Raw genomic sequence first — 54235 nt, forward strand, 5'->3', positions numbered from 1 at the left:
GCCGGCGGCCGCGGTGGTGCCACCCTCGGTGCCCACCTCGCTGCCGGTCACGGTGCCGGAGTCGGTGTCGGCGAAGTTGTCTGAGCCGGGTTGTTCCATCACCGGGTCGGCCGAGACGTCCGACGGGATGCCGTTGGGGCCGAATCCCTGTGCGGTGACCGCGCCGAGGGCCTGGCCGGCCGGCTCGCTCACCGGTGTCAGCATCCCGGCGTTCGCGTTCTCCTCGACCATCACGTCGCTGGCCAGCCCGCAGGTCTTGCCGGTCAGCGCCTCCAGATTGGAGCGGCCGACGGACCAGGCCGGGTACTGGTTGGTCATCGCCAGGGTCAGCGAGACCACCTCGAACATCACCACCACCCAGGCCGCGACGGCCAGCGGTGACTGGACGATTCGCTGCCAGCGGCGCTGGGGCCCGTCCGGGGACTGGTCTCGGCCGCTGAAGTGGAACCAGGCCGCCAGCAACAGGGTCAGCACCGAGAGGCCCAGCAGCATGGTGGTGACCCCGAACTTCCACTCGGGGAACGAGTTCGACCACGGCACACCGAAGTTGGAGACGTACCACCAGCCGTTGACGGTGGCGAAGGACAAGGCCGCCACGAACAGCACCAGCGCGGCGAACATCGACCGGTTGCGCCGCGACTTCATCGCCGCGGCGGTCACCGCGACGGCGGCCAGGGCGCCGAGGGAGCCGGCCAGTCCGGCGAACACACCGAAGTGGTGGGTCCACTTGGTCGGGGTGAACATCATCGCCAGGAACGAGATGATCGTGATGCCGATGATCCGTCGGCTCGGGCCGGCGGCCGTGCCCGGGATGCGGCCCTTCCGCAGCGTCATAGCCACCGACACCGTCAGCGCGACCAGCAGGGTCAGCACCGCGAAGCGCCGTGCCACCGAACCGTCCGGGCTGGAGGTGAACAGCCGTGAGTAGCGGATGTGCTCGTCGAACCAGGCCAGGCTGGGGCCGACGGCCGATTTGAAGGAGCTGGCCTGGATCTCGCCGGCCAGGGTCTGGTCGCGGAAGATCAGGATGATCGTGACGGTGCAGGCAGCCAGGATCGGTGCCAGCAGCGGCAGCCGGCCGAAGCGTGAGGTATGCCGCGCCACAATGGTTTTCAGCGGTCCCACGGCGACCAGCAGGGCGCCGACGGCGGCGATGCCGGTGGGGCCGGAGAACAGGGTCAGCGCGCCGATGATGATCGCGACGGCCACCGGCAGCATGCGGTTGGTGGCCACCCCGCGCTCCACCGAACACCAGGTCAGCAGGATGCCCAGCGCGATGATCGGTTCGGGGCGCAGGCCGTTGTTCAGCGGTAGCCAGAAGGCCAGGAACATGCCGGCCGCGGTCCAGGCCGCTGCGCGGTTGGTCTTGACGGCCCGGCCCAGGCGGGGCAGCACCTCACGGCTGATCACCCACCAGCAGGCCAGCGCCATCACCAGGGTGGGCAGTCGCATCCAGACGCTGTTGGTGGAGACGTGCGCCCACAGCGCCAGCAGGTCGTAATACCAGCCGAACGGTGCCTCGGGGGTGCCGAACCAGCGGTAGTAGTTCGCCATGTAGCCGGCGTGCTCGGACACCCGGGCCATGGTCAGGATGTAGCCGTCGTCGGAGGTGTTGGCGCCGACGAAGTGCCACCACACCAGGACCGCGGTGACCAGTCCGTCCAGCGGCGACATCGACCACCAGCGGGGCGGCAGGAAACGCCGGTGCCGCACTCCGTCGGCGGTGTCCAGACGATGCAGGGCGCCCAGCGCGATGACGGTCATCGCCACCCCGATGATCATCGCCAGCAGTTTGAGCAACGTCGGCGCGCTGCTGTAGCGGGAGTCGATGGTCGCCGAGAATTTCAGGCCATCGGGGGCAGGCCCGGACAGGTCGGTGAAGACACCGACGATCTGCGGGCGGAAGTCGTAGCCGCCTCGTTCGCCGCGCAGCGGGGCGTCGGGATCGTCGGCGGTGTCGCCGGCGTCGCCCTGGGTGAGTCCGACGAACTCGCCGGTCACCTTGTCGGCCTGGGCGGTGAACGTCAGGGTCTGGCAAGCGGGGCTGAGCACCGCGTCCAGTGGGGCGCTGACCACCGGGGTGTTGCGCACGATCACCAGCAGGTCGTTGTTGACCCGCTCGATCAGCAGGCCCCGGTCGATCGCCTTGGGTGCCTGCTTGGGCACCGTCGACAACAGCACGGTGCGCGCGCGGTTGTCCGGCCCGGCCAGTCCCGCGGCGGCCTGGCACGGCACCGTGATGGTGAGGTCGGTGGCCACGTATCCGATCAGTGGCGCGTTGACGCTCTGCCAGGTGCCGTTCTGCGGCCAGTTCAATTCGGCGGTGGTCTGTTTGACCGGCAACAGCGGCGTTGCCACCGCCATCAGCACACCGAGCAAACCGGCGACGACTGCGATGAGCCGCGCGGTCCGATGGTTGCTGCCTGCGGTTCCCTGCGGTCCCGTCACGGGCTCTGATGCTAACGGCGTGTCCGCCCCGGAACTAATGGCCATCGGCAGTGGGCTTTCTGATCGCCAGCACGAAAGGTCCGATGTCGGTCACCTCGAAACGTGGGTCGTCGAACAATGCCGCGTCCAGCGCCACGTGGTAGCGGCGGACGTTGGGCTGATTGGGGTAGACGTCGGAGGCCAGGCGCAGCGTGTAGGTGTCGTTCGCGCCGTGGCGCATCAGGAACACGGTCGGCGCCTTCCACGGCATGCCGTCGAGCGCCTCCACGAATTGGTCGGCCGTGGACAGCGTGGCCCAGCCTTCGATGGCTTTGGCGCGCTTGTCGAACTCGGCCAGCGGATTGGCGTAGTGCGACGTCAGCCCCTGGAAACCGTAATAGGGATAGAAGGACAGGAAGCTGTAGTCGGCGGTCAGCACCACGGTCTGGTTGCGCGGCACACCGGTGACCTCGGCGATCTTGGCGTCGATCTCGCGGTAGTAGCGCTCGGCGCCGGGTGGCCTGCGGTCGGCCCGCTGTCCGGTGCCGTCGGTGTCGGTGTAGGCCACGTTGATGTCGGGACGCAGCACGTCGGGGATGTCCTGGCTGAACGTCACGGCGCCGATGGACCCGACGGCCGCGGCCGCGGCCACCATGCGGCGGCCGGTCTCGGGTTGATACCGCCGGGCGATGGCCTGCGTCGCCTCGATGAATCCGAACGCGCCCGCGGTCGTGAGCAGCACGGTCAGCGTCGGCTGCAGCCGGAACGACAGCAGGGTGGTGCCGGCCAGCGTGGTCAGCATCGACAGCAGGGACCAGGCGTAGACGGCGAGCACTGCGACGGCCAGCGCGCCGGCGCGGGTGGACGTGCGCGCCCGGACCACCAGCCACAGCGTGCCGAGCATGCACAGCGCACCCAGCAGGGTGAAGCTCAGCATCGGGAAGGTCAGCTGTGCGCCCGCGTCGGGCAGATAGTGCTGGGCGGTTCCGGTTTCGGCGGGCTTGCCGCGCAGCGCGGCGAGCAGGTACGGGGCCCAGGTCAGCAGGGCGATGGCCCCGGAGATCACGCCGATGACTGCGAGGCGCACCAACGGTTCGATGCGCCGGCGCACGACGGCCAAGCCGAGCGCCATCAGCGTGAGGGTGAAAGCGCAGTAGGCCAGCAGGAGGGTGTAGAAGAGTGCGGCGAATCCGAGGAAGATCCCGACACCGATGATCGCGGCCCAGCCCCCGTTGCGGGTCTTGCCCCGCAACCCGGACCAGGCCAGTACGAACACCGGCGGCAGCAGCACGGTGATGATCGCGGCATACGGCTCGGCGGGGGAGTAGGCCAGCATCGCCGCGCTGCTCGCGGTGGTCACGATCAGCGCGTATTCGAAGCGCACCATGGCCGCCCACAGCACGAATGCGAGTGCGACGGCAATGGTGATCGACACGATGGCCCACGGCTTGAACATTTCCCAGGCCGGGGTGTCGGTGGCCGCGGCGATGCGCCCGCCCATCCAGAACCAGCCGGCCGGGTAGTACGGCGGCAGCCCGAAGTAGGTCATGTCGTGCAGGCCGGGGGCATCGGCCAGCCGGGTCAGGTACTCGGTGCGGAACTGCTGGTCGACCGAGACCCCGAACAGGTAGAGCTTCGTGGCCCCCAGCGGCATCGCCAGGGTCACCACCGAGAACGCCGAGAGGAAGATCAGCGCGGCCAACCGGGCCAGGGTGCGACGGCCGCGGCGCCAGAGCAGCCCGGCGGCCAGGATCCCGGCCAGCGCGCCAACCTGGCCCACCGTCGTGAGCGCGTGCAGTTGGTTGGACGTGTTGTAGGCCGGCCACTGGACCCGGTCGATCGCCACGATCGACACCCCGGCCACCGCCGAGGCGAGCATCAGGGCGATCACCATGTGCCCGGCGACCCGGGCCGAGTGGGCCGCCGCCATTAGATGGGCAGCTTGCGGAAGATGGGCCGCGGAATATGCCGCAGGACCATCATCACGTAGCGGAACGCGCCCGGCGCCCAGACCAGCTCCTTGCCCTTGGCCGACGCGGTGACGGCCAGCTCGGCGACATATTCCTTGTCGACGGTGAGCGGGGCTTCCTTGACGTGGGCGCTCATCCTGGTGCGTACCTGTCCGGGCCGGATCACCAGCACCCGCACGCCGAACTCGCGCAGCGCCTCACCGAGGCCGAGGTAGAAGCCGTCGAGGCCGGCCTTCGTGGAGCCGTAGACGAAGTTGGAGCGGCGCACCCGCTCACCGGCGGCCGAGCTCATCGCAATGATCTGGCCGTAGCCCTGCGCCCGCATCTTCTCGCCGACCAGAACGCCGACCGAAACCGCTGCGGTGTAATTGATTTCGGCGATCTGCACGGCCTTGCGCTGGTTCTGCCACAACTCTTCGGCGTCGCCCAGCAGTCCGAACGCCACGATCGCGACATCCACATCGCCCGAGGCGAAGGCCTTGTCGATCACGTCGGGATGGCTGGCCGTGTCCACGGCATCGAAGTCGATGACCTCCACCGAGCTGGCGCCGGCCTTGCGCAGTTGAGCCACCGCGTCGTCGCGGCCCGGATCTCCGGGCAGGGCGGCCAGCACGATGCGGGCGGATGCGTCGCGCAGGTAGCGCTCGCAGATCGCCAGCCCGATTTCCGACGTACCGCCGAGCAGCAGAATCGTCTGGGGATTACCTACCGCGTCGAACACCATCTAGCGCAGCTCCAAGCCTCGGGGAAACATCGTGACGAGGGTACCGCGCGGCCTGCCAGGAAAATCCGAGCGCAGATCTTGACCGCAATTCCTACACGGCGTAGCTTTTTTCTACACCGTGTAGGAATTGGGGGAGTTCATGACGATCCGCGAATGGTTGACGTTGCCCGAGACGGAACCGGGAGAGGACTACGGGTTCTTCGGTCCGGACTCGGTGACGTGGAAGGTGTGGAGCTACCCCACCTCGCTGTCGATCGGGTTCCAGCGCGCCGTCGTCATCGAGGAGCTCGACCCCGCGCTCGTCGCGGCGGTCGACAAGACCCACGAGATCTACTCGCGCCCCCGCACCCGGTACGACCGGACGCTGCGCTACTTCGCCATGGTGGCGTTCGATGACAGTCGCTCGACCGCCAAGGCCGCCGACGTCCTGGTCAAGATCCACTCCAAGGCCATCGGCACCGATCCCGTCACCGGAAAGACCTACGACGCCAACGATCCTGCTTCGCAGTTGTGGATCCACCTGACCGCGTGGCATTCCATCCTGGTGGCCTACGAGAAGTACGGGCCGGGCCGGTTGTCGCCGGAAGAGGAGCTCCAGTACTGGCGGGAATGCGCGATCGCCGCCGAACTGCAGACCTGCGATCCCTCCGATGTTCCGCTGACCCGCGAGGGCATCCGGGAGTACTTCGAGCAGATGCGGCCCCAGCTGATCGGCTCGGACATCGCCCGGCAGGCAATGGAACACCTGCTCGGCGCCGAGGTGATGTTGCCCGAGATGCCCCTGGTGTTGCGTCCGGGCACCAAGGTGATCACGGCGTTCCTGCGCCGCGGTACCCTCGCCACGATGCCACGCTGGATGCGAGAGATGGCCGGGCTCAGCACATCCCGGGTTCTCGACGCGCTGGTGGTGCCGCCGCTGAGCGCCGCGTTCACGGTGATCGCCATGAGCAAGCGGCTCCAGCTCATCCTGCTGCGGCTGCTGTCCCCGGCGACCCTGCCCATCGGTGCGCGCGTCCTGCTGTCCGTCCCGGCGAAGAATCCGGTGACGACGACACCGCGGGAGGCCCAGCGTCGTTACGGGTACGCCGCACCGAGCCAGGCGCACTTCGAGTTTCGGGAGAAGCAGGCGGTCCGGGTGTTCGGTGAGGGGCTCGCCCCCAGTGACGAGGGCATCCTCGAATCCCAGCCGATTCTCGGTGGGATCGGCTGACTCGTGATCAAGAATCTTCTCGACTACCGGTTGAGCATCCGCCAGCTCGTCTACCTCGCGATCGTGGCGGGCGTCCCGTACTTCGTGATCGGTATGGTCTGGGCAACCACCCACAGCGACCACATCGTCGGGCTCACGGGTCTGGACAAGGTGTTCTCACTGCTGGGCGAGATCGTCGCGTGGCCGGTGCTGATCATTGCTGATGTCACGCTGACATGAGCGGAGCGAAGTGAACGAAGCAGCGATCGCCAACCGGGCCCGCGCCGAGCATCTGGGCCCGGACCGGCGCCGGCCGCAGGTCCTCGACACCGCGTTGGAGATCGCCGCGCAGCAGGGCCTGGCTGACGTCACGATGGGCAACATCGCGCGCCGCATGGGCGTCACCCGGCCCGTGGTCTACGCCTGCTATCCCGGGCGCGGGGAAGTGCTTGCCGCGCTGTTGGACCGGGAAACCGACGCGGTGCTGGCCAGCCTGCTCGACCTGCTGCCGCCAGAGCGCACCGGCTCCATCGAGCAGTTGTTCGTCGACGGGTTCCGCGCGCTGCACAGCACCGTGCGCGAGCGTCCGGACTCGTGGCGCATCATGTTCGGTGCCGATCCCGATCCGGTGCTGACCGCGGCGATCGTCGCCGGCCGTGAGCGCATCCGAGGACAGCTCGCCACCGCGATGCGGCCGCTGCTGCAGCGGTGGCAGGTCGCCGACATCGACGTAACCCTGCCCATGCTGGTCGAGGTGTTCCTGGCGATCTGTGAGGCCGCCGTCCGCAAGATGCTCGACGGCGACGGTGACTCGGAACTGGTTGCCGAGACCTTCGGCAAGGCGGCCTATCGCGCCATGCGCGCAAAGCCGTAGTGCGACAACAGCACCCCGCGAGCCGAGGCCCGCGGGGTGCTGCGTTGTCCGTCGCTCAGACGATCAGGAGATCAGGCCTCCAGATCGAACCGGTCGGCGTTCATCACCTTGGTCCAGGCCGCGACGAAGTCCTTGACGAATTTCTCCTTGGAATCGTCCTCGGCGTACACCTCGGCCAGCGCCCGCAGCTGCGAGTTCGAACCGAACAGCAGATCGACCCGGCTGGCGGCCCACTTCGGTGAACCGGTCGCGCGGTCGGTGCCGACGTAGGTGCCGTCGTCGGCCGGAGCCGGTGCCCACTTGGTGCCCATGTCGGTGAGGTTGACGAAGTAGTCGTTGGTCAGCTGACCCACCTTGTCCGTCAACACACCCAGCTCCGAGCCGCCGTGGTTGGCGCCCAACACGCGCAGGCCACCGATCAACACGGTCATCTCTGGAGCCGACAGACCGAGCAGGTTGGCCCGGTCGATCAGGCGGTACTCGGCAGGCAGGCTGTCGCCCTTGGCCACGAAGTTGCGGAAGCCGTCGCCCTTCGGCTCCAGGTAGGCGAACGAGTCGACGTCCGTCTGCTCCTGCGAGGCGTCGCCGCGACCCGAGGTGAACGGCACCGCGACATCGAAACCAGCTGCCTTGATGGCCGTTTCGAGACCAACGACACCGCCGAGCACCACCAGATCGGCGAAGGAGACCCCAGTGCCTTGATTCTCGGCGGCGGCCTGGATCTCCTCCAGCTTGGCGATCACCGGAGCCAGCTCCTCGGGCTCGTTGACCTCCCAGCCCAGCTGCGGCTGGAGCCGGATCCGGCCGCCGTTCGCGCCGCCGCGCATGTCGCTGGAGCGGTACGAGGCCGCCGCCTTCCACGCGGTGTTGACCAGCTGCTGGATGCTCAGACCCGAGTCCGCGATGGCCGCCTTGAGGGTGGCGACATCGGCATCGGACAGCTGCTTACCGGCTGGGATGATGTCCTGCCACAGCCAGGTCTGCTCGGGCACCAGCGGACCGAGGTAGCGGGTCACCGGACCCATGTCGCGGTGGATCAGCTTGAACCAGGCCTTGGCGTACTCCTCGGCCAGCTCCTCGGGATGATCCAGCCAGCGGCGGGTGATCTCGCCGTAGATCGGGTCGAACCGCATGGACAAATCGGTGGTCAGCATCGACGGGTGGGTCTTGCCGGTGCCCTGTGCCATCGGCACCGAGTTGGCCCAGCCGTTGTCCTTGGGCTTCCACTGGTTGGCGCCGGCGGGGCTCTTGGTCAGCTCCCACTCGTTGCCGTAGAGGATCTCCAGGAACGAGTTGTCCCACTTGGTGGGGGTATGGGTCCAGGTCACCTCGATGCCGCTGCTGACGGTGTCGTTGCCCAGGCCGGGGTTGGCCCAGCCGAGGCCCATCTGCTCCAGCGGCGCGGCCTCGGGCTCGACACCGTTCTCGATGTCGGTGGCGCCGTGGGTCTTACCGAACGTGTGCCCACCGACGATCAGCGCGGCGGTCTCGATGTCGTTCATCGCCATGCGGCCGAACGTCTCGCGGATGTCGATGGCGGCTGCCAGATAATCCGGATTGCCTTCGGGGCCTTCGGGATTCACGTAGATCAGGCCCATGTGGCTGGCGCCGAGCGGGTTCTCCAGCTTGGTCCGGTCACCGTTCGCACCGGCGTAGCGGTCCTGCGAACCCAGCCACTCGGCCTCGGCGCCCCAGTAGATGTCCTCCTCCGGCTCCCAGTAGTCCGGGCGGCCGAACGCGAAGCCGGCGGTCTTGAAGCCCATGTGCTCCATGGCCCGGTTGCCGGCGTAGACGATGAGATCGGACCACGAGATCTGCTTGCCGTACTTCTTCTTCAGCGGCCAGAGCAGGCGGCGTGCCTTGTCCAGGCTGACGTTGTCGGGCCAGCTGTTCAGCGGGGCGAAGCGCTGCATGCCGCGCCCGCCACCACCGCGGCCGTCCTCGACCCGGTAGGTGCCTGCGGCGTGCCAGGACATGCGGACGAACAGCGGGCCGTAGTGCCCGAAGTCGGCCGGCCACCAGTCCTGCGAATTCGTCAACAGCTCATCGAAATCGCGCTGCAGCGCCTCGACATCGAGAGACTTGACGGCCTCGCGGTAGTCGTAGCCCTCGTCCATCGGGTCGATGGCGGGCGGATTCTTCTGCAGCACCTTGAGATTGACCGCGTTGGGCCACCAGTCGCGGTTGCTGCCGCCCTCGACGGGCGGCTTGATCCGCATGGGACAACCGCTCTGGGCGGGTTCGGTCTGCGATTCACCGATCGGAGGGTGAGTTTCGGCGTCTGCCATGACAATCCTTTCCGGGGCTGGCGGGTTAAGGGTTTATCTATTTGGAGCAGTGGAACATTCGGGGCACAGGCCCCAATAGATGACCTCGGCTTCATCGATCTCGAAGCCGTGGTCGTCAGACGCGGCCAGGCATGGGGCAGACCCCGCCGCGCAGTCCACGTCGGCGATGGCGCCACACGAACGGCACACGACGTGGTGGTGGTTGTCGCCGACGCGAGATTCGTACCGGGCGACCGAGCCCGATGGCTGGATGCGCCGCACCAGATGAGCTGCGGTCAGCGCATGTAATGAGTCGTACACGGCCTGGTGGGACACATCGGGGAGTTCCTCGCGTACCGCGCGGATGACCGTGTCGGTGTCGGCGTGCGGATGCGCATGGACCGCGTGCAACACCGCCACTCGTGGGCGGGTCACGCGCATGTCGGCCTCTCGCAGCATCTGCTGGAAGTCCGAGGTCGTCGCCACGAAACCGAGTCTGGTCGGTTTTCTGGAATTAGTCAAGAATAAAGTTCTCGCCGCTTCGGCGGGCCTGTGACCAGCGCCGATCGGGAGTGTGCAGGTGCCGAGTGGGCGCTAGATGAGCTCCAGTCGGCGCGCCATGTCGGAGACGAACACGCCATCGGGGTCGACCTTGCGCCGCACCGCCAGCCACTCCTCGATGCGTGGGTACATGGCGTGGAAGGTGCTCGCGGTGGTGCGCGAATCCTTGGCGGTGTAGAGCCGGCCACCGAATTGCAGTACGCGGCGGTCGAGTTCGGTCAGGAACTCGCTCAGGCCGGGCTTGATCTGGAAGTCGACGCAGACGTTCCAGCCCGGGATCGGGAAACTCAGCGGCGCCTGGTTGCCGGGGCCGAACAGCTTGAACACGTTGAGGAACGAGTAGTGCCCCGAGCGCTGGATGTCGATCATGATCCGCTTGAACTCGTCGACGGCCTCGGTCGGCACCACGAACTGGTACTGGGTGAAACCCACCGAGCCGTAGGCGCGGTTCCATTCCCCGACCATGTCCAGCGGGTGATAGAACTGCGTCAAGTTCTGGGCCTTGCCCCGATAGGTCTTGCCCATTCGGTACCAGACCTCGGTCATGGCGCCGAAGATCAGCTTGTTGCCCAGCCCGTTCGGGAAGATGTCGGGCGTCGTGAAATACTGCGGCGCATCGAATTTCAGGGGATCCTGCTGCAACTTTGGTGGCAGCTGGTCCAGCTTGGCCAGCGAGCCGCGGGAGATCACCGCGCGACCCAGCTTCGGCGGGGCACTCATCGCGTCGAACCACGCCGACGAATACGTGTAATTGTCCTCGGTGCCGTCGCTGTGGAAGGCGATGGTCTCGTCGAGGCCGTGGGTGACATCGCCGTCGGCGATGAAATACGCAGTCTCCGTAGGCGTCATCTCGATGGTGGCCCGCAGGACGATGCCGGTCAGGCCGTTGCCGCCCACGGTGGCCCAGAACAACTCGGACTCGGGACCGTCCGGGGTGAGCTTGCGGATCTCTCCGGTGGCGGTCAGCAGATCGATCGAGCGCACGTGGTTGCCGAAACTGCCTGCGCTGTGGTGGTTTTTCCCATGGATGTCACAGCCGATCGCGCCGCCGATGGTCACCTGCCGGGTGCCCGGCAGTACCGGAACCCACAACCCGTGCGGCAGTGCGGCCCGCATCAGCTGGTCGAGGTTCACCCCGCCGTCCACGTCGACCAGCTTGGTGCCGGCATCGATCGAGTGGATCTGGTTCAACGCCGACATGTCGATGACGAGCCCGCCACCGTTCTGCGCGTTGTCGCCGTACGAACGCCCCAGCCCACGGGCGATGACGCCCCGGCCCTTCTGCTCGGCGGCCCGCGTGACGGCCTTGACGATCACCTCGGGATCGCTGGTAGAGAGCACCTGTGCCACGGTCGGTGCGGTCCGGCCCCAGCCTGTCAGGCGCTTGGGAGTGGTCGGCAAATCGGTAGTCGACATCGTCAGAGAGGGTACCGCGCGCCGTGCCCCGGTCCGCTGCTGTTGTGCTTGCAATTGGTGCCCTTTTCACAGTGACCCCCCAGATATGATCTTCGAAACGGGAGGTCAGGGGGCCTGTTTTGCAACTCAGCGATATCGACTCATGGAACGTGGGGGCATTGCGGCGAAGCGCCGCAGTCGTTGTGACGTCGATCGCGCTGGTGTGCGGGTGTAGTGCCGGCGATGGTTCGTATGACTCGCCGATTCTCGATGACGACGTCCCTGTGGCTGACATTGGATCTCTGCCGGACATCGAGCGGACGAGAACGCAGATGCTGGATTTGATCGAACGGGTGCGGATCGAGGTGACTCGGCTGGTTCCGGCCAGTGGCCCTTGGGAATGGGCTTACGACGAAACCCGCGCGGGCTGTACCCAGAAGGAAACTGGTCGTAAGGGAACGACGCTGTATTTCGCCAAGCTGCACTCGAGCATCTCGTTGACCGACGAGCAGTGGGATCTGGCATTTCCCGCGGTGCAGCGCTTGGCGCGCGAGGCAGGATTGACGACTGTCAGCACGATCGCGAACTCAAGTGGCAACCATGACGTCCGACTCAGCAGTGAGGACGGAAGAACACTTGTGTTCGGCTCGGCTGAGGCCTCGCTGATCACTGGCTCGATCGCATGCCGCCGGTCCGGCGCCGGCTGAACACGAAAGTGACGCCAGGGTCGCTGCACCGCACGCAGAACGACCCTGGCGTCACTTTCGCGGACCCGCCGCAGCAGACCCTCAGCGCAGTTTGAAGATCACCGCACGCTGCACGATGAAGTTGATCACCGTGGCGGTGCCCTGGGCGATGACGAAGGCCACCGGAACCGCCCACCCCTGGTAGTCGGCCAGGTGCAGCACCAGGTGGTTCAGGCCGACCTGGACGGCGAAGGTGATCAGGTAGAGCACCCATACGGCGATGAAGCGGGCCGTGCTCGGTGGCGCCTGGAATGTCCAGCGACGGTTGATCAGGTAGGCCGTCGTGGTCCCGGCGATGAAGCCGACGGTCTTGGCCAGGTCTACCTGGACCCCGAAGACCTTGTAGAGCAGTACGTAGAGGCCGAAGTCCACGACCGCCGACAACCCGCCGGTCACGATGAACCGGAACGCCTGCGTCTTCAGGTCCAGGGTCGGCGACATTACGGGCTCAGCCACCCAGGCAGCTTAGCGAGCGCCTACCGTTCAGCTGTGCTGCAGATGGTGCTCAACTACCTCGGTATTGCGGTCTTCGCGTCGTCGGGGACCATCGTCGCCATCCGCAAGGGCTTCGATCTGTTCGGTATCGCCGCGCTCGGCGTGCTCACCGGCGTGAGCGGCGGGGTGATCCGCGACATCTTCGTGGGGGTCCATCCGCCCACGTCGATCCAGCACTGGCCCAACATCACGGTGGCCTTGGCGGCAACGGCCGTGGCCACGCTCACCGCCAAGTACGTCATCCGGTTCAACTACATCGTGCTGCCGTTGGATGCCATCGGAATGGGGTTCTTCGCCACCTCGGGCGCGGCCTTCGCCGTCGACCACGGGGCGAGCTGGTTCGCTGCGGTCCTGATCGGCATGACCACCGCCATCGGGGGCGGCATCATCCGCGATGTGCTGGTCCGCGAGATCCCGTTGTTGATGCGTCCGGACGATCTCTATGCGGTCCCGGCCATGATCGGCGCGACGGCGTACGCGGTCATCGACTACTTCGGACCGCAGTGGATCGGCCTGGCGGTCGGCACCGTGGTGGCCACGGTGCTGCGCCTGGCCGCGTTGTGGTTCGGCTGGCGGTTGCCGACCGGGCCGTCGGATCTGATCCTCGGTGAGGAGTCCTAGCGCAGTGTCTCTGCCAGCACGCCGCGGAGCGCGTCGACAGCCGGTCCGAAAGCATGTTCGGCGGGTGCGCCGAAACCGATGATGACCCCGTCCGGGTCGGGGATGTCAGGGCCGGCCAGCGGGTGCCGCATGATCGACAGCCCGGACAGCGCGATCCCGGCCTCGCCGGCCCGGCGCAGCACCTCTGGTTCGGCCCCGTCGGGCAGGGTGAGCAGCATGTTGACCCCGGCTGCCAGGCCGCCGATACCGAGGTCGAACCCGGCCAGTGCGTCCACGAGCACGTCACGCCGGCGCCGGTAGCGGTTGCGCATCCGCCGGACGTGCCGGTCGTAGGCGCCGGTGTTCAGGAAGTCGGCCAGCGTCAGCGCGGTCAGCGCATCGACGTGGTACTGCGCGCCGCCGGCCGCGGCGATGACGGGGTCGATCAACGCGTCGGGCAACGCCATCCAACCCACGCGCAACACCTGGGCCAGGCTTTTACTGGCCGAGCCCAGGTACGCCACCCGCTCGGGATTGAGCGCCTGCAGGGCCCCGACAGGCTGCCGGTCGTAGCGAAACTCGCCGTCGTAGTCGTCGTCGACGACGTATCCACCGGTGCACTCGGCCCAGTCGATCACCGCGGCGCGCCGCGTCGGGTGCAGCGCCATGCCGAACGGGCTCTGATGCGCCGGGGTGAGCAGCACCGCCGGGGTGTCGAGCCCGTCGAGATCGCTGATCACCGCCCCGTGCTCGTCGAGGCTGATCGGTGTCGTCGCCACGTCCAGTGCGGCGAGCGCGTCCCGGAAGATGTAGAGCCCGTGGGCCTCGACCGCGACCGGTCGGTTGCGGCCGAACACCCGGCCCAGCAGGTCGACGCCATCGCGTACCCCGGAACAGATCACGATCGACTCCGGCGTGGTGCGCACACCTCGGACCCGGCCCAGGTATTCGGTCAATGCCTCGCGCAGCGGCAGCGGGCCGCGTGGGTCGCCCATCCGCAGCGCCGCGGCGGGGGCGTCGGNGCCGGGTGCCGGTGCTCAGTCGGCCGCTGCGGATGCCGTCCCGCAGTGCGGTGATCAGCTGTTCTCTGGCGGTGCGGCTGCCCGGTGCGATCACCGTGCGCAGTTCCAGGTGGAGATCCCGGCTCCCCAGATTGGCCCGCGAAGTCACGGCATTATTGAACCATCTAGGCAGTACTTTCGCGGCTAGCGTTGACGGCATGACACAGACACTCGAATCCGCCCCCGCCGTCGACCGACTCAAGATCTACAAGACCTCGCCGGAGCTGTACGACGCGATGATGACGCTGTCGAACGCAGCCGCGAAGGGCATCGACCCCACCATCGGCGAGCTCATCAAGATCCGCGCATCCCAGATCAACCACTGCGCGTTCTGCCTCGACATGCACACCCACGACGCCCGCAAGCAGGGTGAGACCGAGCAGCGGTTGGCGCTCATCGCGGCCTGGCAGGAAGCCGGGGATCTGTTCACCGAACGTGAGCAGGCGGCACTGGCCCTGACCGAGGCCATCACCGAGCTGGGCAACGGCCACGTTTCCGACGCCGTCTACGCGCGGGCTGCCGCGGCTTTCACCGAACGTGAACTCGGCCAGGTGATCGCGATGGCGGTGACCATCAATGCGTGGAACCGGATCAACGTCACCGTGCGGATGCCCGCCCCTCGGCGCTGATCTCGCGGGAAACTAAAGGGGTGCAGACCCGGTCCGGTGCAGACATCACGGTGCGCGGCGCGGTCGTGCACAAGCTGCACCGGCCGGGCACCGATCCGCATGCGCTGCGGGTGCGGCTGCGCGCGGCCGGCCGAATCGATGCCTTGGTGAGCCCATTGTCCGCGGCGCCCGACCTGGTCGACGGCCGCTGGCTGAGCCGCTGGCCGCTGGTGGAAACCCTTGCGGTGCANCGGGTTTGTTCCCGACGCCGATTGGCTGCTGTTTCTCGACGCCTATCGGGAGGCCGGTGGGCCGGCGCTACCGGCAGGCGATCCGTGGCCCGTGCTGGAGCCGTTCGCCCGGGCCGCCGTCATTCAGGCCGCCGCCAACGATCCCGACGACGAGCTGCTGACGGCGGCCTGCGCGCGGATGCCTCAGCTGGAGAAGAACAACCGCCCGAAACCCTGCTTGCGGTAGTGCTTGTTGCCGCGGTGTCCCCAGCCCGGCCCGTAATCTGAGTAGCCCTGGTGGTAACCGCCCGAGTGCGCCGGCGGTGCCGGTGGCGGCGGCGCCTGGACGAAGCGGTTCTCCATCTGGGTCAGTGCCTCGAGCTCACCGAAGTCCAGGAAGATGCCGCGACAGGTGTCGCACTGCTCCAGGTGGATGCCGTTGCGCTCATAGGTCTTCATGACCCCGGCGCACTTCGGGCACAGCAGCGTGTTGCCGACACCGGGTGACGGGCTGGACTTCGGGGGCTCATATGGCGGGATGCTCATATCGCCATAACGTCTGATCTCGCGCTGGAGTGCCGCAGGATCTGGACGGCCGTCGGGTGTTCCTACAACTCCCGGTCATCGCGATGATCGGCCAGCCCGGCGGTCTCGCGGCGGGTGAGTTCTTTCATATCCATGTCGACGCCCTGGCCGGCCCGGCGCTCCATGCCGTACACCTGCTGCGCGAAGTCCATCTTGCTCAGTATCGCGTCGGCCTCTTCGTGCTGGGCGGGCGGAAAGATTTCGGCCGGATCGCCGACCGCAACCCATTTGATCGGGACGAGCGAGTCCGGTGGCAGCACACTGCGCACGTGGACGACGCCGTCGATACGGACCTCTGTTCCGTTGCCGACGTGGGCGCCCTCATAGATCTTCGCGCCGGTGGCGACGAAGCAGTCGTTTCCGACGGTGCACCCCTTGAGCGACGAATGCGGCCCGATCAGGACGTGATCTCCGATCTCGACCGGGTCGCGGCTCGTGCTGCGTATATTGAGGTTCTCGCGGACCACACACTGCGTGCCGATGTGCACCGGTGTGCCGTGCGCCTCGATTACCGCGCCGTAGGAGACATATGTCCTCGGCCCGATCGTCACGTCACCGCAAATGACGGCTGTCGGCGCGACATGTGCGGTCGGATCGATCGTGGGGCGTTTGCCTTGGTGTTCGATCAGCATGACCAGCGCCTCTCTCGTGTCTGCGCGCCGAGGGCGGAGACGTGAGCGGGCGTGCGCCACCCTCAACGTGTCTCCCACGATACGAGTGGAGCGTCCTGACCACCGCTTCAAGTGTGATGTCAGTCACAGATAGGAATATCAATTCCTGGATGATCGGATCGATCCGGGGCGGTCCAGTTAATCCGGGTGTTCGGCGGTGTGTAATCGGATGTTTACACAGCAAGCGCAAACCCGGGTTGACCGGTAACAGGGCGGCCCATGTGCCCGATCGTGGCGGCAACGTTTTTACTCGGCCTGATTACCCGGGCCGTCGACGCTTCGGACCGTAAAAGTCCAGTTAGGAAGCGTATGGGAAATGCCTTACCGCCAGCTGTCAATCGGATGGCCGGTGCCGCGGGGCCGCGCGCAGGTTGGTAACAATCGGCGTCGGTGTGATGCACGACCGAGCAATTCCAGCAAACATCGATCCGATGCGCCGGCCGGTCACAGGCGAAAACCGTTGCCGTTGCCGCCCGAGGTCGGCCCGGTTACGTTCCTCCTGCCAATCATGAGCACGGCATGAGAACCGGATATGACGTCCCTAATCGGACGGCGCATCGCGAATGGATCTCTAGGGTGAGGCCCCTGGTTGGCGAAGAACGAGACCGGACCACCGTCACAGCTAGGGAGAACATGTTGGCATTCAGTCGGGTGCTGGTCGCGATGGTGACCGCAATAGCCGGCGCCGTCACGGCGCTATTCGTCGGTACGGGCAGTGCCCATGCGGGTCTGGATAACGAGCTGAGCCTGGTCGATGGCCAGGATCGGACCCTTACCGTTCAGCAGTGGGATACCTTCCTCAACGGTGTGTTCCCGCTGGACCGCAACCGGCTGACCCGTGAGTGGTTCCACTCCGGCCGGGCCAAGTACATCGTGGCCGGCCCGGGCGCCGAGGAGTTCGAGGGCACCTTGGAGCTGGGCTACCAGATCGGCTTCCCCTGGTCGCTGGGTGTGGGGATCAACTTCTCCTACACCACCCCCAACATCCTGATCGACGATGGTGACATCACCGGTCCTCCGTTCGGTCTTGAGTCGGTCATCACCCCGAACCTGTTCCCGGGTGTGTCGATCAGCGCGGATCTGGGCAACGGCCCCGGTATCCAGGAAGTGGCCACCTTCTCGGTGGACGTCAAGGGTGCCGCCGGCGGTGTGGCGGTGTCCAACGCCCACGGCACGGTGACCGGTGCCGCCGGTGGCGTGCTGCTGCGTCCCTTCGCCCGCCTGATCGCCTCCACCGGTGACAGCGTCACCACCTACGGCGAACCCTGGAACATGAATTAGCACATCACTTTCTGAGTCGGCGCGTCCCGCTTCTCCTCACCGGAGCGGGGCGCGCCGATTTCCATTTGGGCCGTTAGCCCCGCGCAGCCTTGGGCGAGTCAGAGGCATCCAATTCCGAAGGCCGCAGCGCGTCTCGCACGGGCTCGCCCGTAGCGCGGAAACAGTTCGACGTCAGTGACGACGTGGGTAAATCCGGCAGTCTGTATTTCGTGCGTTAGCTGCACGTTAGGGTGGCGTCATGACGGCGCAGAGCCCGGTCTCGGTGCTCGGAGAAGACGAATGCTGGCAGCTGTTGTCCGGCGTGACCCTCGGCCGGCTGGTCACGACGATCGGCACCCGGCTCGAGATCTTCCCGGTCAACTTCGTCGTCCAGCACCGCACGGTGTTGTTCCGGACCGCCGAGGGCACCAAGTTGATCAGCACCCTGCTCAACGATCGGGTCCTGTTCGAGGCCGACGATCACAACCTCGTCGGCGGCTGGAGCGTCATCGTCCGGGGTGAACCGCAACTGCTGGAGTCCCCGGACGAGATCGCCGAGGCCGAGCGCGGCCAATTGCTGTCCTGGATCGGCACCACGAAACGCCGCTTCGTGCGCATCCGGCCCAAGGAGATCTCGGGCCGCAGGTTCGTGTTCGGCTCCGAGCCCGAGGATATGTAGCGGTCTAGACCCAGTACGGGACGCGGGCGCGGTACTGGCGCATGGCAATCGCGGCGAAGGTCCAGCCGATCACCGTGAGAACCAGGACCACCAGCCAGTGCCGCACCTCCTGATCGGCACCCAGCAGCGGGGCCCGAACGATGTCGAGATAGTGCAGCAGCGGGTTCAATTCGACGATCTTGGCCCATGATCCGGCGCCCTGCTGCTGCAACGTCGACTCGTTCCAGATGATCGGAGTCATGAAGAACAGCAGTTGCACCACCGAGGCCAGCAGCGGGCCGATGTCGCGGTAGCGCGTGGCGAGGATGCCGAAGCAGATCGAGACCCATACGCAGTTCAGCACGATCAGCCCCAGCGCCGGGACGACCGCCAGATCGGTCCATTTCCACGGTTTGGGATAGACGATCGCGATGATCACGAAGATGACGATGTTGTGGCCGAACAGGATCATCTGCCGCCACACCAAGCGGTAGACATGGACCGACAACGGCGTCGGAAGTTGTTTGATCAGGCCCTCGTTCGCGATGAACACCTCGGAGCCCTCAAGGATGGAGGCGTTGATCAGGTTCCAGATGATGAGCCCGAGCGTGACGTAGGGCAGATGCTCCTCGAGCGGCAGCTTGAACAGCTTCGAGTACAGCAGACCCATCGCCACCGCGGTGGTACCGGTGGCGATCGTGATCCAGAACGGGCCGAGCACACTGCGCCGGTAGCGCTGCTTGATGTCCTGCCAGCCCAGGTGCAGCCACAGCTCGCGCTTGCGGAAGCCTTCGGAGAGATCGCGAACGGCCCGGGCCATGGTCTTGGAGTCGGACGCCGCATCCGTGAACGTCATCGTTTGCCCATCCCGTCGCTTCGCTCGCCCCGAAAGAACCTCTCGCGTCTGCCCAACCGCCGCAGCCGAATCCATTCACGCAGACCGGCGGGGGCGCGGCGTGACAACAGAAAGTACCAGCCGAACCGCACCCACTCCTGCGCCNAGACCGGCGGGGTCGCGGCGTGACACCAGAAAGTACCAGCCGAACCGCACCCACTCCTGCGCCAGCAGTTTGCGCAGGCCCGGTTGGGACAGCAGGTAGCCGCGGTTGCGGTAGGTGAAGAACCGCTTGGTCTCGTCGTCGGGGTACTGCGTGTGCATGCGGCCACCGAGGATCGGTTTGAACTCGTCGGTGCCGCACGGGTGCAGATAGCTTGCGGTCAAACAGGTTCCGAACGGCAAACCGGAACGGACCAGCCGTCGGTGCAGCTCGACCTCGTCGCCGCGGACGAACAGGCGCAGATCGGGAACGCCGACGGCTTCCACCGTCGCGGCCCGGAACAGTGCGCCGTTGAACAGCGATGCGATGCCGGGCAACAGTTCGCCCTCACCCTCGGTGCGCAATTCGCTGACCAGTCGCCGCCACACGAGTCCGCGGCGCAGCGGGAAGGCCAGTCGTTGCGGATCGTCGAGATTGCACACCATGGGGGACACCTCGGCCAGGCTGTACTGCTCGGCGCAGGCCAGCAGGGTGGACAGCACGGTGTCGTCGGCGGGCCGGCCGTCGTCGTCGGCCAGCCAGATCCAGTCGGCGCCCCAGGCCAGAGCATGCAGCATTCCGAGTGCGAAACCGCCTGCGCCACCGAGGTTTCGGCGTGATCCGAGGTAGGTCGCCGGTACCGGCTGGCTCAGCACCAGCTCGCGGACGTCCTCGTCGTCGTCGTTGTCGATCACGATCAGGTGGTCGGGCCTGCGGTCCTGGCTCACCACCGCGTCGAGCGATTTGGCCAGCAGATCGCGACGACGGTGGGTGACGATGACGGCCGCGACAGTGTGAGGCGCGGTGCTTGACGGTTCCTCGCGCAAGCGCTCGTCAGGCTTTGACGGTTCCTCGCGCAAGCGCTCGTCAGCCACGGGCCGTTTCCTCCAACACCTCACGCACATGGCGCGCGGCGTCCTCGCCCTCGTAGGCCCGCACGACTTCCTCGATCCCACCGGTCATCTTGACCGTGCCGTGGTCGATCCACATCGCGGTCTTGCACAGCCGGGCCAGGAATTCGTTGGAATGGCTTGCGAACACCAGGATTCCGGACCGCTCGACCAGGCTCTGCAGGCGGGACTGCGCCTTCTTGAGGAACTCCGCGTCGACGGCGCCGATGCCCTCGTCGAGCAGCAGGATCTCGGGGTCGATGCTGGTCACCACGCCCATGGCCAGACGCACACGCATGCCGGTCGAGTAGGTGCGCAGTGGCATCGACAGGTACTCGCCGAGTTCGGTGAACTCGGCGATCTCGTCGACCTTGGCCAGCATCTGCTTACGGGTCTGCCCGAGGAACAGCCCGCGGATGATGATGTTCTCGAATCCCGAGATCTCGGGGTCCATCCCGACACCGAGGTCGAACACCGGGGCCACCCGGCCGTTGACCGTCGCCGAGCCGCGGGTGGGCTCGTAGATGCCCGAAAGTAGCCGCAGCAGTGTGGATTTGCCCGCACCGTTGTGGCCGACCAGGCCGACGCGGTCACCCATCTTCAGTGACATCGTGATGTCGCGCAGCGCTTCGATGACGACGACGTTGGACTCGTTGCGTCCGATGGCGCCGCCGGCCTTGCCGAGGAACGCCTTCTTCAGTGAGCGCGTCTTGGCGTCGAAGATGGGGAACTCCACCCACGCGTCGCGCGTCGAGATGTACGGATCAGACAACAGCTGACCTACAGGTACTGGCCGGTGCCGGGATGCGCCGGGCCGCCGCGCTGTCCGCCCGGGCCCTGCAGCCCTGGCGGGAGTGCGCCCTGACGCATCTGCTCGAGCTGGGCGCGCGCCGCCATCTGCTGGGCGAACAACGCCGTCTGGATGCCGTGGAACAGGCCTTCCAGCCAGCCGACCAGCTGGGCCTGAGCGATGCGCAGCTCGGCATCGGACGGCACGCTTTCTTCGGTGAACGGCAGCGTGAGCCGTTCGAGTTCCTCCCGAAGTTCGGGGGCCAGGCCGTCCTCGAGCTCGGTGATGCTGGTCCGGTGAATGTCGCGCAGCCGGTTGCGGCTCGCGTCGTCCAGGGGAGCGGCGCGCACCTCTTCGAGCAGCTGCTTGATCATGGTGCCGATGCGCATGACCTTCGCCGGCTGTTCGACGAGGTCGGTCAGCGACTTGCCGTCAGCGTCGGCGTCGCCCTCGCCGGCTGTACTGGCCAGGATCTCGATGTTGTCGTCGTCGGGGTTGATGGTCATGGCCTTCCCTTGGATCGGTTCGGTCTCGTGTCAGTTCTTCTTGGTGGCCGCGTTCTCGCCGCGCCAGCGGTAGATGCGGTCCTCACCGTTGTCGTAGATCTTCTCCCACGACCGTGAGCTGTCTAGCGACACTAGTCCGTCGGGCATGACGAACCCCCGCACCACCGGTGTGCTGGTGAGCACGTACCGGATGTTGAGCGCTTTCACCGCCTCGGCAACGCGCGGATCGGTGTCGGCATCGTCTGCGTATGCCCAGAAGATGAACCGGTGATACCCGGGCCCCTGCTGGACCGGGTAGTCGTAATGCGTCCACAACGGATGCAGCCCGGACACCGCGTACATCCAGGCGGTGCCGTCGGTGTTGGCGTCGCCGATCAGGGTGGTGCGGGCATCGGGCAGCTGTGCCAGGTAGGCGAACGCCTCCAGATCCTTGGCGCCGATCATCACCGAGTCGTACTTCTGCCCGAACAGGAACTTGTGCCGCGGGAAGTAGTGCCAGGCCAGGCCGACCGCGGTGGCGACCAGGACGACGACGGCGGTGCCCCGGACCCAGGCCGGCCGGGCGCCGGCGCGGCGCAGTGCCATGACGCCGAGCAGCACCACTGCGCACAGGCCGATCGCCGCCATCGGGGCGTAGAGCATGGTGACCACCGCCGACAGGCGCCGCGGGTCGCTGTAGAACAGGTCGCTGAACGTCCCGGTGAGGGTTCCGAGCGGCCCGCCGAAGGGTGCCCCGGAATGCACGATCGACGCGATCAAGATCAGCCAGATCGCCAGCGGCCACCAGATCTTCTTGATCAGCAGCACCAGCCCGCCGATCACGGCCAGGCCGATCAACGCCGACTGGATCGGGAAGTCGTTGAGGTGGCGGGTGTGCTGGAAGACCGCGGCGAACAGTGAGTACTTCTTGCCGAGGTGGTTGACGAAGGCGTGCCCGACGATGATGTCGGCCTGCTGCAGGACACCCAGAAATTGGGGGAGCATGATCAGCCCGCTCGGCACCGCGACCGCGGCCAGGGCCAGGAAGTCGGCTCCGCGGCTGCGCACCGGCCGCCACAGCGCGTCTGCCAGCCACCACATGCCGACCAGCAGGGCGGTCACCACGCCGCCGGTCAGGTGCACCGAGAAGACGCCGACGGTGGCCAGCACGGCGAGCGGGATTCGGTCGCGGTGCGCCGGCGTGGACACGATCAGCGCGAACACCGGGACCGCCAGCCCGTAGGCCACGAGGTTGGGCATCGCCGCGACGTCGAATTCCACGTAGGGGATCGCGGTGAACGACGCCGACAGCGCGGCGGCNAGTAGACGACGGCCAGGGCGTGGAAGGCCGACGGGTAATAGAGCGCCTGGTGGGTTTCGACGTTGCGCAGTTCGCCCATGTGCGTCGGGGAGGCCTGGCCGGTGTCGAGGATCCAACGGATGGTGTTCGCGTGCCACACCGAGTCCCAGGTGCTCGGGATGGATTGCCAGTTCACCAGTCCGGCAAAAGCCGCGGCGGCAATCAGGGCCGCGCCCAGCAGCACACCGGCCGCAACCAGTGCGGCCGGGCGTGTCGTCGTGCCGGATGCTTCGGCGTCCCGGTCGCGGTAGCGGGACAGCACCTTGCGCAATCCGGCGGCAACCGCGCACATGACGGCCACAGCAAACAAAGCTGCCCATGCGTTCCACGGCACGCCGATTGCGCCGAGCGGGACGATCGTCAGTGCAACAGTGCCGTAGGTCAAGGCTGGACCCACTGCAACCGCCGCCGACACGGTCAGTCCGCCCGCCCTGGCTATCAGCGCCCCGGGGATCACCAGCAAAAACAGTGCGATTAGCACTCCGAACCCGAAGCCCACTGGACTAGTATGGCTGCCCAGGGCGACCCGGTCCGAGCATGGTCTCTTCAAGTGCAAACGTGCGGTCGGGCGCTCACCAAATCGTGTCGGTTTGTGATATTTGCGGACGCTCTAAGGTGGCTGGCATGGCATACGACGTCGCCCGGGTGCGTGGCTTGCACCCGTCTCTGGGCGATGGGTGGGTTCACTTCGATGCCCAGAACGGCATGTTGGTGCCCGATTCCGTCGCGACGACGGTTTCTACCGCCTTCCGTGGCTCGATGCCCACCGCCGTGGGACCGCACCCATCCGCCCGCCGCAGTGCGGCCGTTCTCACCGCTGCCCGTCAGGCGGTAGCGGATCTGGTCAACGCCGATCCGCGGGGAGTGGTCCTCGGCCCGGACCGCGCCCAGCTGCTCAACGCGCTGGCCGAGGCGTCGTCGTCCCGGGTCGGGCTGGGCTACGAGGTCGTGGTCACCCGTCTGGACGACGAGGCCAACATCGCGCCGTGGTTGCGAGCCGCGAATCGCTATGGCGCCAAGGTGAAGTGGGCCGAGGTCGACATCGAGACGGGCGAGTTGCCGTCCTGGCAGTGGGAAGGGCTGATCGACAAGCCCACCCGCCTGGTGGCCATCGCGTCGGCCTCGTCGACGCTGGGTACTGTCACCGATCTGGGTGAGGTGACCAAGCTCACCCACGAGGTCGGCGGCATGGTGGTGGTCGATCACTCGGCCGCGGCCCCGTACCGGCTGCTCGACATCAACGAGATCGAGGCCGACGTCGTCGCGCTCAACGCGGTGCCCTGGGGTGGGCCGCCGATCGGTGCGCTGATCTTCCGCGACCCGTCGGTGATCGATTCTCTGGCGTCGGTGTCGCTCAACCCGCACGCGACCGGTCCGGCCCGCCTGGAGGTGGGCATGCACCAGTACGGCCTACTGGGCGGCGTGGTGGCCAGCATTGAGTACCTGTCCAACCTCGACGACACGGCCACCGGCTCGCGGCGTGAACGATTGACGGTCTCCATGCAGTCGGCGGGCGCCTACCTGGACCGGCTGTTCGAGTACCTGGTGGCCTCACTGCGCTCGCTGCCGCTCGTGATGGTGATCGGCAGGCCGGAATCGCAGATTCCGGTGCTCAGCTTCGTGGTGCGGGACATCCCGGCCGAGCGGGTGGTGCAGCGGCTGGCCGACAACGGCATCCTGGCGCTGTCGAATGCCAGCTCGCGCGTGCTCGACGTGATCGGCGTCAACGACATCGGCGGCGCGGTGACGGTCGGCCTGTCGCACTACTCGACCGGCGCCGAGGTCGACCAGCTGGTGCGCGCGCTGGCCTCCCTCGGCTGACCGCGATCAGACCGTCAGCACGATCTTCCCCGCCACCTCCCCGGAGGCCAGCAGCTCGTGGGCGCGCTGGGCCTCGGCGATGGGCAGTTCGGCGCCGACGATCGGCCGCACCCGTCCGTCGGCGATCATCGGCCACACGTTTTCGGTCACCGCCGCGACGATCCGCGCTTTTCCGCCGGGGCCGTCGACCGGACGCGACCGCAGTGCCGTCCCGATCACGCCGGCCCGCTTGCCGATCAGCTTGGCGATGTTGAGCTCTCCCTTGATGCCGCCCTGCATGCCGATGATCACCACCCGGCCGCCGTCGGCGAGCGCGTCGACATTGCGGTCCAGGTAGGCCGCACCCATGATGTCCAGGATCACGTCGGCCCCCGCGCCACCGGTTTCCGCCCGCACCCGTTCGACGAAGTCCTCGTCGCGGTAGTTGATGGTGATGTCGGCGCCGAGGTCGCGGCACAGTGCGAGCTTGTCGGCGGATCCGGCGGTCACCGCCACTCGGGCACCGAGGGCGTGCGCCACCTGGATGGCGTGAGTGCCGATGCCGCTGGCGCCGCCGTGCAGCAGGACCAGTTGGCCGGCGGTCAGGCCGGCGGTGGTCACCAGGTTCGACCACACGGTGCACGCCACCTCGGGCAGTCCGGCGGCCTCCGAAAGGGCAACGCCATCGGGCAATGGCAACACCTGTGCGGCGGGCACCGCGACGTATTCGGCGTAACCGCCGCCTGCGAGCAATGCGCACACGGATTGCCCAACTGACCAGTCGGTAACGTCCGTGCCGAGCGCCGCGACCGTGCCGGAGACCTCCAAACCGATGACTTCACTGGCCCCCGGAGGAGGTGGATACTTGCCCGCCGCCTGTAGCAAGTCCGCCCGATTGACACCGGCGGCGTGGACCCGGATCAAAATCTCGTCGTTTGCTGCCGTGATATCAGCGACATTTTCCCAGGTCAGACGGCCGTCCGCGGAGGCGATAATTGCATGCATTTATTGAACGCTACAAGCACGCTATTTTTCGCGCGCAGCAATACTGACGTCCCTTACGATTGCGCCCATGGCGGGGATGATTGCGGGGCGCACGGCGGGAGACATGCCGGGCCTGGACATCGCCGAGCAGAGGTCATGGCAGAACTACCTCGACTCGGCGCTGCGAATGTATGCGACCTTGAATCGGTCGCTGGTGGACGCGCATCATCTGACGCTCAATGATGTGCGCCTGCTCGATATCTTGGACAAGTCGCCGACCGGTGCGGCGCGGATGGGCGACCTGGCGGAACGGCTGATGTCGCTGCCCAGTCGCGTGACCCGGCAGATCCGGCGGTTGGAAGTGCAGAACCTGGTGACCAGGTGTGCTAGTCCCGACGACGGACGCGGGGTGGTTGCGACCATCACCGAGGAGGGCCGGGCCGCCGTCCGCGAGGCAATGGTGACCTACGGGCAGGGGGTCCGCTCCCATTTCCTCGGCAGGCTGTCACGCCCGCAGATCGCGGCGATGGGCGAGAACTGTCGCCGGATCAGCGTCGCTCTGAAGAACGGAGCGCCGCCCGCTCACATCGGCCGGGTGTGAAACCCGTACTCTTGTCGGCGGTGGCGTGGCAGAGCGGCCTAATGCACTCGCCTTGAAAGCGAGAGACGGCTAACACCGTCCGGGGGTTCAAATCCCTCCGCCACCGCTGTTTGGTTTGGGTTCCGCCGTCGAGTCAGGCATCACCATCGGGCCCAATCTCGCGCACTGACGCGGGCAAATCTTGAGGACGCGGGCAAATCTTGAGGTAGCCTCACAACCAGGTGTACGTCACTTGGGGGATGGGCGTGGCAAACGAACTTCAGGTGAATGCTGCTGGTCTTCGGGCGGCGGGCGCCGACAGTGACCACGTCGCAGCGGGGCTGTCAGGTGGGACCCTTGACGCCGCGGCATCAGTACAGCCGAGCGGTGTCGGGGTCGCTGCCGTCAATGCCGCACTCGCGTCGGTGAAGAGCCGGCAGTCGACGCGGATGTCCGGCCAGGCCGAGGATCTCTCGGTGAGCAGCGCCCGCTACGACACCACCGACACAGACGGCGGCGACGCCATCACCACGGTGAGCGTGTGACGTCAGCGGCCGCGACCGCTTCTCTACCGACGCGCTCGGAGATCGAGGGGTGGAGCACTTCGCATCTCTCCGACGCCGCAACCAGTTGGCGGTCCGCGGCCACCGCGAGCGAAGGCGCCTTCGACGAGCACCGTCAGAATATCTCCTCCCCAGGCGGCACGACGTGGGAGGGCGACGCGAAAGACGCCGCACTCGACCGGGTAACCAAGGATGTCGCTGTGGTGGGCCGGCAGGGCGATGTGCTGCGCGAGGCCGCCGACCTCGCAGAGAACGGCGCCCAGGACATCAAGGCTGCCAAGGACAAAGCGGTGGAGGCGATCACGGCCGCCGAGAACGACGGGTTCAGCGTCGGCGAAGACCTCTCGGTGACCGACACCCGCGAGTACGACATCAACACGATCGCCGAGCGCAATAGAGCCCTCGCCGAGCACGCGGAGGACATCCGTTGGGCCGCCGAGCAACTCATGCAGGCCGACAAGCTCGTCGGTGACCGCCTGCAGGCGAAATCCGCTGATTTGGAAGGGATCCGGTTCGAGGACGAGGGCGACGGGCGTGACGCCGAGCCCACCGTGCAACTGGTCGACAACAAGGTGCAGGACAAGCCGGGCGAGGACCGCAAAGACGAGCCGGGTGACAAACCCGCGGAGCAGGCGACCGGGCAGATCGGCCCGTTTGCGGTGCCGAAATCCATTGAGGACGCGGCCAAGAAGTCCGGGCTGAAACCCGACGAGAAGCCGCCTGCCCCAGACGACGGCGGACTCGGAGACCTCCTGGGTGCCAACGATCATCCCGAGGACAAGCCGGCTGAGGGTAAGCCCGGTGACGAGAAGCACCCTGGCCTGCCTCCCGCGCTAAGCCAGCTGCCGCCCGCCCCGGACAAGGCGACGATCGATCGGCAGGCCGCGAAGGTGGAAGCCGCCCGGCAGACCCTGGCCGCCGCCGAAGCCAAGCAGAAGGCTGCCGCCGGGCAGGGGTACGTGCAGGGCGCCGGGTCCGGTCCGAGTCCGGAAGAGTTCAAGTCGTTGACCCAGGAAGTGTTCGACGCCCGGCGAGAGCTGACTGAGCAGACCAATGCTCTGCGGGAGCTCAGCGCTGCGTCGGCGGCGAACGGTGGCCCGACAGTCCCGGTTCCGGCGCTTCCGCCCGACGCTGACAAGCAAGCGTTCCCGCCCCCGCCCAGCATCTCCGACAGGCTCGCCGACGCCAACCACCAGCTCAGCGAGAACACCTTCGGCCTGATACCCGACGTGGCCAAGACCATCGACACGTTCAACAACTGGGGCACGGCTTCCACGGAAGACAAGGCCCAAGCCATCCTCGAATCGGCCGGTATGCTCCCGCTCCCGTTCGGCAAGCCCCTCGCCGAAGGGTTGGAACACGGCATCGACATCTTCTCCGGTGGGGCCCGCCACCTCGATGACCTACCGACACACCACGTCGACGCACCCTCCGGCGGCCATGCGCCTGTCGATGCACCCGCCGCGGGTCATGCTCCCGTAGACGCACCGCACCACTCGGCTCCCGACACTCCCGTGGATCACAACACGCCACCGCCCACGGTCGAGCATCATGCGCCCGATTCCGCACCGACACACCAGCCCCCAGAGCCCGATGTGTTCGACCCCAGCCAGGGCTCGCACTACACGTCTGGGGATGGCCACTACCCAGGGGGCTGGCCTCCCTCGACGCCACCGGAGACATGGCAACCGGGCAACACCAATCCGGGGTGGCACTACGTCGACCGCGGTCCGGACCGGAACTGGATGCCCTACCAGGAGCAGATATCCGGCGCCGAGAGACTCCCCGACGGGCGAATCCCCGAATACGTCCGGACTGACCCTCAGACCGGAAACCCCGTGCACTTCGACGGACACGATCTGCGAGGAACGCAGGAGGTGTTCCTCGACGCCAAGGACGGATACGCGAAGCTTGCGACAGAACCCGGCAAGCCGTGGACGCAGGGGATGGAGCGGACCATCGTCGACGAGATTCCGCGCCAACTTCGCGCAATGCCACCGGGAGCCACGTTGGAGGTCCACGTGTCGGATCCCCTGGGGGCAGCGGCGATTCGCAACGTTGTTGAGGCCAACGACTGGTTCGAGGTGTCGGTCATCTACACGCCGAAGGCTCCATGACCAACTACTACGATGGAGACACTATGAGCCTGGAGACCCGTGTCCGACCAGTCTGGGCACACGACGCGTTCGTGCGCTCGTTCTGGGTGGAGACCGGCGAGTCCCCCGAGTGGATCGCGACCCGGACAGACGCACTACTGGGCGCGCTCGGCCGTGCCTTCGGCATCGCGGCGTGGACCACTGACAGGGGTGATCGCTGGGAAGGCTCGGCCCAGGCCCTGGCAGAAGTCGTGCGCCGCTCAGTGGTCCGCGACAGACCCACCGCGGGTAACCCGGGCGGTGAGGCTTTGGCCGAGGAGGGTTACTCCTTCATCGTGTCGGGCGAAGGTTCGGGCGTGTACGTGGAGATGCACGTGGCCGCAGGCGCCCGCGTGCTCGCCGAACGGCTCCCGATGCACACACTCGCGATCAAGCTGCGTGAGAAGTCCCCAGGCAGTCTCACCGGCGAACTCGCCGACGTGGTGTGCGCGGCGGTCGCGTCGACGTGGCAGCCGGCGACACTGAAGTTGACCGACTCGGCGACTAACCGCACAGCCCGCCGCGGGAACTGGAAGATCGGGATCGGCTACCGCACCTGGATCAGCTCTGAGGTCGGGGCGGTCAGCCGGGTCGCGGACGGGCTCACGGCGACGGAACTGTATGGGGGAAAGTTGATCTCGGCGCCTGACGACTGGTCCGCCGAGCAGGTGGTCGCGGCGATGGTGGAGACGCTGAGCGCGAACGGTCTCGACGAAGTGCCGCACTGATCTGCTCCGGGGGATGAGATGGCCGCACTGGTAGGACAGTTGCTCTTCTTCGCGATGGCCGCGGCGCTGATCGGCGGTGGGGTCTGGGCGGTGTCGGTGATGCGCAAGCCGCGCCCGCCGCTTGAGGAAGCGGACGACGAAGACGACGAGTGGCGACCTCGCTTCTCGTCGGCGACGTCACGAGAACGAGACATCCACTAGCACAGGCGGATCAGGGGGGACGGGTGATGGTTGAGTACGTGCTCGCGCAGGGCGGTGGCGCGTCGTGGATCGGCCCCGCGGTCCGCGCAGTGTTGTTCACCGCCACGGGTGTGGCGCTGCTCGTAGTCGGTGTTCGCCGACGCGTTGCCCGCGCTCGCTGGAACCGCGAAGACGACCGTCGCCTGCTGCATCCGGACGGGACGGCGCGATCGGACGTACACCGCACATCAAACCCGCACTCCGGCGGGATCTGGCCCATCGCAGTCGGTGCGGTGATCCTGATCCTCGGACTGCTACACGTCCTGGACCTCGTTGCGACCCTCCACGTGTCCGGCGTGATCTGACAGTGAGGTCTGCGGAAGTACCTGCGGCTGAAGAGAATCGCCGCTTACAGCCATCAAGGAGATTCGATGTTCCGCGCCACCCCGGGGCCCCTGCCCTCCGCCGACGCCCGTGAGCTCGCACGGGTTGCGCTGCCTGCCGGCCGCATCGTGACGGCCACGGAGGGCAGCGGTGCCGCCGTTGCCTGGATCAGCGCTGAGGTGTTGCCCGAGGACGAACTGACCGAGCTGGTCCGCTCGCTCGCCGCCGTGTTCCCGCAGACCGGTCTATGGCCGCTGCAGGCGCTGGGGTGCGACAAGGGCCTGCAACAGCCGTGGGGCGACGGCGAGATGGATGGCCCGGCGGGCGAGATCCCCGATGTGATGTCGGTTCTGACGCGTGAGCAGTTCGAGGAACCCACCGTGTCAGCCGTCACCGCTCTGGCCCCCGCGCAGCCCGGACCGGACTTGCGGGCTGATCAGCTCGACGTCGAGGCGGGCGGCCTGTTGCTGGTGCCCGTCGCCCGTCCCGCGGATGTCCCTGCGGCACTGGGCTGGTGGGGTGGCACGAACTACGCCCTATCCGGCGCGGATTTCTCTGCGGTGCTGCGGTCATGGGAGGACCGCTTTGGAACCGTCCTGGTGAGCATCGGGTTCGACACGATGACGGTGCAGGTGGGTCGCCAGCCCGAGTCGGAGCAGCAGCTCGACGCGCTGCTGCGGGAGCACTACGCCTTCTGCCCGGACAACATCGACCAGGGCATGAAACCGGATGCCTTCCGCCTTGGCCTGGCGGAGTGGGGCTACTGGAACTTCTGGTGGGACTGAACTCCCACGTCTACGCCGCGCGGCGCACTACGTTCTCGGCGCGGATCAGCCAAGCGCCCGGAACCGGCGTATCCGCACCGGCCCGCACCGCCGCCTGCGTCCCACTGCTGATGCGCACGTTCAGAGCCTGGCGGGTGATGCCGAGCTCCGCCGCGGCTTCGGCTACGGACAAGAAGCCGTGCTCGCGCCGCCACTCGACTGCAGACTTACGGCCAGCAGGCACGGCGTTGATCGACTCCGGCCTCGTCACCCAGCGGTGTTCGTAGCGAACCGGGTGCACGCGGCCGTCGCCGATCATCCTGTTCACGGTGAAGCGGGCGACTCCAAGCAGTTCCATGGCGTCGGCGACGGTGAGGTAACCCGCGGCGTGCAGCTCTGCCTCTTCGCGGCGGAACCGGGCGCGGAGCGCTTCAGCTGCGGCGTCGGTCTTGGTCACGCGGCGTTCTCCTTTGCCTCGGCGAGGGCGCGGTAGTTGTAGACGCTCTGTCGGCTGATTCCATACTCCGCGGCGAGCTTGGTCGCGGACTCATCAAGGACCGTTCGAACTCCGCGACGGCACCCAGCAGCGACAGGAGCAACGTGTTCATCGGGCTGTCGTCGCCAGTGAACGCCATGCCTTCCTTCACGAATTCGACTCGCACGCCGCGGGCGGTGAGTTCGCGGACAGTGCGGCGGAGGTCTTCGAGGTTGCGGGCGAGACGGTCATTCTGTGTATGACGAAGGTGTCGCCGTCACGGAGGTACCGCAACGCTTCGGCGAGACCCGGCCGGTCCGTACTCCGTTAAGCAAAACGTACCGGTACAGCAACCCCGCCGCCCCGCGATCGAGTGCGATGCGGGGGTTGCTGCGTGTCGGAGTTTGTCCCGTGGGAGCCCCGGATATGGTTGCTGGCGGCCGAAAGGAGTCCGAGTGACTGAGCGGTACGAACCCATCCCGCCCGGGTACGCGGCGTCGACACCGGCCAAGCCGCGACGACGAATCCTCCGCCGCGTCGTGATCACCGGAGCGAGCGTCGCGGCGGTGATCGTCGTGGCCTGCGTCGCATTGGTGCTGTGGCCCAATCCCACTGTGCCCGCGGATCAACCGAATATGACGGCGGTGATGACCGGCACCAACAATGACTGGTTATCCTTCGACGACTTCGTTCCCGGGACCGCCATCGCTGCCGATGGTCCCAACAACGACGAGTACGAGTGCACGCTCGGCTTTCTCGGCCGGGATGTCTCCGGTTCTCCGATCGGGTTCACCGCGGGTCACTGCGACCGCCCAGGTGACGGTTCGCCACATTTCACCCGTAAGGCCGATGAAGATACCCCGGTGGAGCTGGGCCGGTTCACTACCGTCCAAACCGCTGACACGCCCGACAAAGTCGTCAAGACCGGATCGGATGGTTGGTCGGACTTCGCGGTGATCGCGATCGACCCTGCGCTGGCCGAGTCCGTGGAGGGCAATGCGGGGATCGCCGGGGTGTACCGGGTGACCAAGGTGTTCGACTACGAGTACCTGCTGAACAACAACGTGACGTTGTGCAAATTTGGGTTCGTCAGCGGCGAAACGTGCGGAAAGGTGCTCGAACAAAATCCCGTGAGTGTTGAAGCCGAACTGTATTCCGCCGAAGGGGATTCCGGATCGCCCGCATATGTCAAGCTCGGCAACGACGAGATTGCAGCGGTCGGCATACTGCGGGGGTCGCCGGAGGGGGAAGACAACCGCACCGAGTTCTCCCTGCTCGCCCCGATTTTGAACGCGACCGGCGCTGGCTTGTTCTGCAGCGATCCGACATGTAGCGGGAAGTGACGGCGGGGTCGTAACGAACCGCCTGCAATTCTCTGCGGCGAGGTGATCCGGTAGTGGAGTCCGCCCTATCGCGCAATGTTGTCTGGCTCGAATCGATCACGCGAGGGGGCAGCGCGATGACTGGCTTGTAGATGGGCTGCCTTCCTGGTAGCCGTTCGGAGGTTGCGGGCAGCTCGCAGAAGCGAGATCCGATGCCCGACAACGATGCTCACCGGCCCGAGACGAGCACGACGTCCAGGTCGCCGGGGCCGAGGGCAATCATCCCTAACTTTCGATCAGGCGCACGACGAGGGTGAGCCGACCAGATGGCGTCCAGGCGCCGACGGCGACGTTCCCCGAACCCAAATGTGTGAGCCTCTCGATGTCTCCCTCTTCGACGAAATCGATCGGCAGGACGATGCGTTCGGACGAGTCCAAGTTCTCGTCGGCGACGATCATTGCGTCCTCGGTCGCGTAAACGGCGATTTGCTCGTCGTTGATCCAGCAGCCGGCGAGGCCGAAACCGTATTCGGCGTCGACGTCACTCGCATCGAGTCGTGAGGTCTCCTCCAGATCCGGCCACGACAGCACCCGCACGGCCTGCGGGTCGCTGTACGGGGTTACGAGCAGCCTCGCGCCCGACGGACTGAAGCCCGCGATCACGGGATCATCTCCCGCGAGGATCTCGGTCAGACGAAGGCGCGATCCCTCGACATCGACGCGGAAGGCGAGAACGCCATCCTGACCCATGGCGATCTCAAGAATCGCTGTATCTGCGGCGGGATGAGGATGCAGGGAGGCGCGAGCATCACCGGCGTCGATCACCTGCTCATCGAGGATCGCCCCGGTAGCGGAATCGAGCATGAGCAGCCGATGCCTGTCACCGTCCGGGACAGCGACGACGAGTAGACCGCCTAGGAGCGCAGCCGCGTCGGCGGGTACTTCGGGCATCGTGATGACTTCCCGCTCGGCGATGACGAGCCCCCCGGCGCAGGAGAGTACGACCACATCGAGGCCTGATGCCGCGAGGGCGCAGACGTCATCCTCCAGCGGGAGCTCTCGCTGAGCGATCTCGGCGAGTCTGTCGTCGAGAAGACGCACTGCTCCGTCTCGCCATAGTGCGAAAGTCATGCGTCCGCCCATATCGCCAGCGGAGACGAGGCCCGACATCGGGTCCAAGATGTCGATCACGTCAGGGGAGATGAGCATTCGACTAGTCGTCGAACTCGAAGCCATCGGCCTCGGCGGAGCTGACCACATCGCGAACCTTCGCGGGGTCGTTCACCACGACGGCGAGTGCGGCACCGAGTTGCTCGAGCACGGCCCTGTTGGCTCCGTACGCGCAGAACATCCCACCTTCGCTGTCGAGCCCCACTTGCTTGACCAACTCCGGTGCCACGCGCTGGGCGACACCCTCCCAGAAGTAGCCGTTCGGCTCGTGGTCGAGCGCCATAACCGCTTCGTCGGATGGTGTCTCCCCTGCATTGAGCAGGAGAGAATAATTGCCGGTCGACGTCTCGACGATGCGGAGGGGTTCCATGGTTCGTGACGATATCCGTTGTCGGCTCGATCTTGCTCATATGGGGGATGCCACCCAAGCGGCTTCAAAGACCGGCCCCACGATGAGCGCACGCTCAAACGCGGCAGGTCGTGGAATGTTGGTTCCGATCACGGTGAAATCGACGGTGTATCAGGTTAATTCGCGGGTGTCCAGAGTTGCCGACAGTGATCGAGCAGCTTCTGGCCGAAAACACCCCTTAAATCCGCAGTCCCGATCGACGACGACTGCTAATGAGGGTAGGGATCCAATTCACGCATCCGCTTCAGATGAGCTCGTTGCAGTTCATCCGTACGGGTGACGAACTCGGCTATCAGGGCAATCTCCGCCGCGCTGTAATGGCGCACCAACATCTTGCCGCCCTCATCCAACAGCGGGGAGACGAGATCCGAAATACGGCGAGCAGCGAGATCCGTGGCCACCACGATTACCCGGCGGCGATCGGTGGGATCTAGCGATCGACTGACGTAGCCCAGATTCTCCAGGCGGTTGAGAACGATCGTGGTTCCGGCGGCGGTGAGACCGAGGCGGTCGGCCAGCAGTCCCGGCGTCATGGTCTTCTCGTCTGCAAGGAGAACGAGTTCCAGGGCACGTCGATCTGTCTGATTGACGCCGAGCACCCTCACCACTTCGCGCGCCAAGTCATCGACCGATCCGTGAAGAGAATCCAGCGATCTCTTCAGGACTACAGCCATCTGAGAGAGTTTGGTTGCCATCTGACGAAAGACCTCCCCCAAGGTTCGCCTTTGTAATGGGGCCTGACCATACCGATGGCAGAGGCGATCCCGCGGCGATTTTGACGCTTTAGCTAAAATTTGTGACGACCAACTTCGCCACCGCCTTGGTTGCGACACATACTCATTCGCCCTATTTGGGTTAGGTAGCAGCTGGCAGTCTCCGCCATAGACGGGATCCGACCCAAGGGCAGCCGACATCGGCGAGGCAACACCTGCGACGGCGGACCATGGCACATCGGACAGCGCGAACGTGCACCCGGGCCCTCATCGAGTACTACCCCGGAGTGCAGGCCCACGACGATTTTGGCGTGCAATATTTTTATGGCAATAACTTTGTATTAATAACTTTCTTTCGTTAATTCTCAAAAGTGAATAATGAATGCGACACCGCTATAGAAGCGTGTTGAAAATGTGCACGGAATTTCGTCGAAGGCGAGTTATCTTTTCTTGGTATTACCTCGGCGTGGCTACCTGGCCACGTCGTTTACCTTCACCTCTTGGAGAAATAATGCGAGCGAATACGTCCACGCTGATTCGTGCTGCCGCCATCACTCCGATGGCCCTTGCCGCCGCACTCTGTTTCGCCGGGACGGCAAATGCGGCCGTCTCTGTGAATTGGAGTTGTCAGGCTACGGTTTTGGGCCTCCCCCAAACGTCGAGTATGACAACCTCGGTGACGGGCACCGCGCCGGGTTCGGTAACCGCGGGTTCTCCCGTGGCTATTACCATTGCACCGGGTTCATCGACGGTTCCGACGACCCCAGTCACCGGTGTTACGGTCGTCAGTATCAGCAATATGAAGATGCTTATCCCGGTCCCGGCGAACTCGACATATGTCTCATCGAGCGCATCCGGCGGAACTCACCCGGGCACGACAGCCCTCGTGGGCAGTAATGTCGAGCTCACCGTTCCCGGTCCAATCCCCGGCGGTTCGACGTACACCCCGCCTGCGGTCACCATCAACGTGAAGGCTAGCGCCGCTGGCTCAATTACCAGCAAGTATGCCGGCACCAGCTACGCGAGCCCCGGCATGACTTTCACCACTACCTTGAAACCAGCCATTGGCTCCAACTTCAACGCCGCAACCGCGTGCTACCCGAATCCTTCTCCGACGCTCACCAACACGACTGTCACCTAACTTTGCAAGCTGGACAGGCCAGCCAGTTAGTGCTGATCGGTGTGGGGAGGCTTGCGGCCTCCCCACACCGCCCACATTAACTAGCCGCTATGTGATCGAATCAAATCCCTTCCGTCACCGCTGAACGACTTCGAGGAGCATTGAGTGGCCGCATTGGCAGGGCAACTGCTCTTTTACGCGATGGTAGCGGCGCTGATCGGTGGCGTCGTCTGGGCGCTCTCGGTGATGCGCGAGCCGCGCCCGCCCCTCGAGGACGATGACGACGAGGAGTGGTGACCCGCTTCTCCGCGGGCAACTGGCCCGCAGCGGAGCGCCGGGGTCGAGACAGGCACGAAGTAGCCGACGGTGTCCCGCGCCACCGATGTGCGACGCTGGTTTTTGAAAAGTCTGCCGGTGCATTTCCGAAAGCGCCGCGGAACGCAAAACGTCTATTGTCGCTACGCGTCATACGAATAGGCGTCGTGGACGCGCGATCCGGTTGCCGCTGAGTGCTCGCGGCAACCGGATTTTCATCGCATCGACGCGTTTCGCGAGGTTCGCTACAAGTTCGTCCCGCCCCGGACGTTAACATCGCCGGTGTGTTAGCTGACCTCGCCGCTGGCCTGTTGTCGTGACCGCCAGAAGCTATGAGGGCGGTGTTTCGCCGCGCAACGTCACTGTGCTGGGGATCGACGTCGAAGTGGTTGATCAGCAGTTCGCTGAGTCGGTGGATTGGTCGTTTTCCGGAGCCGGCCACAAGATGCTGGTTTGGCGTAGCGGCTACGCAGGGTCGAAAGAAGTCGAGTTCGGGAATGGGCGCGGCGGACGCATTGCCCCGAGAGTGAGCGATGTCTGGGTGGTTCCGGCCGAACAGCGGTCGGCTGCCTCGGCGACGAAAACGCAGTGCAGTTTCGTTCAACTCACGTTTCCCACTCGAGTCATCGGACGCAATACGCTGCGACCGGCAGTGGGCGAACAGGATCCCTTGGTCCGCAACATGGTTGAGCGGATTCTCAGCCTGGACGGCCGCGGTGACATGGCGGCGCGGCTGCTGCAAGAGACTCTCGCCGACGGGCTGCGTCTGCATGTGCTCGACCGCTATGGCGTGGCAGCTGCGCCGAATCCGTCGCGGACGGGGCGGGAGCTGAGTCGCGTTGAACAGCAGCGGCTCGTCGACTTCATCCGCGACGGCCTGAGCTCGGAGGTGGACCTTCCGACGCTGGCCGGACTGGTTGAGATGAAGCTCGACACGTTTCGTCACGCGTTCGGGAAGGCGTTTCACATGACGCCCTACCAGTTTGTGTTGGAACAACGCATTGCCGAAGCCAAGCTGCTTCTGGCGTCCGCACCGATGTCCATCACCGAAATCGGCGCTTTGGTCGGGTTTTCCACGCCGAGTCACTTCTCCACAACGTTCAAGCAGCGCGTGGGCGTCACTCCGACGGCCTACCGGCGAGCCATGTGGGCGGGTCGCGCCGAGGCGTGACATCTGACGTCGTTCTGACACTTGGATCGATGGGTGTGAGTTCCTTGGCCATTTCGACGCAGCCCCAGTCGTCGGGGGCGAGCAGGAGTGATACCCGCTTCCGGTGCCGCATCGGCAGTAGCGCCCTCGTTGTCCGGCAGGTTTATTCGCCCGTTGACACCTGTCCGAGCGAACTGACTTCGGTGACACTCACCCAGAAGCCCTCGTTGGTTTGGTTGTTGGTGAACCGGGTGCCGTCGTTGAATGCCTCTACTGCCCAGCCGTTGGCGATGTAGATCTGGTCGTAGTGGACGGTGTGAACCGGGTCGATATGTCCGAGGTCGGCAGCAAGGTAGGTGAAGCTGCCATTCTGGTTGAGCGTCACCGAATTGGCGACGTCGCCTGAGCTCGACATCGGCGGGTCGGTGAACTGCACCGTGCAGTTCACGTGATCTCCCTCGATGCCGCACAGCGTGCGCCCCGACTCTGTCCGGATGTAGGTGACTCCGTTGGGGCCTGTCGGCAGGATCTCGTCGGCCGCGGCAGTGCTCGCCGTCAGGAACGATCCTCCGACGATCGCGCTAGCCATCGAGGCGCGGATCAGCGCCCGCCCAACGACATTCATCTCCCACTCCTCACCCGCTAACGAGTCGCCCAATTGGCTGTTTTTTCAGCCAGCGCGGCGTCCTGTTCAGGTGTCCCGCCAGATACCCCGAGGCCGCCGATCAGATCCATCTCACCGTCGAACAGCGGGACTCCGCCACCCACCAGCAACAGGGCGGGCGCGTGGATGTGATCGAAATGCAGTGCCGGCTTCCCAATTTCCAGTGGGGCCGCCATCGCGGCAGTCGGAGCCTGGAACATCACCGAGGTGCGCGCCTTGGCGATGGCGAGCTCGTTGGAAGCGAGCCACGCACCGTCCATGCGAACAAAGGCAACTAGGTTCGCGCCCTTGTCGAGCACCGCGAAGACGGCCTTCAGCCCCTCGGTCTCGGCGGTCGCGATGCCTTCTGCAATCAGGCGGTTCGCGTGTTCGAGTGTGATCTCAGGCATTCTGGACCCACTCCGTCTCCTGCCACTGCTTGGCGGCGTCGATCGTGGCCAAGGGGCGCATGGTGCGGTATAGGTGCTCGTCCGCGGGGATGATCTCGACCATCGCGTCGATCATCTCCTGGGGATCGGCCTGGTCGGAGAGGCTGTCGCCGAAGTCGGGCATCGGCACGACCGCGGTGTCGCGGTCATACCACTGGACGTAACTCTCCGCGCCCGTGTCGTTGAAGCCGGTTCCGAAGACGCCCGGGTTGACCGTGGCGACCTGCACGCCGTGGGGCGCCAGCTCGGCCTTCATCGACCCAGCGATGGCTTCGATGGCGTGCTTGGTGGCGCAGTACGCGCCCACGAACGGAACCACCAGGATGCCGCCCATCGACGAGGTCCAGACCACCTTGCCGGACTTGCGAGCGACCATCTTCGGCGCGATGGCTTGTACCAGGGCGAGGTGTCCGAAGACGTTGATCTCGAAGGACTCTCGAACACGTTCCATTGGGATGTCGACGATTGCCCCGGCTTCCATCACACCAGCGTTGAGTACGAGGACGTCAGGGTCGTACTTCGCTGCGTGGGCGATGTCGATGTCGTCGAGCAGGTTCAGCTTGATCACCTCAAGTTCGACCCCTGTTGCTTTGGCGTCGGCGCGGAGGCTGCGCACCTGCGGCCAGGTCTCGGCGGCCGCTACGACGGTGTGCCCGGCGCGGGCCAGCTCGATCGCGGCTCCGTGACCAAAACCAGAGCTGGCGCCGGTGATGAGGATCTTCTTCGACATCGCTACCTCTCGAAAGTCGTTGCATTGGGCAATGTTCGGGAAATGGCCGGAGTTTCGATGTCCGGACGCAGACGTGAGATATCGCCGAGCGCAGCAGCCCCGGAACCCCCGACCGGGGCTGCTGCGCTACCCGACGCGTTCGGTCGGGCTGTCCGTGTTGTGCAGGTACCACAGGCCGTCGTCGTGCTGGATGCAGTACCAGTACTTGAGGAAGGCGTCGTCGTCGCTGTTCTGGAGGTGCTGGTCGGGACCGTCCTTGATGCAGGATGCCTCGGTGGGCCAGCTCCACGGGATTCCGTTGGCGTCTCGCACAACAACGTCATCGGCATGCGCAACACCGGTCGAGGTGGCGAGCGCGGAACCGAACAGGACAACCCCAACGATGCGCGCAGCGTGTTTGTTCACGAAATCCTCTTATCGGTGACGGACACAGTCCAGCGGTACATGTCGGGTCGAACGGTAGGCGTGCTTGCGGGGACCCGTCACTAACAGAACGCGTCACTTCGATAGCGAATCACGCCACATCTGAAACCGGTGAGACCTCGTACACTCGCCGGGATGGAAACCAGCTCAGGCATGTTCGTGTTGACCCCGGCGGTCCGGTCACTGTTGACCGACCTGGACGTCTCGGTCGATGCCGTCCTGAAGCGCGCGCAACTCCCGGCCGACTTCTTCTCCCGCGGCACAGGAGAACTCAGCAGCACGCAGTACTTTGCCTTCTGGAGTGCTCTCGAAGAGGAGAGCGACCGAGACGCGCTACCTGTCGCCGTCGCCGGCGCATTGAGCGCCGAGAGTTTCGACCCGCCGATCTTCGCCGCCCTGTGCAGTCCCAACCTCATCACCGCCGCGCGACGCATCGCACAGTTCAAACCCTTGATCGGTCCCATCGCAATCGCCGTCGACCGCACTGATGCGGGCACGGCGGTGAACTACACGTGGCGGACCGCGACACCTCCGCCGACGGTATTCGTCACCGTCGAGTTGCTGTTCTGGGTAGCACTGGCGCGGCTGGGTACCCGTCAGCCCGTGCAACCGCTACGGGTCCAGGCCACTGATCCCCCACCCCCGAGCGCGACGATCCGCGGCTACCTCGGAGTGGACATCGAGGCCGGACCAACCGATGCGGTCTTGTTCGGCAATGCCGACGCCGACCTACCGTTCGTCACCGAAAACGCCCAGATGTGGTCCTACTTCTCGCCGCAACTGCACGCTCGGTTGTCCGAACTACCCCGATCCTCGTCCATGGCCGAACGCGTACGCACAGTGCTCCTCGAAACGCTGCCGGCCGGTCAAGCTGACATCGAGAGCGTTTCCCGCAGGCTCGCGGTGAGTTCGCGCACGCTGCAACGCGAACTCCAGGCGGAAGGTGTCAGCTTCCAAGCCGTACTCGGTCACACCCGGGAAAACCTCGCCCGCCACTACCTGACCACCGGGGACACCAGCATTGCGCAGATCGCCTTGCTGGTCGGTTACCAGGATGCCAGCTCCTTCTACCGTGCCTACCGCGGCTGGACCGGCACCACGCCCGAGCGAACCCGCCTCGGCGCCGACGCCGCCGCACCAGAAGGCTGATGGTCTGATTCCATCGCAGACCTGAGATACCGCCGAGCGCAGCAGCCCCGGAACCCCCGACCGGGGCTGCTGCGCTACCCGACGCGTTCGGTCGGGCTGTCCGTGTTGTGCAGGTACCACAGGCCGTCGTCGTGCTGGATGCAGTACCAGTACTTGAGGAAGGCGTCGTCGTCGCTGTTCTGGAGGTGCTGGTCGGGACCGTCCTTGATGCAGGATGCCTCGGTGGGCCAGCTCCACGGGATTCCGTTGGCGTCTCGCACAACAACGTCATCGGCATGCGCAACACCGGTCGAGGTGGCGAGCGCGGCGCCCAACGCCAACACGCCGGCGGCGGCGAACTTCTTCAGCACGGGATCTCCTCAATGCTCGAGAACGGTCGGGGCCGGTGGCCCGGAGCAAACCATGGAGAAACCTACTGAGCGAACGGGAGATTCGCTTTCAGAAAAGTCACAGCCTTTCGGGAAAGTCGCGGTCACCGATCGCCGACGGCTACCGGTGTGGCTAACTCGGGCGTCGATCCCGGCTGCTAGAGCGCGTCTCCCGGGACGTTCGTGCCCACCTGGGCGCCGCCCTCGGCGATCCCGCCACCACCGCGGTACTCGTCGAGGTACTCGGCATGCCAGCGCGGCCAGTCCAGATAAGCCAGGCCGGCATCTCTGCGGTACCGCCGATACTGCCCGCGCGCGGTTCGCAGTGATCGCCGCGATTCCCGCGCCGCGCGTCGTGCCGCCCGGTTGGCGGACAACTCCTGAGCGGAAGTCAGCTCGACGGGCGGGTCGCGGAAGATCTGCCGGTTGCTGAACATGGAGCAAAGTCTATGTCCGAGCAGCTGGCGCCGCTCGTGGAGATGTTCAACCCAGTTGCCTGCTCGTTACGTGCCCTTCTGCGCCGTGGCTTCCAGCGTCTCCATCAGCTTGAGGGACAGGAATGTCATCGGTCCCTTGTCCGCGAACTTGTCGGCCACATTGCCGGCGATGCCGCCCTGCACCGCGAGCTCCCCGATCAGGTCGAGCTTGAGCTGCGGGCTGCCCTCGGAGAAGTCGAGATCGGCCAGATCCACCCACACGATGTTGGGGCGAGTGGTCGACTCGTAGACGTACCGCTTGTTGGTCAGATCCAGCACCACCTGCCAAATGGTCTGCGAGGCGTCTGGTTTGCCCGGATCGGGGATCCGAAAGGGCTGCGCGGCGTTACGGATCACCGAGAACATGCTCGCGATGGCCTCCACCTGGCTTGCCGGCTTGGGTAGGCGGCCGACGTAATAGGAGGCGCGGGCAAAGCGGTCGCTGGCGAGGGTCGAACCCGGGATCGGCTGGTCGCCACCGAGACCGGTGAACGCTTTCACCAGTTCCAGCTGCTGATCGAAGGTCGGTGAGTTGGTCATCACCCGGTAGTCCTTCGAGTGATAGACGCGCGCCTTGCCGTCGACGTACTCGATGATCGCCGAGTCGCCCGTGGCGTCGTCGAGGGCCAGGTGCAGGCCGGGCCGCACGCCGCCGGTGGGATCGTCCATCTGCACCACTTGCACGTCGGTCTCGGCGATCCAGGCGGTGGCCTCGGCGACGGTGGCGAAGTTGTCCAGGAAGTACTGCAGCCAGATGGCCTGGCCCAGTTGGGTGCGCGAGTCGTCGGGCTCGCCATAGGTGGATTCGGCCAACCACAGGATGTGCCCCGCCAGTCCGGCCTCGTTGATGCCGTCCACGGACGTGATGTCGAAGGCCGTCGCGACGACGCTGCCGTACTTCGAGGTCCAGGTCAGCTTGCCTGAGACCGCGTCGTCCCGGGTGACGCCACGGGGCTGCTTCCACAGGTTTGTCATCAGGTCACGGTGGAAATCCATGTTCCTGCCGACCAGGACCGCGTCGCCGGCGTCCGGCCACATGACTCGCGTACACATGCCGACGAGCCTAGTGTCGGGTTTTGCTACGGGGATGCGGTCGTCGAATCAGAAAGTGCGACAGCTGGTTTCGTGGATAGTAGGACCACGCGCGGGCGCGGGTCACACGTGGGGCGACGGGACGATTACTTCCGTTTCACTCAAACGTAACCTACGCTACCGTAACCTACGGTACCGTAGGTTTCAGACGTCGCGCTGATGCGCCAAGCACGTTTGGGAGGACTGGGATGGACGTTCAAACCGGATTGCTCCACGAGTTGGAACCGGTTGTCGCAAGTAACCTCGACCGGCATCTGTCGATGGCGCGGGAATGGTTTCCGCACGACTACGTTCCGTGGAGCCGGGGCCGCGACTTCGCCTTCTTGGACGGGGAAGACTGGCAGCCCGAGGATTCGCCGCTGGACCATGTCGCCAAGGTGGCCATGACGGTCAACCTGCTGACCGAGGACAATCTGCCGTCGTATCACCGTGAGATCGCCACGCGGTTCTCGCGCGACGGCGCCTGGGGCACCTGGGTCGGGCAGTGGACGGCCGAGGAGGGCCGCCACAGCATCGCCCTGCGGGACTACCTGGTGGTCACCCGCGGAGTGGATCCTGTTGCGCTGGAACGCCTTCGCATGGCGCACACGGTTGCCGGGTACGACTCGGGGGACAAGACGCCGCTGGCCGCGATGGCGTATGTGTCATTCCAGGAGCTGGCCACCCGGGTATCGCACCGCAACACCGGGCGGGCTTCCGGCTGCCCGATCGCCGATCAGCTGCTCGCCCGGATCGCTGCCGACGAGAACCTGCACATGGTGTTCTACCGCAACCTCATGGCGGCGGCGCTGGACATCGCACCCGACGCCGCGATGCAGGCCATCCGCGATGAGGTGGTGAACTTCGCGATGCCGGGTCTCGGCATGGCCGACTTCGCGCAGAACGCGATCACCATCGCCAAGGCCGGGATCTATGACCTGCGGGTCCATCACGACGACGTGGTGCAACCGGTGTTGCGCTTCTGGCGCATCTTCGACCGGACCGATTTCGGGCCGGAGGGCGAGAAGGCCCGCGAGGAGCTCGCCCAGTTCCTCGAAGCGGTCGACGAGCGCGCCCGGTTCTACGACGAGAAGCGCGAACGCCAGCGCGTCGGAGCCGCGTCGTAGCAACTTCAACGCACCCACCCCGCCCGTCGGAGTGTTGTAGATCACACACCCGGAAGGATTCGCGCCGACTTGATCTTGGGTATCGAGGAGTAGTTGGTACGGACAAGTTGTGGGGTCGGAAATGAACCGGATCGGTCGTTGGTTGAGTGCGGTGGCAGCGGGAGTGTTCGTAACCGGCGGGTGCATCGCCGTCGCGGGACAGGCTTCTGCGGATGCCTGTTCGGACGTACAGGTGGTATTCGCCAGGGGCACCTTCGAACCGCCGGGCATCGGCGGCGTCGGGGACGCGTTCGTGGATGCGCTGCGGGCCAGGACCGGCGGAAAGTCGGTCGATGTCTACCCGGTGAACTACCCGGCGTCGCTTGACTTTGCGACCGCAGCCGACGGAGTCGCAGACGCCAGCAACAAGGTCAGGGCCACGGTTGCGGCCTGCCCGGACACCAAGATCGTGCTGGGCGGCTTCTCGCAGGGCGCGGCGGTGGCGGCGTACATCACCGCGGATGCGGTGCCGCAGGGGTTCGTGTTGCCGCCGAGCATCACCGGCCCGCTGCCCGCGGATGTGGCTGACCATGTCGCCGCGGTGGCGTTGTTCGGCAAGCCCTCGAGCGGTTTCCTGCAGATGATCTACACCGGGGCGCCGCCGATCACGGTGGGCTCGCGGTACGTGGGCAAGACGGACGACCTGTGCATCCCGGAGGATCCGGTCTGCTCGCCGACCGGTAGCGACAACAATGCGCACAATCTGTATGCCGTCAACGGGTTGACGGATCAGGCTGCGGACTACGTGGCCGGCAAACTGGGCGTCAAGCCGGCGGATGACAACGTCAACCAGGCCGCCGGGTGGTGAGGTTCAGGCCGCCCCCAAACCGCGGGCGGCCTGACCGAGCATCTCGACGCCGCGGGCGATCTGCGATTCGGTGAGGTTGGCGTAGCCGAGGATCAGCCCCGGCGGCGCGGTGTCCGGCTCGGCGTAGCAGGGGCCCAACGGCTCCAGCCGGATCCGCAGCTCGGTTGCACGGCGGGTCAGCTCCTCGATGGGAAAGCCGGCCGGGAACCGCACGGTCAGGTGCACCCCGGCGGCCGCCCCGAGGACCTCGGCCCGAGGCAGGTGGCGTGACAGCGCGGCCAGCAGGGCATTGCGCCGGCTCAGGTAGCGCCGACGCATCTGCCTGAGGTGGCGGTCGTAGGCGCCCGAGGTCAGGAACTGACTGAAGGCGATCTGATCCATCACCGAACTGCCGGTGTCGGCAAGGCTTTTCGCGGTTCGTACCCGAGCGATCAGATGCGCGGGCAGCACCATCCAGCCGATGCGCAATCCGGGTGCCAGGGTCTTGCTGGTGGAGCCGATGTATACGACCCGGTCGGGCGCGACACCCTGGAGCGCGCCGATCGGGGCCCGGTCGTAGCGGTACTCCGCGTCGTAGTCGTCCTCGATGATCAACCGACCCGGTTGCGCCCATTCCAGGAGTTCGGTTCGGCGGGGCGCCGAGAGCACCACCCCGGTCGGCGATTGATGAGCCGGTGTCGTCACCACCGTGGTGGCATCGCACGCGGTCAGGGCGTCGACGTCGATGCCGTCCTCATCGACCGGAACGTGTAGCGGATCGATGCCATTGTGCCGCAGCACCATTCGGTGCAACCAGAAGCCGGGATCCTCCATCGCCAACGGGCCGTCCAGGCACTGGGCGAGCAGGGCGACGGCCTGCGTCGCCCCCGAGCACAACACGATGCGGCGCGGATCGGCGACCACGCCACGCGTGCGTCGGAGGTAATCGGCGACGGCGTGGCGGGCGGCCCGCAGCCCATGCGCAGCGACGTAGCCGAACTCGCTGGACTCGATCTCGGCCAGGCCTTGCCGCATCGCCCGTAACCAGGCCTGCCGAGGGAAACTGGCGAGATCCGGTGAACCAGGAGCGAAGTCGATGTCGAACCGCGGCCGGCCCGGATCGGCCAGGGCCCGGTCGGGAACGCTGACGGTGTCGACGGCGGCCACGCGNTCCGTGCTGAGTTCAGGTGAGCACAGCGGCACCGAGGGAATCGTATTGCGCTACGGCGTTTTCTACGGACCAGGGGTGACCCACGACGACCTGTTCCGGCGCCTGGCCAAGTGGTGGGCGCTACCCGCGCTGACCGGCCCCGGGGTCCTGTCCTGGGTTCACATCGACGACGTCGCCCGGGCCACCGCCGACGCGCTCGACAAGGGCCGGGGTGGCCAGATCTACAACATCGTCGACGACCGTCCACAGTCGTTCGGTGATTACGCCAGAGAGCTGAGCCGAAAGCTGCACCGGCCGCGACCGATGCCGATCTCGCATCGCTTGGTCGGACTGGTCGCCTCGTACCCGGCGACCGCGTTCGGGCAGGCCTGGCTTCCGCTGTCGAACGCCAAGGCCAAGGCCGAGCTCGGCTTTACGCCTATTCCCCGGTGAACTGAGGCGGCCGCTTCTGGAACATCGCGGTGACCGCCTCGGCCAGATCCTTGGACGGCAGGAACGCCGAGTTCCATGCGGCCACGTAGCGCAGGCTCTCGGCCACCCTGGCCGTGCGCTGCTGGTCGAGTACGTCCTTGACCCCGGCCACGGTCAGCGGCGGGTTGGCGGCGATCTCAGCGGCTGTGGCGTGCGCGGCCGCCAACGAGGCGTCGGCGTCGGCGTACACGTCGTTGACCAAGCCGATGCGCGCGGCATGCGATGCATCCACATCTCGCCCGGTCAGCACCAGCTCACGCAGATGGCCGTCCGACAGGATCAGCGGCAGCCGGGCCAGGCTGCCCACGTCGGCGACGATCGCCAGTTTGGTCTCGCGCACGGAGAACTTGGCGTCGGTGCTGGCGTAGCGGATGTCCACGGCGCTGATCAGGTCCACCCCACCGCCGATGCACCAGCCGTGGATGGAGGCGATGGTCGGCGTGCGGCAATCGGCGACGGCGGTGATGGCGCCCTGCATCTTCATCAGCCGCTTGTGGAAGGCCGCGCGGGCACCGGCACCGGCGTCCAGCCCGGGCATCTCGGCTCCCATGGCAGGCAGGTCCAGTCCGTAGCTGAAGTTCTTGCCCGAGCCGGTCAGCACGATCGCGCGCACCTCGGGGTCGGCGTCCAGAGTGCCGAAGACGTCGGGCATCTCGGCCCAGAACGCCGGACCCATCGCGTTGCCCTTGCCGGGACCGAGCAGCGTCACCTGGGCGACGTGGTCCTTGATCTCGACGGAAGCGGACTCGTACGTGTCGGTCATGCAGGGGACACTACCGAGTATGGATGAACTCGATAGTGCCGAGGCCACCCTCGACGTGCTACAACGCGTGCTCCACGGCATCACCCCGGACGACCTCTCGCGGCAGACGCCGTGTCGCGAATTCGACGTGGCGGGGCTGACCGATCACCTGCTCACGTCCATCACGCTGATCGGCTCGGCGGCCGGTGCGCAGCTTCCCGACCGCGACCAGCAGGCCTCGGTGGAGGATCAGGTGATCAGTGCGGCGCGGCCGGCCGTGGCGGCTTGGCGACGGCGCGGGGTCACCGGCACGGTGCCGTTCGGGNTCGGAGACCACTGCGGCGTTACCGTGATGGCATGGCCAAAGTTGCTGCCCCGGCGACGCGCACCGGCCGTCGCTATCCCGAGGTGGTCCTGGCGGTCTTCGGCGTCTACTCGGTGACCCTCGGTCTGTTCATGCTGCTGGCGCCGGGCACGTTCTTCGGCACGCTCGGAGCATTCGGCGTGCGCAACGATCACTACATCCTCGACAACGCCTCGTTCGAGCTGCCCCTCGGATTGATGATGCTGGCCGCCCTCAAGTGGCCGGGCTGGCGGGTGCCGGCGCTGGCCTTCGCCACCGCGCACTGGGCCCTGCATTCGTTGAGTCATCTGATCGACACCAACCACGCCGCGGGCAACTGGGTCGGCTGGCTGGAGGCCGCAGGCCTGGTGCTGACGACGGCCCTATTGGCAATCGCGTTGCGCAGCAGCATGTCCGACGAGAAGGCAGGAGAACCATAGATGCGTGTGCTGGTGGCCGGGGCGACCAGTGTCCCGGGAATCCCCCTGCTGCGTGAGCTCACCGCGCGCGGCCACGAGGTGATCGGGGTGACCCGGTCGGCGGGCAAGACCGGGCAGATCTCGGCGGCCGGCGCGAAGCCGGTGGTGGCCGATGTGCTCGATGCCGGCCAGATCGATTCCGTGGTGGCCGAATTCGCGCCCGAGACGGTGGTGAGCCTGCTGACCACGCTGCCGAAGTGGGGACCGAAGCGGCCCAAGGACTTCGGTCCCGCCACAGAGTTGTGGAGCCGGGGCGCGCCGAACCTGGTGGCCGCGGCCCAGCGCGCCGGGGTGCGGCGGGTGGNAAGTTGGACTGCGAGGGCGGCAGCTCGTAACCGGCGTCGCGCAGCGCGGCGCTGACGCGGACGCGTTCTGCCACGACGGCGTCGGTGCGGGCCAGGAGTTCGTCTGCGGCCTCCAGGCTGGCGATGGCCGCGGCCTGGGACACGCTCGTCGCGCTGAACGGCACGTAGACCTTGCCCAGCGCGGTGATGATCTCGGGATCGGCGACGGCGTAGCCGACGCGCAGGCCGGCCAGTCCGTAGGCCTTCGAGAAGGTGCGCAGAACAACCACATTCCGGTGGGACCGGACCAGGCCGAGGCTATCGGGGTTCAGTCCGTCGCGGATGTACTCCACGTAGGCCTCGTCGAGGACGATCAGGATTTCCGGGGGCACCGCCGCGACGAACCGGGCCAGCGCCTCGGGTTCGACCACGGTGGAAGTCGGGTTGTTCGGGTTGCAGACGAAGATCAGCCGGGTGCGGTCGGTGATGGCCGCGAGCATGGCGTCGAGATCGTGAGTCTCGTCACGTAGCGGCACCGGCACGCCGGTCGCGCCCGCAGTGCGGATCTGCAGCGGATAGATCTCGAAACTGCGCCATCCGTAGACCACTTCGTCGCCGACGCTGGATGTGATTTGTATCAACTGCTGGCACAGGCTCACCGAACCGCAGCCGACGGCGATGTGCTCGGGCGCGAAGTCGACGTGCTTGGCCAGGTGTTCGCGCAGGTCAAGGTACCCGTTGTCGGGGTAGCGGTTGATGTTCTCGGTGGCTTTGAGGATCGCTTCGCGCACGCTGGGGAGCGGCGGATGCACGGTTTCGTTGCTGGCGATCTTGATTGCGCCCGGGACTGTTTTGCCTGGTGTGTACGCCGGAAGATCGGCCATTTCGGGGCGCAGACGGATACTCACTTGGCCAGAATAGGGGAGGCTGTGTACTGTGTGCCCTCGGCGGTTTCGGGCGACAGGACGGAGTCCGGTACCCTCACAGAAGTTCAAAGGAGGCGTGCCAGAGCGGCCGAATGGGACTCACTGCTAATGAGTTGTCCCCCTTACCGGGGACCGGAGGTTCAAATCCTCTCGCCTCCGCCACGGTTGACTTGTCAACCGCACAACTGAATAGCGCTAGGCGCCCGTAGCTCAACGGATAGAGCATCTGACTACGGATCAGAAGGTTAGGGGTTCGAATCCCTTCGGGCGCACGCACAGAAATCGAGGCGCGGTCTGCGGACCGCGCCTCGATTTTTTGGGTTGACGCCCCAAGACGCCAGTAGGCCGAGAGGCCTTACTCGGTGCCGACGGCCGTCGCGATGTCGATGGCGATCTCGCGCAGCACATCGTCGGTGACGAACTGTCTGGCCGCCTGGCGGTCGAGCCGCAGCACCGAGACCAACAGCTCGATATGGCCGGCCACCTGAACGCGGGCCAGCTCCGGCGGCAGATGCAGCCCGTGCATGTCGGCGAGGAAACGCCGCAGGACGGTCACGCGGTCGTTCATCCACGGGGAGCGGCCGGTCACCGCCGTCGCCGACGTCTTGAGCTGACCGGCATAGCGGCGTTGCCGCGGATGCCGGAACGGGCCGTGGTGGGCCTGGCGCGGTCGATCCGCGCGACCGGGTCTGACCCGAGCCCGAACGTCGGCGTGCGGCGAATCGCATCCGGTGAATGCCGCCGTGCGCATGACCTTGGCGGTTGCCATGGCGTGTCTGTGACCCATCGTTCCCGTACCTACCGACAAATGTTGTTTGCCAGTTAACTTTACGGGAACGTCTCAGGTTCAGCTCAGCATCGGCTCGGACCTCAGTTCCACAGCACCGCGATCGCAGACGCGAGTAGGGGCAGCACACCGGCGGCGACGAACAGCGGCATCACCGGAGTGCCGCCCGCGCGACGCTGGCGCGCCGTCCCGATGCCCAGCACCGCCCCGAGGGCGATCAGGATGATCAGTTTGGTGCCGATCTTCGGGTAGTTCAGCTCGATGCCGGCAGGCCACGGTGCGGCCAGCGCCAGACCGGTGATCAGTGACAGGGTCATGCCCCAGGTCATCACCGGGGTGATCAGGAAGCGACGGGCCGCGGCTTCGGCGATCCAGGCGCCGACCATGACGGCGAAACCGATCAGATGCGCGTATACAACTACGTTGCGTAGTAGCTCCATGGTCGGAGTGTAAGCGCCCCGACACGTCGGCATGACCAGACCCGCGATTCGCCTCCCCGATCGACCGAGACGGGTGACGTAGGCTCGGCTGGATGCGGCTGCTTCTGATCGCCGATACACACGTACCCAAGCGTGCCAAGGATCTGCCCGCTCAGGTGTGGGACGAGGTGGACCAAGCAGATGTTGTTGTCCACGCAGGGGATTGGGTGGACCCGGCGCTGCTCGACAGGCTCGGTTCGCGGGCGGCGCACCTGATCGGGTGCTGGGGTAACAATGACGGGGCCGAGCTCCGCCGACGGTTGCCCGAGCGGGCCGACGTGACACTGGAGGGGCTGCGATTCACCGTCGTGCACGAGACCGGCGCGGCCACCGGTCGGGAGGCCCGCATGGCCAGGCAATACCCGGGCAGTGACGTCCTGGTCTTCGGCCACAGCCACATCCCGTGGGATACCACCGCGAAAACCGGTCTGCGCCTGCTGAATCCGGGCTCGCCGACCGATCGCAGGCGCCAGCCGTACTGCACCTACATGACGGCGCACATCGCGGCGGGCGTGTTGGTCGACGTCACGCTGCACTCGCTGGATCGGCCGTGACCGGGAGCGGCCGTCAGCCGGCCTCCTCGGCGCAGATCAGTGCGATGTGCTTGGTGGCCCAATCGCTCAGTGGTTCAAGGGATTCGAGTAGCTCCTGACCGGCAGGCGTCATGGAGTACTCCACTCGCGGGGGCACCTCGTGATAACTCTCGCGGTGCACCACGCCATGATGCTGTAGCTCCTTGAGGTGCTGGGTGAGCATCTTCTGGGACACCCCGGGCAGGCTGCGATGCAGCGCGTTGAAGCGCTTCGGCCCGGCCGCGAGCTCCCAGAGGATCAGCGGTTTCCACTTTCCGTCGACCACCGCGAAGGCTGCGTCCAGTCCGCAGGTGTACTTCCCGAGTTGGGTCATCGGAGATCCTCGCTGTTCAGAGCCAATAGTTTCGAAAAGGTAAGTATCGCACTAAATAGTGGGTACTTGTCGGGTGGTTCGTGTAGCTCCGACGATGATGGCATGAAAACAACAAGTCTTTCGGTCAGTTTCCTCGGATTGGGGGCAATGGGGGCGCAGCTGGCCCGGACGGTCCTGCAGGCCGGTCATCCGACCACCGTCTGGAATCGCACCACCGCACGCTCTGCCGCGCTGGCCGCGGAGGGTGCCACTGTCGCGCCCACCCCCGCCGACGCCCTCGACACCGACCTCGTCGTGGTCTGCCTGTTCGACCAGGCCTCGGTACGTGAGGTGCTCGATCCCGTCGCCGGCCGGCTGGCCGGGCGCCGCCTGCTCAACCTGACCACCACGTCGCCGAACGGTGCGCGCGAGCTGGCCCGGTGGGCCGCGTCCCACGGCGCCGAATATCTCGACGGCGGCATGATGGCGACGCCGGAGATGATCGCCACGCCCCAGTCGGCGATCCTCTACAGCGGGTCGGCCGCACTGTTCGAAGAATCCCGCCCGGTCCTCGAACTCTGGGGCAGCACTGAGTACTTCGGCGACGATGCCGGGATGGCCTCGTTGTACGACCTGGCGCTGCTGTCGGCCATGTACGTGATGTTCGCGGGCTTCTTCCACGGTGCTGCGATGGTCGGGGCGGCCGGCGTGCCTGCCAAGGAGTTCGCAGCCCGTACCGCCGCATGGCTGCCCGCGCTGATGCCCGCGATCGCCGAGTACGCGACCGTCATCGATAGCGGCGACTACTCGGTACCCGGCCAGCAGAGCCTGAACTTCTCCGACATCAGCGACATCGTCAATGCCAGCCGCGACCAGGGAATCGGCACGGAGGTCGTCGATGTCGTGCAACGGCTGATCCACCGCCAGATCGACGCGGGCCACGGCCAAGACGGCTTCCCGCGCATCATCGAGAGCATCAAGAAGGGAACCGCCGCATGACCGCCACCGTCAGTGTGCTCGGACTCGGGCCGATGGGACAGGCACTCGCCGGAGCTTTGGTAGCCGCGAAATACCCCACCACGGTGTGGAATCGGACGCCGGGCAAGGCCGACGAGCTGATCGCCCGCGGCGCCCGGTGGGCGGATACGCCTGCGGCGGCCGTCGCGGCAAGCGACGTCGTGCTCGTCAACGTCGTGGACCAGGCCGCGGTCGACGCGATCCTGGCGGCGGCCGGCGATGCCATCTCCGGGCGCGTGGTGGTCGGGTTGTCCTCCGACATCCCCGACTCGGCGCACCGGACCGCCGAGCTGGTGACCGCCCGGGGCGGACGATATCTGGACGGGGCCATCATGACTCCGACCGACACCATCGGAACCCCCAGTGCCAGCATCCTTTTCGCCGGTCCGCGGGATCTGTTCGACGCCAACCGGCCGGTGTTCGATGCCCTCGCCACGGTCAACTGGGTGGGCCAGGACGTGGGCCGGGCCGCGGCGTACGACATGGCGCTGCTCGACATCTTCTGGACGTCGATCAGCGGTTTCGTCCACGCCCTTTCGATGGCGTCGGCTAACGGTATCGCCCCGAGCGAACTGCTGCCGCACGCGAACAACATCGCCGCGATCCTGCCGCCGATCTTCGCCGAGGTCGCCGACCGCGTCGAATCCGACCGGCACAGCGATGCCAGTGCCTCGGTGTCCTCGGTGGCGGCCTCGGTCCGGCACCTGATCGCGGCCTCCGGTGCGGCGGGCCTGGATGCCGGCGCGCTGGAGGCGTTCCGGGAGTACGTCGACGCTGCGGTCGCCGCCGGACATGGCGCCGACGAGATCAGCAGGATCGTTCCCGCGACAAGATTGATCCCGGTTCGGCCATGACGCAGACACCTTGAGATGGCAGGCTCGTCTGCATGGAGCAGAAGCCGCCCAGTGCCGTGATAGAGGCCGCCCACCGCGACCATCTGACGAGCCTGCCGTTCGAGGACACCAGGGATTTCGACGACGCCGACCGGGGATTCATCGCCGCGCTCGACCCATGCGTGGTCAAGGCCGCCGACGGAACCGTGGTGTGGGACAACGACGCCTACGCGTTCCTGGACGGGGAGGCACCGACGTCGGTGCACCCGAGCCTGTGGCGGCAGTCGCAACTGTGCGCCAAACAGGGGCTCTACGAGGTGGTCGAGGGCATCTACCAGGTTCGGGGGCTGGACATCTCGAACATCACCTTTGTCGAGGGCGACACCGGCGTCATCGTCATCGACCCCTTGCTCTCCACCGAGGTGGCCGCGACGGCCCTCAAGCTCTACCGCGAGCACCGTGGCGAGCGGCCCGTGGTCGCGGTGATCTACACGCACAGCCACGGCGACCACTTCGGCGGCGTCCTCGGCGTGACGTCGCAGGCCGACGTCGACGCAGGCAAGGTCGCGGTGCTGGCGCCCGAGGGTTTCGTCGAACACGCGGTGCAGGAGAACGTCTACGCCGGGACGGCGATGACCCGGCGCGGCACCTACATGTACGGCATGTTGCTCGCGCGGGGGCCGCAGGGGCAGGTGGGTTGTGGACTCGGGCAGGTTGGCTCGACGGGCGAGGTGTCGATGATCGTGCCGACGGTCGACATCCGCCGCACCGGCGAGACACACACCATCGACGGTGTCGAGATCGAGTTCCAGATGGCACCCGGCACCGAGGCCCCGGCCGAGATGCACTTCTACTTCCCGAAGTTCCGGGCGTTGTGCATG

The 54235-nt window shown here is 66.1% G+C and carries 59 protein-coding genes, 3 tRNA genes and 6 pseudogenes (1 of these 68 only partly in view); 34 read left to right on the top strand and 34 right to left on the bottom strand.

All coding sequences use genetic code 11. The features are described 5' to 3' along the window. From BN4332_RS24770 to dprE2, 3 genes are all read right to left on the bottom strand, one after another. The coding region (locus BN4332_RS24770) for an arabinosyltransferase domain-containing protein (protein ID WP_435405179.1) at positions 1-2493 on the bottom strand (2493 nt) is incomplete at its 3' end. Next, positions 2483-4357: a galactan 5-O-arabinofuranosyltransferase gene (locus BN4332_RS24775; protein ID WP_066902126.1), complete on the bottom strand. Its 1875-nt coding sequence runs from the start codon at positions 4355-4357 to the stop codon at positions 2483-2485. The genes BN4332_RS24775 and BN4332_RS24770, both read right to left, overlap by 11 nt. Beyond that, complete coding sequence (dprE2, locus tag BN4332_RS24780; protein ID WP_066902127.1) at positions 4357-5121, bottom strand: decaprenylphospho-beta-D-erythro-pentofuranosid-2-ulose 2-reductase; 765 nt, start codon at positions 5119-5121, stop codon at positions 4357-4359. The genes BN4332_RS24775 and dprE2 overlap by 1 nt, the downstream gene beginning before the upstream one ends. A 139-nt stretch (positions 5122-5260) precedes the next feature. Here dprE2 and BN4332_RS24785 point away from each other — a divergent pair, with 139 nt between their 5' ends. Genes BN4332_RS24785 through BN4332_RS24795 form a run of 3 tightly spaced genes read left to right on the top strand, consistent with a single transcriptional unit; the run spans position 5261 to position 7184 of the window. Further along, entirely contained in the window at positions 5261-6331 is a 1071-nt protein-coding gene (locus tag BN4332_RS24785) for an oxygenase MpaB family protein (protein WP_066902128.1), read from the top strand. Between the two features lie 3 nt (positions 6332-6334). Next, the gene (locus BN4332_RS24790) at positions 6335-6550 is read left to right on the top strand and encodes a hypothetical protein (RefSeq protein ID WP_066902129.1); all 216 of its coding nucleotides are present in this window, start codon (positions 6335-6337) and stop codon (positions 6548-6550) included. 10 nt (positions 6551-6560) lie between these two features. Further along, entirely contained in the window at positions 6561-7184 is a 624-nt protein-coding gene (locus tag BN4332_RS24795; RefSeq protein ID WP_066902130.1) for a TetR/AcrR family transcriptional regulator, read from the top strand. Positions 7185-7255: 71 nt separating this feature from the next. Here the strand turns inward: BN4332_RS24795 and katG are convergent, their stop codons facing one another. From katG to dprE1, 3 genes are all read right to left on the bottom strand, one after another. After that, a complete protein-coding gene (katG, locus tag BN4332_RS24800; RefSeq protein WP_066902131.1) occupies positions 7256-9472 on the bottom strand; it encodes a catalase/peroxidase HPI in 2217 nt (738 codons plus the stop codon). Between the two features lie 33 nt (positions 9473-9505). Then, complete coding sequence (locus BN4332_RS24805) at positions 9506-9910, bottom strand: Fur family transcriptional regulator (RefSeq protein WP_066902192.1); 405 nt, start codon at positions 9908-9910, stop codon at positions 9506-9508. 135 nt (positions 9911-10045) lie between these two features. Beyond that, positions 10046-11428 carry a decaprenylphosphoryl-beta-D-ribose oxidase gene (gene dprE1 / locus BN4332_RS24810; RefSeq protein ID WP_066902132.1) on the bottom strand — a complete coding sequence of 461 codons (1383 nt, stop codon included), beginning with the start codon at positions 11426-11428 and terminating at the stop codon, positions 10046-10048. 119 nt (positions 11429-11547) lie between these two features. Between dprE1 and BN4332_RS24815 the strand changes: the two genes are divergently transcribed. Further along, the gene (locus BN4332_RS24815; protein ID WP_235654190.1) at positions 11548-12114 is read left to right on the top strand and encodes an LppA family lipoprotein; all 567 of its coding nucleotides are present in this window, start codon (positions 11548-11550) and stop codon (positions 12112-12114) included. Positions 12115-12195: 81 nt separating this feature from the next. Here BN4332_RS24815 and BN4332_RS24820 read toward each other — a convergent pair whose 3' ends face one another. Continuing rightward, positions 12196-12594 (bottom strand): GtrA family protein, encoded by a 399-nt coding sequence (locus BN4332_RS24820; protein ID WP_066902133.1) that lies wholly within the window; start codon positions 12592-12594, stop codon positions 12196-12198. Positions 12595-12642: 48 nt separating this feature from the next. On the opposite strand from BN4332_RS24820, the gene BN4332_RS24825 reads away from it, so the two are divergent. Further along, positions 12643-13269, top strand: coding sequence for a trimeric intracellular cation channel family protein (locus BN4332_RS24825; protein WP_066902134.1), 627 nt, complete (start codon positions 12643-12645; stop codon positions 13267-13269). On the opposite strand, the pseudogene BN4332_RS24830 reads toward BN4332_RS24825, so the two are convergent. After that, positions 13266-14418, bottom strand: a pseudogene (locus BN4332_RS24830) (aminotransferase-like domain-containing protein). The gene BN4332_RS24825 and the pseudogene BN4332_RS24830 overlap by 4 nt on opposite strands. Before the next feature lie 49 nt (positions 14419-14467). On the opposite strand from BN4332_RS24830, the gene BN4332_RS24835 reads away from it, so the two are divergent. Further along, entirely contained in the window at positions 14468-14938 is a 471-nt protein-coding gene (locus BN4332_RS24835) for a carboxymuconolactone decarboxylase family protein (protein ID WP_066902135.1), read from the top strand. 413 nt (positions 14939-15351) lie between these two features. Here BN4332_RS24835 and BN4332_RS24845 read toward each other — a convergent pair whose 3' ends face one another. Together BN4332_RS24845 and BN4332_RS24850 are read right to left on the bottom strand one after the other, a co-directional pair. Beyond that, complete coding sequence (locus tag BN4332_RS24845) at positions 15352-15693, bottom strand: TFIIB-type zinc ribbon-containing protein (RefSeq protein ID WP_074133182.1); 342 nt, start codon at positions 15691-15693, stop codon at positions 15352-15354. Between the two features lie 62 nt (positions 15694-15755). Continuing rightward, entirely contained in the window at positions 15756-16364 is a 609-nt protein-coding gene (locus tag BN4332_RS24850) for a gamma carbonic anhydrase family protein (protein WP_066902138.1), read from the bottom strand. Between the two features lie 672 nt (positions 16365-17036). Between BN4332_RS24850 and mspA the strand changes: the two genes are divergently transcribed. Beyond that, positions 17037-17684, top strand: coding sequence for a porin MspA (mspA, locus tag BN4332_RS24855; protein ID WP_066902139.1), 648 nt, complete (start codon positions 17037-17039; stop codon positions 17682-17684). A gap of 238 nt (positions 17685-17922) precedes the next feature. After that, a complete protein-coding gene (locus BN4332_RS24860) occupies positions 17923-18342 on the top strand; it encodes a pyridoxamine 5'-phosphate oxidase family protein (RefSeq protein ID WP_066902140.1) in 420 nt (139 codons plus the stop codon). A gap of 4 nt (positions 18343-18346) precedes the next feature. Here BN4332_RS24860 and wzm read toward each other — a convergent pair whose 3' ends face one another. The 5 genes and pseudogenes from wzm to BN4332_RS24885 all read right to left on the bottom strand — a co-directional run bounded on the left by wzm (position 18347) and on the right by BN4332_RS24885 (position 23382). Then, positions 18347-19177, bottom strand: a complete 831-nt coding sequence (gene wzm / locus BN4332_RS24865; protein WP_066902141.1) for a galactan export ABC transporter permease subunit Wzm/RfbD — start codon at positions 19175-19177, stop codon at positions 18347-18349. Then, positions 19174-20185, bottom strand: a pseudogene (gene glfT1, locus BN4332_RS24870) (galactofuranosyltransferase GlfT1). Before glfT1 ends, wzm begins: the two are co-directional and overlap by 4 nt. 40 nt (positions 20186-20225) lie before the next feature. Beyond that, a complete protein-coding gene (gene wzt, locus BN4332_RS24875; protein ID WP_066902142.1) occupies positions 20226-21020 on the bottom strand; it encodes a galactan export ABC transporter ATP-binding subunit Wzt/RfbE in 795 nt (264 codons plus the stop codon). Positions 21021-21028: 8 nt separating this feature from the next. Continuing rightward, positions 21029-21544, bottom strand: a complete 516-nt coding sequence (locus tag BN4332_RS24880) for a bacterial proteasome activator family protein (protein ID WP_066902143.1) — start codon at positions 21542-21544, stop codon at positions 21029-21031. A 30-nt stretch (positions 21545-21574) separates the two neighbouring features. Beyond that, positions 21575-23382, bottom strand: a pseudogene (locus BN4332_RS24885) (DUF6541 family protein). 125 nt (positions 23383-23507) lie between these two features. On the opposite strand from BN4332_RS24885, the gene BN4332_RS24890 reads away from it, so the two are divergent. Next, the gene (locus tag BN4332_RS24890; RefSeq protein WP_066902144.1) at positions 23508-24704 is read left to right on the top strand and encodes a cysteine desulfurase-like protein; all 1197 of its coding nucleotides are present in this window, start codon (positions 23508-23510) and stop codon (positions 24702-24704) included. A 6-nt stretch (positions 24705-24710) separates the two neighbouring features. Here BN4332_RS24890 and BN4332_RS24895 read toward each other — a convergent pair whose 3' ends face one another. Further along, the gene (locus BN4332_RS24895; protein WP_066902145.1) at positions 24711-25688 is read right to left on the bottom strand and encodes an NAD(P)H-quinone oxidoreductase; all 978 of its coding nucleotides are present in this window, start codon (positions 25686-25688) and stop codon (positions 24711-24713) included. Positions 25689-25755: 67 nt separating this feature from the next. On the opposite strand from BN4332_RS24895, the gene BN4332_RS24900 reads away from it, so the two are divergent. The 8 genes from BN4332_RS24900 (at position 25756) to BN4332_RS24935 (ending at position 31022) form a co-directional block, all read left to right on the top strand. Beyond that, a complete protein-coding gene (locus BN4332_RS24900) occupies positions 25756-26268 on the top strand; it encodes a MarR family winged helix-turn-helix transcriptional regulator (protein WP_066902146.1) in 513 nt (170 codons plus the stop codon). Positions 26269-26287: 19 nt separating this feature from the next. Continuing rightward, a tRNA-Ser gene (locus tag BN4332_RS24905) sits at positions 26288-26374 on the top strand. A gap of 133 nt (positions 26375-26507) precedes the next feature. Continuing rightward, on the top strand, positions 26508-26792 hold the full coding sequence (locus tag BN4332_RS24910) for a type VII secretion target (protein ID WP_235654305.1): 285 nt from the start codon (positions 26508-26510) through the stop codon (positions 26790-26792). Further along, entirely contained in the window at positions 26789-28927 is a 2139-nt protein-coding gene (locus BN4332_RS33055; protein ID WP_074133183.1) for a Tox-REase-5 domain-containing protein, read from the top strand. The genes BN4332_RS24910 and BN4332_RS33055 overlap by 4 nt, the downstream gene beginning before the upstream one ends. 23 nt (positions 28928-28950) lie before the next feature. Continuing rightward, positions 28951-29673 carry a hypothetical protein gene (locus tag BN4332_RS24920; RefSeq protein WP_066902195.1) on the top strand — a complete coding sequence of 241 codons (723 nt, stop codon included), beginning with the start codon at positions 28951-28953 and terminating at the stop codon, positions 29671-29673. 18 nt (positions 29674-29691) lie between these two features. Continuing rightward, positions 29692-29874 (top strand): hypothetical protein, encoded by a 183-nt coding sequence (locus tag BN4332_RS24925; protein WP_066902147.1) that lies wholly within the window; start codon positions 29692-29694, stop codon positions 29872-29874. Positions 29875-29900: 26 nt separating this feature from the next. After that, positions 29901-30218, top strand: a complete 318-nt coding sequence (locus BN4332_RS24930; RefSeq protein WP_066902148.1) for a hypothetical protein — start codon at positions 29901-29903, stop codon at positions 30216-30218. Between the two features lie 66 nt (positions 30219-30284). Beyond that, positions 30285-31022 (top strand): DUF4253 domain-containing protein, encoded by a 738-nt coding sequence (locus BN4332_RS24935; protein WP_066902149.1) that lies wholly within the window; start codon positions 30285-30287, stop codon positions 31020-31022. Positions 31023-31032: 10 nt separating this feature from the next. Here BN4332_RS24935 and BN4332_RS24940 read toward each other — a convergent pair whose 3' ends face one another. Next, positions 31033-31458 (bottom strand): helix-turn-helix domain-containing protein, encoded by a 426-nt coding sequence (locus BN4332_RS24940; RefSeq protein ID WP_066902150.1) that lies wholly within the window; start codon positions 31456-31458, stop codon positions 31033-31035. An 82-nt stretch (positions 31459-31540) separates the two neighbouring features. After that, positions 31541-31803 (bottom strand): annotated as a pseudogene (locus BN4332_RS35635) (recombinase family protein); the annotation flags it as partial. 212 nt (positions 31804-32015) lie between these two features. On the opposite strand from BN4332_RS35635, the gene BN4332_RS24950 reads away from it, so the two are divergent. Further along, positions 32016-32819, top strand: a complete 804-nt coding sequence (locus tag BN4332_RS24950; RefSeq protein WP_235654191.1) for a chymotrypsin family serine protease — start codon at positions 32016-32018, stop codon at positions 32817-32819. Positions 32820-33083: 264 nt separating this feature from the next. Here BN4332_RS24950 and BN4332_RS24955 read toward each other — a convergent pair whose 3' ends face one another. The 3 genes from BN4332_RS24955 to BN4332_RS24965 all read right to left on the bottom strand — a co-directional run bounded on the left by BN4332_RS24955 (position 33084) and on the right by BN4332_RS24965 (position 35051). Then, a complete protein-coding gene (locus BN4332_RS24955; protein WP_066902152.1) occupies positions 33084-34007 on the bottom strand; it encodes a hypothetical protein in 924 nt (307 codons plus the stop codon). A gap of 4 nt (positions 34008-34011) precedes the next feature. Beyond that, positions 34012-34338 carry an Imm51 family immunity protein gene (locus BN4332_RS24960; RefSeq protein ID WP_066902153.1) on the bottom strand — a complete coding sequence of 109 codons (327 nt, stop codon included), beginning with the start codon at positions 34336-34338 and terminating at the stop codon, positions 34012-34014. 248 nt (positions 34339-34586) lie between these two features. After that, on the bottom strand, positions 34587-35051 hold the full coding sequence (locus BN4332_RS24965; protein WP_235654192.1) for a MarR family winged helix-turn-helix transcriptional regulator: 465 nt from the start codon (positions 35049-35051) through the stop codon (positions 34587-34589). Between the two features lie 703 nt (positions 35052-35754). Here BN4332_RS24965 and BN4332_RS33360 point away from each other — a divergent pair. The 3 genes from BN4332_RS33360 (at position 35755) to BN4332_RS24970 (ending at position 37696) form a co-directional block, all read left to right on the top strand. Continuing rightward, positions 35755-36231, top strand: a complete 477-nt coding sequence (locus BN4332_RS33360) for a hypothetical protein (RefSeq protein WP_235654193.1) — start codon at positions 35755-35757, stop codon at positions 36229-36231. A gap of 144 nt (positions 36232-36375) precedes the next feature. After that, positions 36376-36507 (top strand): hypothetical protein, encoded by a 132-nt coding sequence (locus tag BN4332_RS34945; protein WP_264076917.1) that lies wholly within the window; start codon positions 36376-36378, stop codon positions 36505-36507. A gap of 334 nt (positions 36508-36841) precedes the next feature. Beyond that, positions 36842-37696 (top strand): helix-turn-helix transcriptional regulator, encoded by an 855-nt coding sequence (locus BN4332_RS24970; protein ID WP_235654194.1) that lies wholly within the window; start codon positions 36842-36844, stop codon positions 37694-37696. Positions 37697-37838: 142 nt separating this feature from the next. Here BN4332_RS24970 and BN4332_RS24975 read toward each other — a convergent pair whose 3' ends face one another. From BN4332_RS24975 to BN4332_RS24990, 4 genes are all read right to left on the bottom strand, one after another. Further along, positions 37839-38300, bottom strand: coding sequence for a hypothetical protein (locus BN4332_RS24975; RefSeq protein ID WP_066902155.1), 462 nt, complete (start codon positions 38298-38300; stop codon positions 37839-37841). Between the two features lie 17 nt (positions 38301-38317). After that, entirely contained in the window at positions 38318-38728 is a 411-nt protein-coding gene (locus tag BN4332_RS24980) for a GlcG/HbpS family heme-binding protein (RefSeq protein WP_066902156.1), read from the bottom strand. Beyond that, positions 38721-39497, bottom strand: a complete 777-nt coding sequence (locus tag BN4332_RS24985; RefSeq protein ID WP_066902157.1) for an SDR family oxidoreductase — start codon at positions 39495-39497, stop codon at positions 38721-38723. The genes BN4332_RS24980 and BN4332_RS24985 overlap by 8 nt, the downstream gene beginning before the upstream one ends. A 126-nt stretch (positions 39498-39623) precedes the next feature. Then, a complete protein-coding gene (locus BN4332_RS24990; RefSeq protein WP_066902197.1) occupies positions 39624-39881 on the bottom strand; it encodes a hypothetical protein in 258 nt (85 codons plus the stop codon). A 174-nt stretch (positions 39882-40055) separates the two neighbouring features. Here BN4332_RS24990 and BN4332_RS24995 point away from each other — a divergent pair, with 174 nt between their 5' ends. Next, positions 40056-41069, top strand: a complete 1014-nt coding sequence (locus tag BN4332_RS24995; RefSeq protein WP_066902158.1) for an AraC family transcriptional regulator — start codon at positions 40056-40058, stop codon at positions 41067-41069. A gap of 74 nt (positions 41070-41143) precedes the next feature. Here BN4332_RS24995 and BN4332_RS25000 read toward each other — a convergent pair whose 3' ends face one another. The 3 genes from BN4332_RS25000 to BN4332_RS25010 all read right to left on the bottom strand — a co-directional run bounded on the left by BN4332_RS25000 (position 41144) and on the right by BN4332_RS25010 (position 42966). Further along, the gene (locus tag BN4332_RS25000; RefSeq protein WP_066902159.1) at positions 41144-41419 is read right to left on the bottom strand and encodes a hypothetical protein; all 276 of its coding nucleotides are present in this window, start codon (positions 41417-41419) and stop codon (positions 41144-41146) included. Between the two features lie 176 nt (positions 41420-41595). Next, positions 41596-41874: a hypothetical protein gene (locus BN4332_RS25005; RefSeq protein WP_066902160.1), complete on the bottom strand. Its 279-nt coding sequence runs from the start codon at positions 41872-41874 to the stop codon at positions 41596-41598. 66 nt (positions 41875-41940) lie between these two features. Beyond that, positions 41941-42966 (bottom strand): bile salt hydrolase, encoded by a 1026-nt coding sequence (locus tag BN4332_RS25010; RefSeq protein WP_066902161.1) that lies wholly within the window; start codon positions 42964-42966, stop codon positions 41941-41943. A gap of 227 nt (positions 42967-43193) precedes the next feature. Between BN4332_RS25010 and BN4332_RS25015 the strand changes: the two genes are divergently transcribed. Beyond that, positions 43194-44111: an acyl-ACP desaturase gene (locus tag BN4332_RS25015; protein ID WP_066902162.1), complete on the top strand. Its 918-nt coding sequence runs from the start codon at positions 43194-43196 to the stop codon at positions 44109-44111. Positions 44112-44232: 121 nt separating this feature from the next. After that, positions 44233-44958 (top strand): cutinase family protein, encoded by a 726-nt coding sequence (locus BN4332_RS25020; RefSeq protein WP_066902163.1) that lies wholly within the window; start codon positions 44233-44235, stop codon positions 44956-44958. Between the two features lie 3 nt (positions 44959-44961). On the opposite strand, the gene pdxR is transcribed toward BN4332_RS25020, so the two are convergent. Next, positions 44962-46104 (bottom strand): MocR-like pyridoxine biosynthesis transcription factor PdxR, encoded by a 1143-nt coding sequence (gene pdxR / locus BN4332_RS25025; protein ID WP_235654195.1) that lies wholly within the window; start codon positions 46102-46104, stop codon positions 44962-44964. Here pdxR and BN4332_RS25030 point away from each other — a divergent pair. Beyond that, a complete protein-coding gene (locus tag BN4332_RS25030; protein WP_338066788.1) occupies positions 46034-46540 on the top strand; it encodes an NAD-dependent epimerase/dehydratase family protein in 507 nt (168 codons plus the stop codon). The genes pdxR and BN4332_RS25030 overlap by 71 nt on opposite strands. On the opposite strand, the gene BN4332_RS25035 is transcribed toward BN4332_RS25030, so the two are convergent. Beyond that, complete coding sequence (locus tag BN4332_RS25035) at positions 46527-47342, bottom strand: crotonase/enoyl-CoA hydratase family protein (RefSeq protein ID WP_066902164.1); 816 nt, start codon at positions 47340-47342, stop codon at positions 46527-46529. The genes BN4332_RS25030 and BN4332_RS25035 overlap by 14 nt on opposite strands. Before the next feature lie 19 nt (positions 47343-47361). On the opposite strand from BN4332_RS25035, the pseudogene BN4332_RS25040 reads away from it, so the two are divergent. The 3 genes and pseudogenes from BN4332_RS25040 to BN4332_RS25050 form a co-directional block, all read left to right on the top strand. After that, positions 47362-47655: pseudogene (locus BN4332_RS25040) on the top strand (maleylpyruvate isomerase N-terminal domain-containing protein); the annotation flags it as partial. A gap of 23 nt (positions 47656-47678) precedes the next feature. Further along, positions 47679-48104, top strand: a complete 426-nt coding sequence (locus tag BN4332_RS25045; RefSeq protein WP_066902165.1) for a hypothetical protein — start codon at positions 47679-47681, stop codon at positions 48102-48104. Continuing rightward, on the top strand, positions 48105-48503 hold the full coding sequence (locus tag BN4332_RS25050; RefSeq protein WP_235654306.1) for an NAD(P)H-binding protein: 399 nt from the start codon (positions 48105-48107) through the stop codon (positions 48501-48503). Here the strand turns inward: BN4332_RS25050 and BN4332_RS25055 are convergent. Further along, positions 48451-49335: pseudogene (locus BN4332_RS25055) on the bottom strand (pyridoxal phosphate-dependent aminotransferase); the annotation flags it as partial. The gene BN4332_RS25050 and the pseudogene BN4332_RS25055 overlap by 53 nt on opposite strands. 88 nt (positions 49336-49423) lie before the next feature. On the opposite strand from BN4332_RS25055, the gene BN4332_RS25060 reads away from it, so the two are divergent. Beyond that, positions 49424-49515 (top strand) — tRNA-Ser (locus BN4332_RS25060). Positions 49516-49552: 37 nt separating this feature from the next. Then, positions 49553-49625, top strand: a tRNA-Arg gene (locus BN4332_RS25065). Positions 49626-49708: 83 nt separating this feature from the next. Here BN4332_RS25065 and BN4332_RS25070 read toward each other — a convergent pair. After that, on the bottom strand, positions 49709-50122 hold the full coding sequence (locus BN4332_RS25070) for a hypothetical protein (protein ID WP_235654197.1): 414 nt from the start codon (positions 50120-50122) through the stop codon (positions 49709-49711). Positions 50123-50223: 101 nt separating this feature from the next. Next, a complete protein-coding gene (locus BN4332_RS25075) occupies positions 50224-50580 on the bottom strand; it encodes a Fe-S protein (RefSeq protein ID WP_066902167.1) in 357 nt (118 codons plus the stop codon). 92 nt (positions 50581-50672) lie between these two features. Between BN4332_RS25075 and BN4332_RS25080 the strand changes: the two genes are divergently transcribed. Next, positions 50673-51173: a metallophosphoesterase family protein gene (locus BN4332_RS25080; RefSeq protein WP_066902168.1), complete on the top strand. Its 501-nt coding sequence runs from the start codon at positions 50673-50675 to the stop codon at positions 51171-51173. 13 nt (positions 51174-51186) lie between these two features. Here the strand turns inward: BN4332_RS25080 and BN4332_RS25085 are convergent, their stop codons facing one another. Continuing rightward, complete coding sequence (locus BN4332_RS25085) at positions 51187-51525, bottom strand: winged helix-turn-helix transcriptional regulator (protein ID WP_066902169.1); 339 nt, start codon at positions 51523-51525, stop codon at positions 51187-51189. Between the two features lie 102 nt (positions 51526-51627). Between BN4332_RS25085 and BN4332_RS25090 the strand changes: the two genes are divergently transcribed. The 3 genes in view from BN4332_RS25090 to BN4332_RS25100 are tightly spaced (at most 32 nt apart) and all read left to right on the top strand, a layout consistent with a single transcriptional unit that may run on beyond the window. Beyond that, a complete protein-coding gene (locus BN4332_RS25090) occupies positions 51628-52503 on the top strand; it encodes an NAD(P)-dependent oxidoreductase (RefSeq protein WP_074133185.1) in 876 nt (291 codons plus the stop codon). Next, positions 52500-53375, top strand: coding sequence for an NAD(P)-dependent oxidoreductase (locus tag BN4332_RS25095; RefSeq protein ID WP_066902171.1), 876 nt, complete (start codon positions 52500-52502; stop codon positions 53373-53375). Before BN4332_RS25090 ends, BN4332_RS25095 begins: the two co-directional genes overlap by 4 nt. 32 nt (positions 53376-53407) lie before the next feature. Further along, positions 53408-54235: the start of an alkyl/aryl-sulfatase gene (locus BN4332_RS25100; protein ID WP_066902172.1), read on the top strand. Its footprint extends 1050 nt past the window's final position; only the first 828 of its 1878 coding nucleotides appear in the window; it begins with the start codon at positions 53408-53410; the stop codon falls past the right edge of the window.

The sequence above is a fragment of the Mycolicibacterium houstonense genome, from assembly GCF_900078665.2.
In the GTDB taxonomy this organism is placed as follows: domain Bacteria; phylum Actinomycetota; class Actinomycetes; order Mycobacteriales; family Mycobacteriaceae; genus Mycobacterium; species Mycobacterium houstonense.

Excerpts from the sequence above, each read along its gene's own strand:
- BN4332_RS24775 (WP_066902126.1), bottom strand. The coding sequence starts at position 4,357 with ATGGCGGCGGCCCACTCGGCCCGGGTCGCCGGGCACATGGTGATCGCC.
- dprE2 (WP_066902127.1), bottom strand. The coding sequence starts at position 5,121 with ATGGTGTTCGACGCGGTAGGTAATCCCCAGACGATTCTGCTGCTCGGC.
- BN4332_RS24785 (WP_066902128.1), top strand. The coding sequence starts at position 5,261 with ATGACGATCCGCGAATGGTTGACGTTGCCCGAGACGGAACCGGGAGAG.
- katG (WP_066902131.1), bottom strand. The coding sequence starts at position 9,472 with ATGGCAGACGCCGAAACTCACCCTCCGATCGGTGAATCGCAGACCGAA.
- BN4332_RS24805 (WP_066902192.1), bottom strand. The coding sequence starts at position 9,910 with ATGCTGCGAGAGGCCGACATGCGCGTGACCCGCCCACGAGTGGCGGTG.
- dprE1 (WP_066902132.1), bottom strand. The coding sequence starts at position 11,428 with ATGTCGACTACCGATTTGCCGACCACTCCCAAGCGCCTGACAGGCTGG.
- BN4332_RS24820 (WP_066902133.1), bottom strand. The coding sequence starts at position 12,594 with ATGTCGCCGACCCTGGACCTGAAGACGCAGGCGTTCCGGTTCATCGTG.
- BN4332_RS24835 (WP_066902135.1), top strand. The coding sequence starts at position 14,468 with ATGACACAGACACTCGAATCCGCCCCCGCCGTCGACCGACTCAAGATC.
- BN4332_RS24845 (WP_074133182.1), bottom strand. The coding sequence starts at position 15,693 with ATGAGCATCCCGCCATATGAGCCCCCGAAGTCCAGCCCGTCACCCGGT.
- BN4332_RS24850 (WP_066902138.1), bottom strand. The coding sequence starts at position 16,364 with ATGCTGATCGAACACCAAGGCAAACGCCCCACGATCGATCCGACCGCA.
- mspA (WP_066902139.1), top strand. The coding sequence starts at position 17,037 with ATGTTGGCATTCAGTCGGGTGCTGGTCGCGATGGTGACCGCAATAGCC.
- BN4332_RS24860 (WP_066902140.1), top strand. The coding sequence starts at position 17,923 with ATGACGGCGCAGAGCCCGGTCTCGGTGCTCGGAGAAGACGAATGCTGG.
- wzm (WP_066902141.1), bottom strand. The coding sequence starts at position 19,177 with ATGACGTTCACGGATGCGGCGTCCGACTCCAAGACCATGGCCCGGGCC.
- BN4332_RS24880 (WP_066902143.1), bottom strand. The coding sequence starts at position 21,544 with ATGACCATCAACCCCGACGACGACAACATCGAGATCCTGGCCAGTACA.
- BN4332_RS24890 (WP_066902144.1), top strand. The coding sequence starts at position 23,508 with ATGGCATACGACGTCGCCCGGGTGCGTGGCTTGCACCCGTCTCTGGGC.
- BN4332_RS24895 (WP_066902145.1), bottom strand. The coding sequence starts at position 25,688 with ATGCATGCAATTATCGCCTCCGCGGACGGCCGTCTGACCTGGGAAAAT.
- BN4332_RS24900 (WP_066902146.1), top strand. The coding sequence starts at position 25,756 with ATGGCGGGGATGATTGCGGGGCGCACGGCGGGAGACATGCCGGGCCTG.
- BN4332_RS24910 (WP_235654305.1), top strand. The coding sequence starts at position 26,508 with ATGGGCGTGGCAAACGAACTTCAGGTGAATGCTGCTGGTCTTCGGGCG.
- BN4332_RS24920 (WP_066902195.1), top strand. The coding sequence starts at position 28,951 with ATGAGCCTGGAGACCCGTGTCCGACCAGTCTGGGCACACGACGCGTTC.
- BN4332_RS24925 (WP_066902147.1), top strand. The coding sequence starts at position 29,692 with ATGGCCGCACTGGTAGGACAGTTGCTCTTCTTCGCGATGGCCGCGGCG.
- BN4332_RS24930 (WP_066902148.1), top strand. The coding sequence starts at position 29,901 with ATGGTTGAGTACGTGCTCGCGCAGGGCGGTGGCGCGTCGTGGATCGGC.
- BN4332_RS24935 (WP_066902149.1), top strand. The coding sequence starts at position 30,285 with ATGTTCCGCGCCACCCCGGGGCCCCTGCCCTCCGCCGACGCCCGTGAG.
- BN4332_RS24955 (WP_066902152.1), bottom strand. The coding sequence starts at position 34,007 with ATGCTCATCTCCCCTGACGTGATCGACATCTTGGACCCGATGTCGGGC.
- BN4332_RS24960 (WP_066902153.1), bottom strand. The coding sequence starts at position 34,338 with ATGGAACCCCTCCGCATCGTCGAGACGTCGACCGGCAATTATTCTCTC.
- BN4332_RS24965 (WP_235654192.1), bottom strand. The coding sequence starts at position 35,051 with ATGGCTGTAGTCCTGAAGAGATCGCTGGATTCTCTTCACGGATCGGTC.
- BN4332_RS33360 (WP_235654193.1), top strand. The coding sequence starts at position 35,755 with ATGACAACCTCGGTGACGGGCACCGCGCCGGGTTCGGTAACCGCGGGT.
- BN4332_RS24975 (WP_066902155.1), bottom strand. The coding sequence starts at position 38,300 with ATGAATGTCGTTGGGCGGGCGCTGATCCGCGCCTCGATGGCTAGCGCG.
- BN4332_RS24980 (WP_066902156.1), bottom strand. The coding sequence starts at position 38,728 with ATGCCTGAGATCACACTCGAACACGCGAACCGCCTGATTGCAGAAGGC.
- BN4332_RS24985 (WP_066902157.1), bottom strand. The coding sequence starts at position 39,497 with ATGTCGAAGAAGATCCTCATCACCGGCGCCAGCTCTGGTTTTGGTCAC.
- BN4332_RS24995 (WP_066902158.1), top strand. The coding sequence starts at position 40,056 with ATGGAAACCAGCTCAGGCATGTTCGTGTTGACCCCGGCGGTCCGGTCA.
- BN4332_RS25005 (WP_066902160.1), bottom strand. The coding sequence starts at position 41,874 with ATGTTCAGCAACCGGCAGATCTTCCGCGACCCGCCCGTCGAGCTGACT.
- BN4332_RS25010 (WP_066902161.1), bottom strand. The coding sequence starts at position 42,966 with ATGTGTACGCGAGTCATGTGGCCGGACGCCGGCGACGCGGTCCTGGTC.
- BN4332_RS25015 (WP_066902162.1), top strand. The coding sequence starts at position 43,194 with ATGGACGTTCAAACCGGATTGCTCCACGAGTTGGAACCGGTTGTCGCA.
- BN4332_RS25020 (WP_066902163.1), top strand. The coding sequence starts at position 44,233 with ATGAACCGGATCGGTCGTTGGTTGAGTGCGGTGGCAGCGGGAGTGTTC.
- BN4332_RS25035 (WP_066902164.1), bottom strand. The coding sequence starts at position 47,342 with ATGACCGACACGTACGAGTCCGCTTCCGTCGAGATCAAGGACCACGTC.
- BN4332_RS25045 (WP_066902165.1), top strand. The coding sequence starts at position 47,679 with ATGGCCAAAGTTGCTGCCCCGGCGACGCGCACCGGCCGTCGCTATCCC.
- BN4332_RS25070 (WP_235654197.1), bottom strand. The coding sequence starts at position 50,122 with ATGGCAACCGCCAAGGTCATGCGCACGGCGGCATTCACCGGATGCGAT.
- BN4332_RS25075 (WP_066902167.1), bottom strand. The coding sequence starts at position 50,580 with ATGGAGCTACTACGCAACGTAGTTGTATACGCGCATCTGATCGGTTTC.
- BN4332_RS25080 (WP_066902168.1), top strand. The coding sequence starts at position 50,673 with ATGCGGCTGCTTCTGATCGCCGATACACACGTACCCAAGCGTGCCAAG.
- BN4332_RS25085 (WP_066902169.1), bottom strand. The coding sequence starts at position 51,525 with ATGACCCAACTCGGGAAGTACACCTGCGGACTGGACGCAGCCTTCGCG.
- BN4332_RS25090 (WP_074133185.1), top strand. The coding sequence starts at position 51,628 with ATGAAAACAACAAGTCTTTCGGTCAGTTTCCTCGGATTGGGGGCAATG.
- BN4332_RS25095 (WP_066902171.1), top strand. The coding sequence starts at position 52,500 with ATGACCGCCACCGTCAGTGTGCTCGGACTCGGGCCGATGGGACAGGCA.